The 55,273-nt window shown below is 69.7% G+C and carries 55 protein-coding genes and 1 riboswitch (2 of these 56 only partly in view); of the genes, 24 read left to right on the top strand and 31 right to left on the bottom strand.

All coding sequences use genetic code 11. The features are described from left to right. The 3 genes in view from KIK09_RS49805 to KIK09_RS49815 are tightly spaced (at most 21 nt apart) and all read right to left on the bottom strand, a layout consistent with a single transcriptional unit that may run on beyond the window. A protein-coding gene (locus KIK09_RS49805) for an ArsA family ATPase (RefSeq protein ID WP_214326609.1) crosses the window boundary here: on the bottom strand, nt 1-45 show its 5' end (the start). 1,107 nt of this gene lie to the left of the window's left edge; 45 of the gene's 1,152 nt are visible here — the first part of the coding sequence; the start codon lies at nt 43-45; its stop codon lies off the left edge, out of view. Further along, the gene (locus KIK09_RS49810; protein WP_214326610.1) at nt 42-470 is read right to left on the bottom strand and encodes an SRPBCC family protein; all 429 of its coding nucleotides are present in this window, start codon (nt 468-470) and stop codon (nt 42-44) included. The genes KIK09_RS49805 and KIK09_RS49810 overlap by 4 nt, the downstream gene beginning before the upstream one ends. Before the next feature lie 21 nt (nt 471-491). Continuing rightward, on the bottom strand, nt 492-1,259 hold the full coding sequence (locus KIK09_RS49815) for a metallophosphoesterase family protein (RefSeq protein ID WP_214326611.1): 768 nt from the start codon (nt 1,257-1,259) through the stop codon (nt 492-494). Between the two features lie 71 nt (nt 1,260-1,330). Here KIK09_RS49815 and KIK09_RS49820 point away from each other — a divergent pair, with 71 nt between their 5' ends. The 4 genes from KIK09_RS49820 (at nt 1,331) to KIK09_RS58720 (ending at nt 6,311) form a co-directional block, all read left to right on the top strand. Further along, nucleotides 1,331-3,091 carry an AMP-dependent synthetase/ligase gene (locus KIK09_RS49820; RefSeq protein ID WP_214326612.1) on the top strand — a complete coding sequence of 587 codons (1,761 nt, stop codon included), beginning with the start codon at nt 1,331-1,333 and terminating at the stop codon, nt 3,089-3,091. Between the two features lie 196 nt (nt 3,092-3,287). After that, nucleotides 3,288-4,565, top strand: a complete 1,278-nt coding sequence (locus KIK09_RS49825) for an ABC transporter substrate-binding protein (protein WP_214326613.1) — start codon at nt 3,288-3,290, stop codon at nt 4,563-4,565. Nucleotides 4,566-4,569: 4 nt separating this feature from the next. After that, nucleotides 4,570-5,505: a carbohydrate ABC transporter permease gene (locus tag KIK09_RS49830; protein WP_214326614.1), complete on the top strand. Its 936-nt coding sequence runs from the start codon at nt 4,570-4,572 to the stop codon at nt 5,503-5,505. After that, nucleotides 5,502-6,311: a carbohydrate ABC transporter permease gene (locus KIK09_RS58720; RefSeq protein WP_214326615.1), complete on the top strand. Its 810-nt coding sequence runs from the start codon at nt 5,502-5,504 to the stop codon at nt 6,309-6,311. Before KIK09_RS49830 ends, KIK09_RS58720 begins: the two co-directional genes overlap by 4 nt. Here the strand turns inward: KIK09_RS58720 and KIK09_RS49840 are convergent. After that, nucleotides 6,308-7,075: a DeoR/GlpR family DNA-binding transcription regulator gene (locus tag KIK09_RS49840; RefSeq protein ID WP_214326616.1), complete on the bottom strand. Its 768-nt coding sequence runs from the start codon at nt 7,073-7,075 to the stop codon at nt 6,308-6,310. The genes KIK09_RS58720 and KIK09_RS49840 overlap by 4 nt on opposite strands. Nucleotides 7,076-7,236: 161 nt before the next feature. Between KIK09_RS49840 and KIK09_RS49845 the strand changes: the two genes are divergently transcribed. The 6 genes from KIK09_RS49845 to KIK09_RS49870 all read left to right on the top strand — a co-directional run bounded on the left by KIK09_RS49845 (nt 7,237) and on the right by KIK09_RS49870 (nt 13,924). Beyond that, nucleotides 7,237-8,265 (top strand): substrate-binding domain-containing protein, encoded by a 1,029-nt coding sequence (locus KIK09_RS49845; RefSeq protein WP_214326617.1) that lies wholly within the window; start codon nt 7,237-7,239, stop codon nt 8,263-8,265. Further along, nucleotides 8,253-9,743 carry a sugar ABC transporter ATP-binding protein gene (locus KIK09_RS49850; RefSeq protein WP_214326618.1) on the top strand — a complete coding sequence of 497 codons (1,491 nt, stop codon included), beginning with the start codon at nt 8,253-8,255 and terminating at the stop codon, nt 9,741-9,743. Before KIK09_RS49845 ends, KIK09_RS49850 begins: the two co-directional genes overlap by 13 nt. Continuing rightward, complete coding sequence (locus tag KIK09_RS49855) at nt 9,740-10,765, top strand: ABC transporter permease (protein WP_214326619.1); 1,026 nt, start codon at nt 9,740-9,742, stop codon at nt 10,763-10,765. Before KIK09_RS49850 ends, KIK09_RS49855 begins: the two co-directional genes overlap by 4 nt. A 125-nt stretch (nt 10,766-10,890) precedes the next feature. Further along, complete coding sequence (locus KIK09_RS49860) at nt 10,891-12,144, top strand: ABC transporter substrate-binding protein (protein ID WP_250575066.1); 1,254 nt, start codon at nt 10,891-10,893, stop codon at nt 12,142-12,144. Further along, entirely contained in the window at nt 12,144-13,010 is an 867-nt protein-coding gene (locus KIK09_RS49865; protein ID WP_214326621.1) for a carbohydrate ABC transporter permease, read from the top strand. Before KIK09_RS49860 ends, KIK09_RS49865 begins: the two co-directional genes overlap by 1 nt. Continuing rightward, nucleotides 13,007-13,924: a carbohydrate ABC transporter permease gene (locus KIK09_RS49870; protein ID WP_214326622.1), complete on the top strand. Its 918-nt coding sequence runs from the start codon at nt 13,007-13,009 to the stop codon at nt 13,922-13,924. The genes KIK09_RS49865 and KIK09_RS49870 overlap by 4 nt, the downstream gene beginning before the upstream one ends. Nucleotides 13,925-14,056: 132 nt before the next feature. Here KIK09_RS49870 and KIK09_RS49875 read toward each other — a convergent pair whose 3' ends face one another. The 7 genes from KIK09_RS49875 to KIK09_RS49905 all read right to left on the bottom strand — a co-directional run bounded on the left by KIK09_RS49875 (nt 14,057) and on the right by KIK09_RS49905 (nt 21,764). After that, complete coding sequence (locus KIK09_RS49875; protein ID WP_214326623.1) at nt 14,057-15,061, bottom strand: epoxide hydrolase family protein; 1,005 nt, start codon at nt 15,059-15,061, stop codon at nt 14,057-14,059. A gap of 31 nt (nt 15,062-15,092) precedes the next feature. Then, nucleotides 15,093-16,160, bottom strand: a complete 1,068-nt coding sequence (locus KIK09_RS49880; protein ID WP_214326624.1) for a glycosyltransferase family 4 protein — start codon at nt 16,158-16,160, stop codon at nt 15,093-15,095. Further along, nucleotides 16,157-17,443: a M48 family metallopeptidase gene (locus KIK09_RS49885; protein ID WP_214326625.1), complete on the bottom strand. Its 1,287-nt coding sequence runs from the start codon at nt 17,441-17,443 to the stop codon at nt 16,157-16,159. The genes KIK09_RS49880 and KIK09_RS49885 overlap by 4 nt, the downstream gene beginning before the upstream one ends. Before the next feature lie 3 nt (nt 17,444-17,446). Next, on the bottom strand, nt 17,447-18,268 hold the full coding sequence (locus KIK09_RS49890; RefSeq protein ID WP_214326626.1) for a gluzincin family metallopeptidase: 822 nt from the start codon (nt 18,266-18,268) through the stop codon (nt 17,447-17,449). 60 nt (nt 18,269-18,328) lie between these two features. Further along, entirely contained in the window at nt 18,329-18,670 is a 342-nt protein-coding gene (locus KIK09_RS49895) for a C40 family peptidase (RefSeq protein WP_308164770.1), read from the bottom strand. Between the two features lie 226 nt (nt 18,671-18,896). After that, nucleotides 18,897-19,066: riboswitch (cyclic di-AMP (ydaO/yuaA leader) on the bottom strand. Between the two features lie 302 nt (nt 19,067-19,368). Further along, a complete protein-coding gene (locus KIK09_RS49900; RefSeq protein ID WP_308164771.1) occupies nt 19,369-20,343 on the bottom strand; it encodes a C40 family peptidase in 975 nt (324 codons plus the stop codon). 98 nt (nt 20,344-20,441) lie between these two features. Next, a complete protein-coding gene (locus tag KIK09_RS49905; RefSeq protein ID WP_214326628.1) occupies nt 20,442-21,764 on the bottom strand; it encodes an NYN domain-containing protein in 1,323 nt (440 codons plus the stop codon). A 131-nt stretch (nt 21,765-21,895) separates the two neighbouring features. Here KIK09_RS49905 and KIK09_RS49910 point away from each other — a divergent pair, with 131 nt between their 5' ends. After that, complete coding sequence (locus KIK09_RS49910; protein ID WP_214326629.1) at nt 21,896-22,945, top strand: phosphotransferase family protein; 1,050 nt, start codon at nt 21,896-21,898, stop codon at nt 22,943-22,945. Here the strand turns inward: KIK09_RS49910 and KIK09_RS49915 are convergent. Together KIK09_RS49915 and KIK09_RS49920 are read right to left on the bottom strand one after the other, a co-directional pair. Then, nucleotides 22,935-23,582 (bottom strand): response regulator, encoded by a 648-nt coding sequence (locus tag KIK09_RS49915; protein ID WP_214326630.1) that lies wholly within the window; start codon nt 23,580-23,582, stop codon nt 22,935-22,937. The genes KIK09_RS49910 and KIK09_RS49915 overlap by 11 nt on opposite strands. Next, a complete protein-coding gene (locus KIK09_RS49920) occupies nt 23,579-24,763 on the bottom strand; it encodes a sensor histidine kinase (protein ID WP_308164772.1) in 1,185 nt (394 codons plus the stop codon). The genes KIK09_RS49915 and KIK09_RS49920 overlap by 4 nt, the downstream gene beginning before the upstream one ends. 110 nt (nt 24,764-24,873) lie before the next feature. Between KIK09_RS49920 and KIK09_RS49925 the strand changes: the two genes are divergently transcribed. Genes KIK09_RS49925 through KIK09_RS49935 form a run of 3 tightly spaced genes read left to right on the top strand, consistent with a single transcriptional unit; the run spans nt 24,874 to nt 27,127 of the window. After that, a complete protein-coding gene (locus tag KIK09_RS49925; RefSeq protein ID WP_214326631.1) occupies nt 24,874-25,101 on the top strand; it encodes a hypothetical protein in 228 nt (75 codons plus the stop codon). Further along, entirely contained in the window at nt 25,098-25,589 is a 492-nt protein-coding gene (locus KIK09_RS49930; protein WP_214326632.1) for a PH domain-containing protein, read from the top strand. Before KIK09_RS49925 ends, KIK09_RS49930 begins: the two co-directional genes overlap by 4 nt. Further along, complete coding sequence (locus KIK09_RS49935) at nt 25,586-27,127, top strand: PH domain-containing protein (RefSeq protein WP_214326633.1); 1,542 nt, start codon at nt 25,586-25,588, stop codon at nt 27,125-27,127. The genes KIK09_RS49930 and KIK09_RS49935 overlap by 4 nt, the downstream gene beginning before the upstream one ends. 222 nt (nt 27,128-27,349) lie before the next feature. On the opposite strand, the gene KIK09_RS49940 is transcribed toward KIK09_RS49935, so the two are convergent. The 3 genes from KIK09_RS49940 to KIK09_RS49950 all read right to left on the bottom strand — a co-directional run bounded on the left by KIK09_RS49940 (nt 27,350) and on the right by KIK09_RS49950 (nt 31,848). Next, on the bottom strand, nt 27,350-28,858 hold the full coding sequence (locus tag KIK09_RS49940) for a hypothetical protein (RefSeq protein WP_214326634.1): 1,509 nt from the start codon (nt 28,856-28,858) through the stop codon (nt 27,350-27,352). 79 nt (nt 28,859-28,937) lie between these two features. Continuing rightward, nucleotides 28,938-30,377 (bottom strand): serine/threonine-protein kinase, encoded by a 1,440-nt coding sequence (locus KIK09_RS49945; protein WP_214326635.1) that lies wholly within the window; start codon nt 30,375-30,377, stop codon nt 28,938-28,940. Then, the gene (locus KIK09_RS49950; protein WP_214326636.1) at nt 30,367-31,848 is read right to left on the bottom strand and encodes a serine/threonine-protein kinase; all 1,482 of its coding nucleotides are present in this window, start codon (nt 31,846-31,848) and stop codon (nt 30,367-30,369) included. Before KIK09_RS49950 ends, KIK09_RS49945 begins: the two co-directional genes overlap by 11 nt. Before the next feature lie 31 nt (nt 31,849-31,879). Between KIK09_RS49950 and KIK09_RS49955 the strand changes: the two genes are divergently transcribed. Next, entirely contained in the window at nt 31,880-33,583 is a 1,704-nt protein-coding gene (locus KIK09_RS49955; protein WP_372455803.1) for a DEDD exonuclease domain-containing protein, read from the top strand. Nucleotides 33,584-33,593: 10 nt separating this feature from the next. Beyond that, entirely contained in the window at nt 33,594-33,881 is a 288-nt protein-coding gene (locus KIK09_RS49960) for an Lrp/AsnC family transcriptional regulator (protein ID WP_214326638.1), read from the top strand. Nucleotides 33,882-34,553: 672 nt separating this feature from the next. Here the strand turns inward: KIK09_RS49960 and qcrB are convergent. From qcrB to ctaE, 4 genes are read right to left on the bottom strand one after another with little or no spacing between them, the layout of a single operon-like run. After that, nucleotides 34,554-36,191, bottom strand: coding sequence for a cytochrome bc1 complex cytochrome b subunit (qcrB, locus tag KIK09_RS49965; RefSeq protein ID WP_214326639.1), 1,638 nt, complete (start codon nt 36,189-36,191; stop codon nt 34,554-34,556). Next, nucleotides 36,188-37,297, bottom strand: a complete 1,110-nt coding sequence (qcrA, locus tag KIK09_RS49970) for a cytochrome bc1 complex Rieske iron-sulfur subunit (RefSeq protein ID WP_214326640.1) — start codon at nt 37,295-37,297, stop codon at nt 36,188-36,190. Before qcrA ends, qcrB begins: the two co-directional genes overlap by 4 nt. Beyond that, a complete protein-coding gene (gene qcrC / locus KIK09_RS49975; RefSeq protein ID WP_214326641.1) occupies nt 37,294-38,103 on the bottom strand; it encodes a cytochrome bc1 complex diheme cytochrome c subunit in 810 nt (269 codons plus the stop codon). The genes qcrA and qcrC overlap by 4 nt, the downstream gene beginning before the upstream one ends. A 14-nt stretch (nt 38,104-38,117) precedes the next feature. Beyond that, complete coding sequence (gene ctaE, locus KIK09_RS49980) at nt 38,118-38,771, bottom strand: aa3-type cytochrome oxidase subunit III (RefSeq protein ID WP_214326642.1); 654 nt, start codon at nt 38,769-38,771, stop codon at nt 38,118-38,120. A gap of 208 nt (nt 38,772-38,979) precedes the next feature. Here ctaE and KIK09_RS49985 point away from each other — a divergent pair, with 208 nt between their 5' ends. From KIK09_RS49985 to KIK09_RS49995, 3 genes are all read left to right on the top strand, one after another. Further along, nucleotides 38,980-39,378, top strand: coding sequence for a response regulator (locus tag KIK09_RS49985; protein WP_214326692.1), 399 nt, complete (start codon nt 38,980-38,982; stop codon nt 39,376-39,378). Nucleotides 39,379-39,386: 8 nt separating this feature from the next. Beyond that, nucleotides 39,387-40,430 (top strand): anthranilate phosphoribosyltransferase, encoded by a 1,044-nt coding sequence (gene trpD / locus KIK09_RS49990; RefSeq protein ID WP_214326643.1) that lies wholly within the window; start codon nt 39,387-39,389, stop codon nt 40,428-40,430. A gap of 251 nt (nt 40,431-40,681) precedes the next feature. Then, nucleotides 40,682-41,326, top strand: coding sequence for an SRPBCC family protein (locus tag KIK09_RS49995; protein WP_214326644.1), 645 nt, complete (start codon nt 40,682-40,684; stop codon nt 41,324-41,326). Nucleotides 41,327-41,369: 43 nt separating this feature from the next. Here the strand turns inward: KIK09_RS49995 and KIK09_RS50000 are convergent, their stop codons facing one another. The 4 genes from KIK09_RS50000 to ctaC all read right to left on the bottom strand — a co-directional run bounded on the left by KIK09_RS50000 (nt 41,370) and on the right by ctaC (nt 45,589). Further along, nucleotides 41,370-42,548, bottom strand: a complete 1,179-nt coding sequence (locus KIK09_RS50000; protein WP_308164773.1) for a L,D-transpeptidase — start codon at nt 42,546-42,548, stop codon at nt 41,370-41,372. Nucleotides 42,549-42,684: 136 nt separating this feature from the next. Then, nucleotides 42,685-43,104, bottom strand: coding sequence for a cytochrome c oxidase subunit 4 (locus tag KIK09_RS50005; RefSeq protein ID WP_214326645.1), 420 nt, complete (start codon nt 43,102-43,104; stop codon nt 42,685-42,687). Beyond that, nucleotides 43,104-44,765 carry an aa3-type cytochrome oxidase subunit I gene (gene ctaD / locus KIK09_RS50010; protein WP_214326646.1) on the bottom strand — a complete coding sequence of 554 codons (1,662 nt, stop codon included), beginning with the start codon at nt 44,763-44,765 and terminating at the stop codon, nt 43,104-43,106. Before ctaD ends, KIK09_RS50005 begins: the two co-directional genes overlap by 1 nt. Beyond that, complete coding sequence (ctaC, locus tag KIK09_RS50015) at nt 44,762-45,589, bottom strand: aa3-type cytochrome oxidase subunit II (protein WP_214326647.1); 828 nt, start codon at nt 45,587-45,589, stop codon at nt 44,762-44,764. Before ctaC ends, ctaD begins: the two co-directional genes overlap by 4 nt. 163 nt (nt 45,590-45,752) lie before the next feature. Between ctaC and KIK09_RS50020 the strand changes: the two genes are divergently transcribed. The 3 genes from KIK09_RS50020 (at nt 45,753) to KIK09_RS50030 (ending at nt 47,631) form a co-directional block, all read left to right on the top strand. Next, nucleotides 45,753-46,886, top strand: a complete 1,134-nt coding sequence (locus KIK09_RS50020; protein WP_214326648.1) for a cysteine desulfurase family protein — start codon at nt 45,753-45,755, stop codon at nt 46,884-46,886. After that, entirely contained in the window at nt 46,883-47,128 is a 246-nt protein-coding gene (locus KIK09_RS50025; protein WP_214326649.1) for a sulfurtransferase TusA family protein, read from the top strand. The genes KIK09_RS50020 and KIK09_RS50025 overlap by 4 nt, the downstream gene beginning before the upstream one ends. A gap of 71 nt (nt 47,129-47,199) precedes the next feature. Further along, nucleotides 47,200-47,631, top strand: coding sequence for a CBS domain-containing protein (locus tag KIK09_RS50030; protein ID WP_214326650.1), 432 nt, complete (start codon nt 47,200-47,202; stop codon nt 47,629-47,631). 48 nt (nt 47,632-47,679) lie between these two features. Here the strand turns inward: KIK09_RS50030 and KIK09_RS50035 are convergent, their stop codons facing one another. Beyond that, the gene (locus KIK09_RS50035) at nt 47,680-48,666 is read right to left on the bottom strand and encodes a carbohydrate kinase family protein (protein ID WP_214326651.1); all 987 of its coding nucleotides are present in this window, start codon (nt 48,664-48,666) and stop codon (nt 47,680-47,682) included. Between the two features lie 103 nt (nt 48,667-48,769). Continuing rightward, the gene (erpA, locus tag KIK09_RS50040) at nt 48,770-49,123 is read right to left on the bottom strand and encodes an iron-sulfur cluster insertion protein ErpA (RefSeq protein ID WP_214326652.1); all 354 of its coding nucleotides are present in this window, start codon (nt 49,121-49,123) and stop codon (nt 48,770-48,772) included. 260 nt (nt 49,124-49,383) lie between these two features. Here erpA and nadA point away from each other — a divergent pair, with 260 nt between their 5' ends. Beyond that, nucleotides 49,384-50,517, top strand: coding sequence for a quinolinate synthase NadA (gene nadA / locus KIK09_RS50045; RefSeq protein WP_214326653.1), 1,134 nt, complete (start codon nt 49,384-49,386; stop codon nt 50,515-50,517). Nucleotides 50,518-50,961: 444 nt separating this feature from the next. Here the strand turns inward: nadA and KIK09_RS50050 are convergent, their stop codons facing one another. Then, entirely contained in the window at nt 50,962-51,159 is a 198-nt protein-coding gene (locus KIK09_RS50050) for a hypothetical protein (protein ID WP_214326654.1), read from the bottom strand. A 238-nt stretch (nt 51,160-51,397) separates the two neighbouring features. Between KIK09_RS50050 and KIK09_RS50055 the strand changes: the two genes are divergently transcribed. Continuing rightward, nucleotides 51,398-51,589, top strand: coding sequence for a hypothetical protein (locus KIK09_RS50055; RefSeq protein ID WP_214326655.1), 192 nt, complete (start codon nt 51,398-51,400; stop codon nt 51,587-51,589). 21 nt (nt 51,590-51,610) lie between these two features. Here KIK09_RS50055 and KIK09_RS50060 read toward each other — a convergent pair whose 3' ends face one another. The 4 genes in view from KIK09_RS50060 to KIK09_RS50075 are tightly spaced (at most 22 nt apart) and all read right to left on the bottom strand, a layout consistent with a single transcriptional unit that may run on beyond the window. Further along, nucleotides 51,611-52,090, bottom strand: a complete 480-nt coding sequence (locus tag KIK09_RS50060) for a hypothetical protein (RefSeq protein WP_214326656.1) — start codon at nt 52,088-52,090, stop codon at nt 51,611-51,613. Then, on the bottom strand, nt 52,087-53,301 hold the full coding sequence (locus tag KIK09_RS50065) for a cytochrome P450 (RefSeq protein WP_214326657.1): 1,215 nt from the start codon (nt 53,299-53,301) through the stop codon (nt 52,087-52,089). Before KIK09_RS50065 ends, KIK09_RS50060 begins: the two co-directional genes overlap by 4 nt. Next, a complete protein-coding gene (locus KIK09_RS50070) occupies nt 53,291-54,679 on the bottom strand; it encodes an aldehyde dehydrogenase family protein (protein ID WP_214326658.1) in 1,389 nt (462 codons plus the stop codon). The genes KIK09_RS50065 and KIK09_RS50070 overlap by 11 nt, the downstream gene beginning before the upstream one ends. 22 nt (nt 54,680-54,701) lie before the next feature. Continuing rightward, nucleotides 54,702-55,273, bottom strand: the 3' portion of a protein-coding gene (locus KIK09_RS50075) for an NAD(P)-dependent alcohol dehydrogenase (RefSeq protein WP_214326659.1). It continues 457 nt past the right edge of the window; only the last 572 of its 1,029 coding nucleotides appear in the window; its start codon lies beyond the right edge, outside the window — the gene reads right to left on this strand; the stop codon is at nt 54,702-54,704.

The following is a 55,273-nucleotide window of genomic DNA, read 5'->3' on the forward strand; positions in this document are numbered from 1 at the left end:
GGTCTTGCCGACGCCGCCCTTGCCCGTGAAGAGCAGGACCCTCACTGGCGCTCGACCCTCTTCTTCAGCCCCTTGAGCGCGGTGTCGACGATGACCTTCTCGGCCTTGCGCTTGATCATGCCGATCATCGGCACCTTGAGGTCGACCGCCAGCTCGTAGGTCACCTCGGTGCGCCCGCTGAGGGTGTAGCTGCCGGCGAGCTTGGCGATCATCTTGCCCGTCTCGACCACCTGCCAGGTGACCCGCTGGTCGTCGTCCCAGTGGTAGCCCAGGGTGTAGGTGTCGCTGATCACCCCGGCGTCCAGGACGAACTTGACGTCGGCCGGCCTGCCCTGCTCGTCGGTGCTCAGGACCTCGGCGCTCTTCACCTGCCCGGCCCACTCGGGGTACGCGGGAAAGTCCGCGATGACCGCCATCACGCTGGCGCGGTCGGCGTCGATCGTGATGCTGGAACGGGTGCGATCAGCCATGCGACAACGTTACCGTTCGGGTCACCATTCGAGGATGTACGGGACGCCCTTTCCACGGAAATGGCCGACGTTCACGCATTCGGTCCTGCCGATGCGGGTGCGCTGGTAGAGCGGCTGGTGCACGTGTCCGAACAGGGCGTAGCGCGGCTGGGTCTCCCTGATCGCCTGCAGCGTGGCCTCGCTGCCCCGCTCGAAGCGCCGGGCCACCGTGTCGTAGAGCAGTTCGGGCACCGCCGGCGGGATGTGGCAGCACAGCACGTCCACCTCGCCGACCGCGGCCACCTTCGCCGCGAACTCCTCGTCGCTGATCTCGTACGGCGTGCGGTACGGGGTCCTGAGCCCGCCGCCCACGAACCCGAACCGCCAGCCCCCGATCTCGGCGGTCTGGCCGTCGAGCACGTGGTGGCCGTCCTTGGTGTAGTCCGCCCACAGGCGCGGCACGTCCACGTTGCCGTAGGTCAGGTAGGCCGGCTCGGGCATGGCCTCGAACAGCGCCTGGTACTGCTTCCTGACGTTGCGCTCGATGTGGTCGCGCGGGTCGCCGTCCAGGCTCGCCCACAGCGCGGCGGACATGGCCCTGGCCTCGTCGAAGCGCTGTGCCGTGCGCAGCGCGATGAACTCCTCGGCCTTGGCTGCGCCGAACAGGTCGGCGAAGATGCCCTGGGCGTTGTCCTCGTAGTCGATGAACAGGATGAGATCGCCCAGACAGATCAGCGCGTCCGCGCCGTCGCCCGCACGCGCGAGCGCGTCGGCCCTTCCGTGGACATCGCTCACGACATGGACCCGCATGCGGAAATCCTACGAGCAGGTGGCCACTAGAGTGATTCGGGAAGGACGTCCCCCGACGAGGAGTGAGCTTCGTGCGCGAGTACAGCGTCCCCGTGCTGGTGGATGTGCCCGCCTCGGCGAGCCTGAGCGACACCGTGTTCCGCCGCGGCGAGCAGGAGCGCGGCTCCGTGATCATGCGGCGCCAGGTGGACGGGGCTTGGTCCGCCGTCACCGCGGGCGAGTTCCGCGACCAGGTGGTGGCGCTGGCCAGGGGCCTGGTGGCGGCGGGGATCGAGCACGGCGACCGCATCGCGCTGATGTCGCGCACCCGCTACGAGTGGACGCTGATCGACTACGCGATCTGGTCGGTCGGGGCGGTCACGGTGCCGATCTACGAGACGTCCTCGGTCGAGCAGGTCAGGTGGATCCTGTCCGACAGCGGCGCCAAGGCCGCCTTCTACGAACTCGACCCGCACCTGGCGGCGATCGGCGAGGCCGCGCCCGACCTCAAGCTCGTGTGGGGCGTCGAGGACGCCCTCGACGGGCAGGACGTGTCCGAGGCCGACGTCCTGGAGCGCCGTTCCCAGGTCGGCGGGGCCGACCTGGCCTCGATCGTCTACACCTCCGGCACGACGGGACGGCCCAAGGGCTGCCGGATCACCCACGACAACCTGCTGTTCACCGCGCGCAACGCCATCCACGGTCCGGCCGAGCGGCTGTTCACCATCCCCGAGCCGTCGGCGCTGCTGTTCCTGCCGCTGGCGCACATCTTCGCCCGGCTCATCCAGGTCGCGGTGATCGAGTCGGGCGCGATCCTGGCGCACACGCCCAACATGAAGAACGTCGCGCCCGACCTGGCCTCGTTCCAGCCCACGTTCATGCTGGGCGTGCCGCGGGTGTTCGAGAAGGTCTACATCGGCGCCGAGCAGAAGGCGATCGCGTCCGGCAAGGGCAAGATCTTCGCGCGGGCCGCCGAGACTGCCGTGGAGTGGAGCAAGGCCGAGTCCTCCGGCGGCGCAGGCCTCGGCCTGCGGCTGCGCCACGCCCTGTTCGACCGGCTGGTGTACGGCAAGCTGCGCGCGGCCACCGGCGGCCACCTGCGCTACTGCATCAGCGGCGGCGGCGCGCTGGGCGAGCGGCTCGGCCGCTTCTTCCACGGCGTGGGCATCGAGATCCTCGAGGGCTACGGGCTGACGGAGACCACCGCGCCCTCCACGGTGAACATCCCGGGCGCCAACAAGTTCGGCACGGTCGGCAAGCCGCTGCCCGGCGTCACGATCGCCATCGGCGAGGACGGCGAGATCCTGGTCAAGGGCCGGCACGTCTTCGACGGCTACTGGAACAACGACACGCCCTCGCGCGACGCCGACGGCTGGTACCACACCGGCGACCTGGGCGACCTGGACGCCGACGGCTACCTGCGCATCACGGGGCGCAAGAAGGAGATCCTGGTCACGGCGGCGGGCAAGAACGTGGCGCCCGGGCCGATGGAGGACGTCATGCGCGCCCATCCGCTGGTCTCCCAGGCGATGGTCGTCGGCGACGGCCGGCCGTTCGTGGGGGCGCTGGTCACGCTCGACCCCGAGGCGCTCGACCACTGGAAGGCGACGCACAACCGGCCCGGCGCGACCCTGGCCGAGCTGCGCACGGACCCGGAGATCCTGGCCGAGGTCCAGTCGGCCGTCGACGCCGCCAACCGGACGGTGTCGCATGCCGAGCAGGTCAAGAAGTTCACTATCCTCGACGTGGACATCACCGAGGAGTCGGGCCACCTGACGCCCACGCTGAAGATCAAGCGCGCCGTGGTCATGCGCGACTTCGCCAAGGACGTCGACGCCCTCTACGGCTCCTGACGTCCGATCTCCGCTCACCCCGGTTCGCGGGGTTTCTTTGGCATGCCGTACGGCGTGTGAAGTGATCCTATCTTTTGCCCTTCTGGGGCCCTTCTCTTGACAGCTGTGGGCCGAATCACATACTAGTGATCCTACCTCTTGATAGTAAGAGTTCTTAACGATCCGGCGGTTCAGGAGGGTGACCACAGTGCACAGAATGTTCGCGGCGATGTTAGCCGCGGCGTTGGGCCTCACCGCGTGCTCGTCCGGTGGCGGCTCTCAGAGCTCGACGGCGCCGTCGTCGTCGGCCCCCGGGAAACAGAAGGTCTCCTTCCTCGTCTTCCCCTCGCCCAACCTCCCGGAGTCGTACTGGAAGGCCCAGGTCGACCTGGTGACCAAGGCGAATCCGGATCTGGAGGTGGAGCTGGTCTCCGCCCCCTCGGAGTCCGACCGCAACGACTACGCCAAGCAGCTCGCGGCCTCGGGCCAGCTGCCCGACGTGCAGATCGGCATGCAGGACCTGGTGGCGCTCGAGCCGAACCTGGCGACCTGGTCGCAGGAGGAGCTCAAGGACTTCCTCTGCCCCACCTGCGGCGCCGTCAACGGCAAGGTGCTGCAGCTGCCGACCAACACCCAGACGATCCCCAACGTCTACTACAACAAGAAGCTCTTCCAGAAGGCCGGGATCGCCGCCCCGCCCAAGACCTACGCCGAGCTGCTGGCCGACGCCGAGAAGCTGAAGGGCAAGGGCATCACGCCGTTCGTCAGCGGCGGCGTGTTCGTCACCTCGCAGCCGTGGACGGCGCTGCTGGCCAACGACCTGTACGCCAAGGCGCCCGACTGGATGGCCAAGCGGCGCGGCGGTGAGGTGAAGTTCGCCACGGACGCGGGGTTCAAGGCGGCCACGCAGAAGTTCGCCGACCTGGCGGCCAAGGGCTACATCGACAAGCGGCAGATCGGTCAGGACTACCCCAAGACGCAGGAGGCGTTCCTGGCGGGCCAGGGCGCGATGTACCCGATGGGCAGCTGGTTCGCCGCGGCGGCCGACAAGTCGCCGATCAAGGATGACATCGGCGTGTTCGCCTGGCCGAGCGACGACGGCAGCCTGCACATGCCGACGTTCACGGGCGGCGGGCTGTCGGTGAGCGCGAGCGCGAAGAACCCGGCCGCGGCCAAGAAGTTCGCGCTGGCCTTTCAGCTGCAGAAGGAGAACCTGGACGCCTCGGTCAAGGCCGACGCGCTGTTCCCGGCGATCAAGGGCTACACGCCGCCGTCCGACACGGGCCCGGTGTTCAAGGCCACCTACGACCTGTGGCAGCAGGCGCAGCAGTCCAACGCGACCGTGCCCGCGTTCTCGTGGGAGGCGGGCGACGCGGCGATGCTGCCCGGCATGCAGGGCAAGTTCTGGTCCACGGCGCAGGACCTGGTCAGCGGCAAGAAGACCGTCGACCAGGCGCTGCAGTTCCTGGATACCGAGTGGGAGAAGTCCGGCTGACGCGATGGCGGTCGACACCGAGATACGCCGTGAGCCCAGGCACGCGCAGGCGCCCGCGCGGCCCGGCCGGGGGCCTGGGCTCTGGCACTTCCTGACCTTCGCCGCCCCCGGCACGCTGATCTACTTCTGCTTCGTGGTGCTGCCGATCGGGCTGAGCTTCGGCTACAGCCTGACCAACCAGGCGCTGCTGCGGCCGAAGACCCAGTTCGTGGGGCTGCGCAACTACAAGCTGCTGCTGCAGGACGACACCTTCCTGCAGTCGCTGAGGGTGACCACGATCCTCACCCTGATCGTGGTGATCGTGCCCAACGTCCTCGGGGTGGCCATCGCCGTCCTGCTCGACCGCAAGGGCTGGCTCTACAACGCGCTGCGCAGCGTGTTCTTCACGCCGATGGTCATCAGCTCGGTGGTCATCAGCGTGATCTGGACGCGCATCCTGGCCGACGACGGGCCGATCAACCAGGCGCTGCGCGGGCTCGGCGTGCGCCAGCCACCTGGCTGGCTGTCGGATCCCGACCTGGCGCTCTACTCCCTGTCGTCCATCGTCTGCTGGCAGATGCTCGGCTTCTGCGTGGTGGTCTACCTGGCAGGGCTGCAGGGCGTGCCGCAGGACCTGGCCGAGGCGGCGGCCATCGACGGGGCCGGGCCGGTGCGGCGCTTCCGCAGCATCACCTGGCCGCTGCTGGCTCCCGCGCTGACGATCAACACGGTGGTCCTGCTGATCTCCGCCTTCAAGATCTTCGACCACGTGAAGGTGATCACGAACGGCGGGCCGGGCACGGGCACCACGGCGACGGTGGCCTTCGTGATCCTCCAGGAGGGATTCGTGGAGAACCGCACCGGTTACGCCAGCGCCGAGGCCGTGGTGATGCTCGTGATCATCGCGGCGCTGGCCGTACTGGCTCTGAGAATCCTGCAGCGGAGGGAGGTGCAGCTGTGAGGCGTTCGCTGGTGGCGCTGGTGGTGGGCGGGCTGTTCTTCATCCCGCTCTACATCGCGCTGATCAACGTGTTCAAGCCGAGCAGGGAGGTCGCGGCGGGGGCGATGTCGCTGCCGGCGCCGCCCACGCTGGACAACCTGGTGCGCGTGCTGACCAGCCCGGACAGCCTGTTCTGGTCGTCGCTGCGGACCAGCGTGATCGTGACCGGCCTGTCGATCGTGATCCTGACGGTGCTGTCGGCCATGCTCGGGCACTACCTGGCCAGGAAGTCCACCTGGTGGTCCAAGACGATCATGGTGTTGCTGCTGTGCGGGCTGATGATCCCGCCGCAGGTGATCCTCATCCCGATCACGCAGGTGCTGAAGGCCTTCGGGCTGATGTCCACACTGCAGGGGCTGGTCCTGTTCAACGTCGGCTACTACGTGCCGTTCGGGGTGTTCGTGTTCTCGGGCTTCATGAAGGGGGTGCCCAAGGAACTGGAGGAGGCGGCGGCCATCGACGGGGCCTCGCGCTGGCAGACGTTCTGGCGGATCGTCTTCCCGCTGCTGCGGCCCGCCACGGCGAGCGTGCTGATCTTCCTGGGGGTGTGGATCTGGAACGACTTCCTCAACCCGCTGATCATCTACGGCCCGCGCGAGGGAACGACGATCATGACGGGGATCTACAAGTCGCTGGGGCAGTACGCGGCCGACTTCGGCGGGATGTTCGCGCTGATGTTCCTGGCCACGCTGCCGATCCTGATCTTCTACCTGCTGCTGCAGAAGCAGTTCGTCAAGGGGCTGACGGGCGGCGCCACCAAGGGTTAGGCGATGATCAGCTCGCCGACCTGCTCGGCGAGCGCGCTCTTGGCCGACTCCGGCAGGCCGGCGTCGCACACCAGCACGTCGGCCTCGCCGAGCCGGGCGATGGTGCTGATGCCCACGGTGCCCCACTTGGTGTGGTCGGCCAGCACGACCAGGCGGCCCGCGGCCTCGACCATGGCCCTGTCGGTCTCGGCCTCCATCAGGTTCGGCGTGGTGAAGCCGGCCCGCACGGTCATGCCGTGCACGCCGAGCAGCAGCACGTCCACGTTGAGCTGGCGGACAGCCGCGACCGCGACGGGGCCGACGAGCGCGTCGGAGGGCGTGCGCGTGCCGCCGGTGAGCACGACCGTCTGGTCGGGGCGGCCGCCGCGCTGGAAGACGTCGGCGATCCTGATCGAGTTCGTCAGCACGGTCAGCCCCGGCGTGGCGGCCAGGTGGTGTGCCAGCGTCCACGTGGTGGTCCCCGCCGACAGGGCCACCGCGCTGCCCGGCCGTACCAGCCGGGCGGCGGCCCTGGCGATGGCCTGCTTCTCGGCTTCCTGCTGCCCGGACTTGGCGGCGAAGCCGGGCTCGTCGGTGGAACCCGCGTCGAGCGTGGTGGCGCCGCCGTGCACCTTGGCCAGCAGGCCGCGTTCGGCCAGCACCTCCAGGTCGCGGCGGATCGTGATGTCCGAGACGCCGAACTCGCGGACCAGGTCCGCGACGCGCACGCCGCCGTTGAGCCGGACCAGGTCCAGGATCGCCTGCTGTCGTTGCCGGGCGAGCATCGCATCACCAGGTTCCCACAGTTTCCGACATGCCTCGGACCGCATCATGTCACAGCTTTTCCACAAATCTAGTGGTGGGTCTTGCGCGGTTCTGGGGAGTTGTGGAGGCTCCTAATAAGAAACCTTCTTTACTTCGGGGCTCTAGAGGAAGCGAGCAGACCATGAGACTGGTCTCCGTGTTGGCCGTCCTCGCGATCGGAGTGGCAGCCTGTTCGTCGGGCAAGGAAGCGACCACCGCGAGCCGGCCTCCCCAGCAGCAGTCGGGCAAGGTGACCATCGCCTACCTGCAGAAGCAGGGCGACCAGGAGTACTTCATCGGCGAGGCCAACGGCGCCAGGGACAAGGCCAAGGAGCTCGGCGTCGACCTGCAGGTCGTGGACCTGGGCGAGGACACCAACAAGGCGGTCAGCGAGACGCAGGCCGCGATCGGCAAGAAGGTCGGCGGCATCGTCATCGTGGTCCCCGCCCCCGCGGTCGGCCCGCAGGTCGTGCAACTGGCCAAGGACGCGGGCATCCCGCTGCTCACCTCCGACGACCAGGTGTGCGTGGACGCCCCGGACCCGTCGACGTGCGCCAAGGACAAGCTGGTGCCCCGGGTGGGCTTCTCCGGCACCCAGATGGGCGAGGCGGTCGGCACCCGCGCGGGTGAGGAGTTCAAGAAGGCCGGCTGGAAGAAGGAGGACACCGCGGTCATCACGGCCTGGCAGCAGGACGTGACCGTGTGCACCGACCGGGTCAAGGCGGCCGTGCCCAAGTTCGAGCAGGCGGCCGGGATCAGCGGCGAGAAGGTGATCGAGGTCGGCACCGACAACACCCCGACCGGGGCGCAGGACAAGGTCGCGGCCACGATCAGCGGCAACCGCGGCGTCAAGAACTGGGTCATCCTCGGCTGCAACGACGAGAACGTCAGCGGCGGGGTGACCGCCATGCAGAACGCCGGCATCAAGCCCGGCAACATCATCGGCGTCGGCCTCGGCGCCTACCTGGCCTGCAAGGACTGGAACAGCGGCAAGCCCACGGGCATGAAGGCGGCCCTGTTCATCAACGGCTACGAGGTCGGCAAGCTGGCCGTGCAGACGATGTACGACAACATCAAGAGCGGCAAGACGATGCCGCCCGAGGCCTTCGCCCCCACCAAGATGGTCGACCCGGGCAACTGGCAGGCAGAAGGGGTCAAGTGCTCCGCGTAGAGGACCTGTCCAAGCACTTCGCCGGGGTCCAGGCCCTGCGGGGAGTCACCGTCGACTTCCCCGCGGGGCAGGTCACGGCGCTGATGGGCGAGAACGGCGCGGGCAAGTCCACGCTCATCAAGATCGTGAACGGTGACCACCGTCCCGACGCGGGCCGGGTCCTGCTCGACGAGCGTCCGCTCGACCTGCACTCCCCCGCCGACGCCCGCCGCGCGGGCATCCGGGTGATCGGCCAGGAGCCGGAGATCATCCCGCACGTGACGGTGGCCGAGAACGTCTACGCCGGCGCCCTGCCCCGCCGCCGGGGGCGCCTGCTGGACCGGGCCGCGCTGAACGCCCACGTCCGCGACGACCTGGCGCGGCTGGGCTTCGAGCACGCGCTCGACCCCGGCACGCCGGGCTCGGCGCTCACTCCGGCGCAGCGCCAGCTCGTGGAGATCCTGCGGGCGCTGACGGGCGAGGCCAAGGTGATCGCCTTCGACGAGCCCACCTCCTCGCTCGGCGAGCACGAGACGGAGGCGCTGTTCGCGCTGATCGGCCGGCTGCGCGAGCAGGGCATGGCCATCGTCTACGTCTCGCACCGCCTCAAGGAGATCTTCCGGCTCGCCGACCGCATCGCCGTCCTGCGCGACGGCTCCCTGGTGGGCGTACGGCAGGCCGCGGCCTCCACGGAGGGCGAGATCGTCCGCATGATGGTGGGCCGCGACCTGTCGGCGATGTTCGAACGACCGGACGTCCCGGCAGGCGAGGTCGTGCTCGACGTCAGGAACGTCACCACCGACGACGTCCACGACATCAGCCTCCAGGTGCGCGCGGGCGAGGTGGTGGCACTGGCCGGGCTGGTCGGCGCGGGCCGCTCGGAGCTGACCAGGGCGCTGACCGGCGACCTGCCGATCCGCTCGGGCACCGTGAGCGTGGCGGGCCGGGTCCTGAGGCTGCGCCACCCGGGCGACGCGGTGCGGGCCGGGCTCGGCTACGCCCCGGAGGAGCGCAAGGCGCAGGCGCTGTTCCTGGAGCGGACCGTGCGCGACAACACCTCGCTGGTCATCCTGGACCGGCTGCGGACGCTCCGCTTCATCAGGCGCGGCGCCGAGCGGGCGGCGGTGCGGGAGTTCGTGGGCCGCCTGCGGGTGCGGACCCCGTCGATCGAGCACGAGGTGCGCAAGCTGTCGGGCGGCAACCAGCAGAAGGTGGTGCTGGCGCGCTGGCTGGCCCGCAGGCCGAAGGTGCTGATCCTGGACGAGCCCACCCGGGGCATCGACGTGGGCGCCAAGGCGGAGATCTACCACATCGTCGCCGACCTGGCCCGCGACGGCGTGGCCGTGCTGGTGGTCTCCTCCGAGCTGCCCGAGGTGCTCGGCCTGGCCGACCGGGTGCTGGTGATGCGGAACGGCAGGGTGGCCGGCGAGCTCTCCCGGGCGCGGGCCTCGGAGGAAGCGATCCTGACACTGGCCATGGGACTGGAAGGCGAGCTATGACCTCCCGCACGCAATCCGTCGCCCCCGAGGTGGAGCGGCGGCGGAGCAGGCTGGTGACCGCGATCGCCGCCGTGGGCGCGCAGAACCTCATCCTGGTGCTGGCCATCGTCATGGTCGCCGCGCTGTTCGGCGTGCTCGACCCGGGATATCTGGCCTGGAGCAACATCCGCGTGATCGGTGACGCGGTGACGATCGCCGGGCTGCTCGCGGTCGTGCAGACCGTGGTCATCATCTGCGGCGCGCTGGACATCTCGGTGGGTTCGGCCACCGGCGTGGCCTCGGTGGTGTCGGCGATGACCTTCATGGCCACCGATCGCAACCCGTGGCTGGGCATGGGTGCCGCGCTGGTCGTCGGGGTGCTCCTGGGGCTGGTCAACGGCGTGATCATCGTCTACGGGCGGGTGAACGCGGTGATCGCCACGCTGGCGACGCTGGCCGCCTACAAGGGGCTCGCGCAACTGCTGTCGGGCGGGGCGGCCCAGGGGTACGTGCTGGGCGACGACGTGTTCATCTTCATCTCGCGCGGCGCTGTCCTCGGGTTGCCGACGATGGTGTGGATCCTGGCGGTGGTGGCGCTGGCCGTACACGTCCTGCTGAAGTACACCGACATCGGGCGGAACCTGTACGCGATCGGCGGCAACGACACGGCGGCCCGGCTGGCCGGGATCGACATCAACAAGTACCTCATCGCCGTCTACGTGCTGGCCGGGATCGTGGCGGCGGTGGCCGGGGTCATCCTGACCGCGCGCATCGGTTCCGGGCACCCCACCTCGGGCAGCACCGGGCTGGAGCTGAAGGCGATCACCGCGGCCGCGCTCGGCGGGTGCGCGCTCAAGGGCGGCAAGGGCGGCGTCGGCGGGACGCTGCTGGCGGTCGTCCTGCTGGGCGCGCTGGAGAACGGGCTGACCTTCCACGGCATCAGCACGTTCTGGCAGAACGTGGCCCAGGGCGCGCTGCTGGTCATCGCGGTCGTCATCCAGCAACGGCGCAGCGGAGAGCGGGCCGTAGGACTTCCGACATAAGACTGTTGTTTGACAGTCCGATTTGTTGGATTTTCGATGAATGAAGGTGAGCGAACTCGGGGGAATCTGAGTGGTCCGGGCAAGGAGGAATCACCATGGCCCAACAATCGATCTCCCGTCGGAACATGCTTCTGGGCACCGCGGCCGCGTTCGGGGTCCCCGCGCTCCTCACGGCGTGCGGCACCGGCACGAACACGTCCACGGCCGGCAAGCCTTCCGGCGGCCTCGGCACGGTCACGCTCGGCTCCAACGCCTCCGACGAGATCCCGAAGAAGAGCCTGGAGACGCAGATCGCGGCGTTCAAGCAGGCCCAGGTCAAGATCAACACGGTTGACCACAACACCTTCCAGGAGAACATCAACCGCTACCTCAAGGGCACGCCGGAGGACGTGTTCACCTGGTTCGCCGGTTACCGCATGCAGTTCTTCGCCGCACAGGGCCTGGCCACGGACATCTCGGACGTGTGGCAGGAGATCGGCGCCGACTACACGCCCGCCTTCAAGGCCGCCTCGACCGGCCAGGACGGCAAGCAGTACTTCGTGCCGTCCACCTACTACCCGTGGGCGGTCTTCTACCGCAAGAGCCTGTGGCAGCAGAAGGGCTACCAGCCGCCCAAGACGCTGGACGAGTACATCGCGCTGGCCAAGAAGATGAAGGCCGACGGGCTCATCCCGATCGCCTTCGCCGACAAGGACGGCTGGCCGGCGATGGGCACCTTCGACATCCTGAACATGCGGATGAACGGCTACGACTTCCACATCTCGCTCATGGGCGGCAAGGAGTCGTGGACGGACCCGAAGGTCAAGCAGGTCTTCGACACCTGGCGGGGCCTGCTGGAGTACCACCAGCCGGCGGCGCTGGGCCGTACCTGGCAGGAGGCCGGGCAGTCGCTGCAGCAGAAGAAGACCGGCATGTACCTGCTGGGGATGTTCGTGGCCCAGCAGTTCCCCGAGAGCGAGCGCGACGACATCGACTTCTTCACCTTCCCCGAGATCAACCCCTCGTTCGGGACCGACTCCATCGACGCGCCCATCGACGGCTACATGATCTCGGCCAAGGCCAAGAACGTGGACGGCGCCAAGGCGCTGCTCAAGCACCTGGCCCAGGCCACCACCCAGAACATGGCCACCAAGCTGGACCCCGGCACGCTGGCCGCCAGCTCCAAGGCCGACCCCAGCGGCTACAGCTCGCTGCAGAAGCGCGGCGCCGAACTGGTCAACCAGGCCACGCACATCGCCCAGTTCCTCGACAGGGACACCAGGCCCGACTTCGCCTCGACAGTGATGATCCCGTCGTTGCAGACGTTCATCACCAAGCCCAACGACGTCGACTCGCTGCTGGCGAGCATCGAGAAGCAGAAGGCCAACATCTTCCAGTGATGAAGACCCGTCGCTATTCCACCCGGGACAAGGTGCTCCTGGCGGGCGGGCTCGGGGTGGCCGTCGTGGTCAACGTGGGTCTCATCTGGGGGCCCACGCTGGCCTCGGTCGCGCTGTCCGGCACGGGCTGGAACGGGATCGGGCCGATCAAGTGGGTGGGCGGGGAGAACTACGGCCAGCTGGCCACGGACTACCCGCCCTTCTGGTCGGCCGTCAGGAACAACCTGCTGTGGCTGGGGTTCCTGGGTCTGATCGCCACGCCGTTCGGGCTGTTCTGCGCGGTGCTGCTGGATCGGAAGCTGCGCTTCTCGCGGGTGTACCAGAGCGCCCTGTACATGCCTGTGGTGCTGTCGCTGGCGGTGGTGGGCTTCATCGCCCAGCTCGTCTACTCGTCCGACTACGGCGTCCTGAACGCGATATTTCATCTCAAGGTGGACTGGCTGGGTGACCGGGCCATCAACATCTGGGTCGTGATGATCGCCGCCGGGTGGCGCCATGTCGGCTATGTCATGATCATCTACCTGGCCGGGCTCAAGGCCGTGGATCCGGCGCTGAAGGAGGCCGCCGCGATCGACGGGGCCAACGAGGCGCAGGCCTTCTTCCGCGTCGTGTTCCCCACCCTGCGCCCCGTCAACGTGATCGTGCTGGTCATCACGGTGATCGAGGCGCTGCGTGCCTTCGACATCGTCTACGCCATCAACAAGGGCCGCAACGGGCTGGAGCTGCTGTCGGTGCTGGTCACGGAGAACATCGTGGGCGAGGCCAGCCGGATCGGGTTCGGCTCGGCCATCGCGGTGATCCTGCTGGTGATCTCGCTCGGCTTCATCGTCACCTATCTGTCCCAGCTGTTCAGGGAGGAACGATGACGCTCACCGCACCGGCCGCCTCGAAGACCACCGGCAGTTCGCGGACCAGCACCCGCAAACCGGTCAGGCCGCTGCGGATCCTGCTGTACGCGTTCCTGTCGCTGGTGGCGCTGGGCTGGATCCTGCCGCTGGCGCTGGCCGTCTACGCCTCGCTGCGGCCCTACGACGAGACCTCGCGGCTGGGCTACTTCTCGCTGCCCAAGCACCTGACGCTCGGCTACTACGGGCAGGCCTGGGGCGAGGCGGACCTGCCCAAGTACTACCTCAACACGCTGATCATCGTGATCCCCGGGGTGCTGATCACGCTGGCGCTGGCCTCGTTCACCGCCTTCGCGATCTCCCGGCTGCGCATCCCCGGCCGCAAGGTGCTGCTGATCGTCTTCACCGCGGGGAACCTGCTGCCGCCGCAGGTGCTCATCACGCCGCTGTACACGCTCTACACGCTGATCCCGCTGCCGTCGTGGATCTCGGACTCGCAGTCGCTCTACGACTCCTATCTCGGGCTGATCCTTATCCACGTGGCCTTCCAGTTCGGGTTCTGCGTGTTCGTGATGTCCAACTTCATGCGGACGATCCCCGAGGAGATCACCGAGGCCGCGCTGGTGGACGGGGCCTCGGTGTGGCGGCGCTACTGGCAGCTCACGCTGCCGCTGTGCCGGCCGGTGCTGGCGGCGCTCAGCACGCTGCAGTTCACCTGGATGTACAACGACTTCCTGTGGGCGCTGGTGCTGATGTCGTCGGGCGACAAGCTGCCGGTCACCTCGGCGCTGAACAACCTGCGCGGGCAGTTCTTCACCGACTACAACCTGCTGGCCGCCGGCTCGGTGCTGGTGGCGCTGCCCACGCTGATCGTCTTCCAACTGCTGCACAAACAGTTCGTCGCCGGCCTGACTCTTGGATCCACGAAAGGATGATCTTGCTGTTGTACGGCGGGCCGCCCCACCGGCCGCCCGCCGCACTCCGGCCGAGGGCCCGCGACCGGCGCTTGCGGCGAGTCGGGGATGCTTGCCCGCCGTCACGGCGCACGGAACGCATCCGGACGGGATTCAGCGGAGCCCGTCGAAGAAGGCGTGGATGTCGTCGGCCAGGGTCTGCGGGGCCTGGTGGGCGGCGTAGTGGCCGCCGCCCTCATGCGTGCGCCAGGAGACGATGTCCGCGTGGTCGCGGCGGGCCAGGGCCGGGACCGAGCGGAAGATGTCGCCCGTGAACTCCGAGACGGCGATCGGGAAGCGGGTGGGCCCGGCGGGGCGCGGGGCGCGCGCGTCCTGGTGGTAGAAGCGGATGGCCGAGCCTCCGGTGCCGGTCAGCCAGTACAGGGTCACGTTGGTGAGGGCGAACTCGGCGGGGACCTCCTCGCCGAACAGCTGCCCGTTCCAGGCCAGCAGCCCAACGGGCGAGTCGTCGAGCGCGGGCGCCACGATCTGCGGCTGGAGGGCGTGCACCCGCAGGTAGGCGCCGCGCCGCGAGATGAACTCCTGGCCGGCGCGCAGCCGCTCGGCGTCCTCGGGATCCAGCTCGAGCGGCCCGCCGTCGGGCAGCGAGAAGATCTGCGTGACGTGCACCCCCGCCACGTGCTCGGGATCGAGCCGTCCCAGCTCCAGCGAGACGAACGTGCCCAGGTCGTTGCCCACGGCCCCGTAGCGGCCGTAGCCGAGCCGCCGCATCAGCTCCGCCCACGCCCTGGCCGTCCGGTACCGGTCCCATCCTCTGGCGGGCCCGGAGAACCCGAACCCGGGCAGCGAAGGGATCACCAGGTCGTAGCCGGCCAGCGGCTCGATCACGTCCAGGTACTCCACCACCGACCCGGGCCAGCCGTGCGTCAGGATCAGCGGGAACGCGCCCGGCGAGGCGGAGCGGACGTGCAGGAAGTGGATCCGCTGCCCGTCGATCTCGGTGGTGAACTGCGGGTGGGTGTTGAGCCTGGCCTCCCAGGCCCGCCAGTCGTACCGGTCGCGCCAGTACGCGACCTCCGCGGGCTCCTCGATCCCCTTCAGCCGCGCGGCCAGGTCGTCGAGCGCGGCCTGCGGAATGTCGACCAAGAACTCATTCATGACAGCATGCTGTCGTATCGACAGCATGCTGTCAATTGAGCAGGGCGTGGAACCGGGCGGCGACGAGGTCCCAGGCCCACTCCCTGGTCACCCAGTCGCGCCCCTGGGCGCCGAGCTTGCGTGCCCTGTCCGGGTCCGCGAGGAGCTCGACCAGGGCCGCCGCCACCTCCTCCACGTCGGTCCCGTCGACCACGAGGCCCGTCTCGCCGTGCCGTACCGCGTCGGGGGCGCCGCCCGAGTCCCCCGCCACCACCGGCAGGCCGCTGGCCGACGCCTCCAGGAAGACGATCCCCAGCCCCTCCACGTCGATCCCGCGCAGGCGGGTACGGCACGGCATCGCGAACACCGAGGCGGCCGCGTAGTAGCCGGGCAGCCGATCGGCGGGGACGCTGCCCGCGAAGCGGATCGACGGCGTCCCGTCGGCCAGCCGCTCCAGCCGCCTCCTGTCGGGCCCGCCGCCCACCAGCACCAGCTCGGCGTCGGGAACGGCGGCCAGGACCCGCGGCCACGCCCTGATGAGCTGGTCCTGCCCCTTGCGCGGCACCAGCCGCGACACGCACAGCACGGTGGGCCGGTCGCCCGACCCGGGGCGGAACAGGTCCACGTCCACGCCGGGGGCCAGCCGTACCAGCTTCTCCCGGGGGATCACGGTGGCCAGCCGGGCGCGCGTGTACTCCCCCAGGTAGGTCACCACGTCCGCGTGCTCGCCGATGCGCCGCATCGCGTCGCGGAACAGCGGCGTGCTGGCCCAGGACGCCTCGTGCCCGTGCGTCAGCATGACGATCCGCCGCGCCCCCGCCTCGCGCAGCCGGGGCGCCATCATGCCGAGCGGCGCCGCCGCGCCGAAGACGACCGTGTCAGCGCCGTGCGAGGCGACCAGCCGCGCAGCCTGCCGCGCCACCGCGGGCGTCGGCAGCATGAGCGAGGTGGGATGGCGCACGATCTCGTACGGCTGCCGCCGGTCGAACTCGGCGCACCCCTGCCACGCCGGCGCGTAGACCGCCACGTCCGGCGTGCGCAGGGCCAGCCCGTGCACGAACGACTGGATGCCGCCCGGTCGCGGGGGGAAATCGTTCGTGACGATGAGCACCCTCGTCATGGTGGTACCGGCGTGCCGTTCAGCAGGGCCCAGGAGCGGGCCATGGCGATGCGCTGGGGCGCCGTGGGATGCGAGGCATAGAGCACATATTCCACAACATTCGGCGACAAGTCGGAAATGTTGGTGACGGCGAGCCGCTTCTGCATCGACACGAACGTGGCCGGATCCCGCGTCAGGTCCAGCGCGAAGGCGTCGGCACGGGCCTCGACGTGCCGGCTGACGAGGTTCTCCCCCGGCCCTGACACCACGGTGGCCAGGCTCATCAGCCCGATGACCACGCCCACCGCGCGCGGGTCGGCGATCGAGCCGACTCCGGCGCGCCGCCGTACCAGCGGGAAGATCACGAACAGCAGCCCGGCGCCGAAGGCGGCGGTGAGCGCGCCGACCAGCGTGCCGTAGATGACGTCCTGGTGCTCGGCGTGGCCCAGCTCGTGGGCCACGACCAGCTCGATGTCCTTCTCCGGCGCCTGGAGCAGCGTGTCGTAGACGACGATGCGCCGCGTGGCCCCGAACCCCGAGACGTAGGCGTTGAGCGCCGTGGTCCGCCGGGAGGCGTCGGCCACGAGCACGTCCTCAACGGGCACGTCGGCCCGTGTGGCCATACCGAGCAGCTTGGTGCGCAGCGGCCCCGAGGGCAGCGCGCGGAAGTCGTTGAACATCGGCTCGACCACGACCGGGTAGACGAACGAGGCCACCACCGTGAACAGCGCGGCGCCGATGGCCGCGGGGATCCACCAGCGCTTCAGCCTGCGTGCCAGGGCCATGAGCACGAGCAGCATGACCGACAGGGTCACCACGTTGATCGCGATGCCCTTGAGGCGGTCGGCGGTCCAGCTCGCCCAGTTCTGGGTGGACAGGCCGTACTGGCGAAGGATCGACTCGTACCACATGCCGAGCGGCCAGCGCAGCAGCTCGACGATCGCGGTCAGCACCAGCACGCCGAGCACGATCCGCACCCACCTGGGCCCCCGCAGGCGGGCCAGCAGCCGCGCGCCGTACGGCGTGGCGACCAGGACCCCGGCGAAGGCGATCGTCAGCCCGAGCGAGAGGTAGCCGGGGACGCTGGTGGCGGCGTCGAAGGCGTCGGCGCGGGCGATCTGCGCGGCCGTGAAGTCGCGCGCCGGGTCCGGCGGGACGTACGGGGCCTGCGGCGGCAGCGGCCGCCACGGCGTGGTGAGGATCACGACGGCCACGATCAGCGCCCCCAGGATCACCAGCGCGATGCCGGTCCCCCGCGACGGCCGCGCGTCCTTGGCGGTCTCGTCAGGCGTCGTGTCGATCATGTGTCACCCCAGTCGCTCGCGCACGTAGTCGCGCCACATCCCGGTCAGCCGCGCGACGTCCAGCCCTGCCGTCGCGCGCAGTGCCCGGTCCACTCCTCGGGCCCGCGCGTCGCGGTAGAGCGCCACCAGCCTCTCCTCACCGAAGCGCTCAGCCAGGAAGCGACACGCCAGCCACGCCTCCTGATAGCTCTGCGCCAGCCGTACGGTGCCCGGCGCGAACCCGCCGGGACCGGGCAGCGCGCGCGGCACGCGGCCCGCTCTGACCTCCGCCCGCAGTTCCGCCGCGGCCACGGGCAGGCTGAGGCCCGAGTCCTTGTAGGCGACGTAGTCGGCGAAGCCCTCGTAGAGCCACGGCGGCAGTCCGCGCGTGCCCGCGGCGACGTGGGTGAGCTCGTGGGTGAGGACCACGTCCCGGCCCGTGGGGGTGAGCCTGGCGAAGCCGTCGGGCACCACGATCACCCGGTCCCCGTCGGCCAGCGCCGCCAGCCCCGCGACGGAGCCCACTGCGGCCAGCCGGGCCGCCTCCGCCGTCGAGGCGGGAACCACGACGTGGGGAGTCACGGTGGTGCCCAGGACCGCGGAGACGCGCCGGGCGGCGGTGTCGGCCCGGCGGGCCAGGTCGCGCAGGAGCGCCGGATCCGCGCCGACCCCGGTGACGTCTGACAGCTCGCCCCGGACCACCTGAGCGCTCCCGGCGGGCGTCACGGATGCCCGCTCTGCCGCAGCAGGGCGGGCGGCGGGCGGGATTTGAGGCGCGGCGGCGCCGCCGAGCCCGAACAGCAGCAGGCCCGCCATCACCACTCTGCGGCTCACCTGCACGGACACGATGCTCGATGGTAAGCACGAAGGCCCCGCCCCACAAACGGGGCGGGGCCTTCGTGACGGTCAGAGCCCGGGTCGGACCGCTCCGGCGAACGTCGACTTCCGATATCCGCTGAGCTTGTCGATCCGGACCCGCTCACCCGTTCTCGGCGAGTGGATCATCTTGCCGTGTCCGACATACATGCCCACGTGGCCAAGCCCGTGGAAGAACATCAGGTCACCCGGCTGGAGATCCTTCCAGGAGACCTTCTTCCTGATGCGGGCGAACTGGCTTGCCGCCACGCGGGGGAGCTTGACCCCGGCCTTGCGCCAGGCGTACTGGACAAGACCGGAGCAGTCGAAGGAGCCGGGCCCGGTGGCCCCGTAGCGGTACGGGTCACCGATCTGAGCCTTGGCCGTGCTCACGGCCTTACGGGCCCTCGATTGCTGCCGAGCCAATGTGGCCGCCCTCGCCGACTTGGCGGTGGTAGCCGCCTTGACGGTGAAGGTGACGGCCGTCTGCGTCGCCGCCTGAGCCGCTGGGGCATGGAGGACCAGACCTCCGGCCGTCACGGTCATCGTGAGTGCCACACCACTCAGGGCAAGGCGGGACAGACGGGGGTTATTCGGGGGAATAGACAGGATTTCTCCTTGGGTCTTCCACGAACGCCTACCGGGTTAGCTGACGGATTCGGGCCTGGAAGACTCGCCCTACGGCACGCCACGCGCGCCGATTCACCCCTTTGATCCCTGGGGACGATAGGGATCTGTGGTTCCCCGGCTCCGTGCCTCCTGACTGCACGGACTCGGCCAATGGATCTTTATGCGTCCACATCGACCACCGCGCCGGGGTTCGATGTCGGTTGGCGGCGTCCTGGCTGGAGCACCGCGACGCCGTAAGCTACGCCGAACGGTCACGATCCGGCAAAGTGACAGCAAAGTTGTCAAGATCGAATAAGAGACTTGTAAAGCCTCCAACCCCTGCTGAACCGCGGGGCTCCGTTACCGAAAAGTGACCCTTCTCACATTTGGAGCCCCACCTGTGAGTCAGGTCCCAAATGTCACCCAAGTCACACGAATAACGGCAGGCCACGGCCTGCCGTCAGAGCGAGAGGGGCGCGAGGCTACGGGCGGATGGCGCCGGCGAAGCCGCTGGAGTAGTCGGAGAGCTTGACCACCTTGACCACGTCGCCCGTCTGGGGCGCGTGGACGATCTCGCCGTTGCCGGCGTACATGACGACGTGGCCGAGGCCGGAGTTGAAGATCAGGTCACCCGGCTCGAGGGCGTCCATGGAGACCTTGCGGCTCTGCCCCCAGGCCCACTGCTCCCACGTGGTGCGCGGGAGGGACACGCCCGCGGCCCGCCAGGCCGCCTGCATGAGACCCGAGCAGTCCCAGCCGCCCGGGCCGGTGCCGCCGAAGACGTAGGGCTTGCCGATCTGCGCGTAGGCGAACTTCAGCGCGGCCGCGGCGCTGCCGGAGGCGGGTCCGGTGTACACCTGGCCCTTGCTGTTGGGGTCGCCCGCGTTGTAGGCGCCCAGGCGGCGCAGCAGCTTCTTCTGCTGGCCGATGAGCTTGAGGATCTGGTCGCGTTCCTTGTCGACCGCGTCGCGGTGCTGGGCGGCCTCCTGGAAGGCCTCCTGGGCGCTGTCGCGGTCGGTCTTGAGCCCGCGGTTCTGCTCGTCGAAGGCGGTCAGGGTCGCGGCCCGCTCGGCCGTCAGCCGGTCGGCCAGGGCGAGCCCGCTGAGCATGCCCGCTGGGTCGCCCTGCTGGATGATCGCGGGCAGCGAGTCCGGGTCCGTGCCGGAGGTGTAGGCGTTGACGGCGATGGCCACGACCTGCTCGCGCAGGCCCGCCACGGCGGCGAGCTTGCTCTTGTAGCGGTCGTTCAGCTTGCCGTAGGACTCCTTGGCCTTCTTGTACTTCTCGTTGGCGGCGTTGTAGCGGTCGACGACCTTGTCCGCCTGGTCGTTGAGCTTGGCGAGCTTGGCCTTGGCCTGCTTGATCGTCGGCTTCGGCGCGGCCAGCGCGCCTCCGTTCGGCGAGAGCAGCAGCCCGATCACAAGACCAGCGGCAAGCGGCACCCGAACGAACTTCACAGCAACGCCCTCCCAGCGGATCACATCTGGGGCGAAATAGTACAGATGTGGCGGCTGAGGTGGTCAGATATTCCGCCGATTTGTCATCTGGACGAAATCTAGGCGCGGCCGAGCCTGCGCAGCAGCAAACCAGAAGGAACGGGTCTGGCACCCATCCGGCGTACGGACTCCGCCACCTCGCGGTCGGAGGAGACCACCGCGATGGCCCGGCCGGGCGGCTCCGCCCGCACCAGCTGGCGGATGAGGTCGTCGGCTATCTCCCCGGGCGCGCTGAACAGCACGCGCACCCCGCGGGGGGCCACGACCTGGACGGGGGCGTTGAGCTCCGCGCCGTCGAAGACCACGGTCACCTCGACCCTGGTCTGCGCCACGAGCCCGCCCAGCCCCGTCATCAGCCGGTTGCGCTGGTCGGCCAGGGTGAGCGTGCCGTAGCCGGTCTTGGTCACGTTGTAACCGTCGATGATCAGGTGCACCTGGGGCAGCGCCAGCAGCTGGTCGAGCAGCTGCGGGTCGTCGTCGGCCAGCGCCCGCGCCGGCACCCCGCGCACGCTGGGCGCGCCCGGGCTGACGGCGGCGACGGAGTCGGCCGGCTTGCTGATCGTGGTCGGCAGCGCCAGCTCCCTGCGCAGCCCCGCGGAGGCGTCCTGCAGCGCGTCGAGCAGGACGCGGATGCGCGCGTCCTCGATGCTGCGGCCCTCGCGGGCGGCCCTGCGGGAGGCCTCGAGCTGTTTCTCGGCGTCGGCCAGGCGCTCGCGCAGCCGCCGGAGCTCCTGCTCCCCCGCGCTGCCCGCGGCGCTGGCCGCCGATCTGGCCTCGCCGGCGGCGTGCTCCATCTCCTCGGCCCGCCGTACCGCGGACTTGGCGCGCTCGCGCGCGTCGTGCAGCTTGCGGCGGAGGTCCGAGTTCTCCGCGCGGGCCAGTTTGAGCTGCTCGCGCAGGCGGTCGGAGTCCTCCTTGGCGGAGTTCTTCTGCGCGGCGAGCTGCTCGCGCAGCTTGGTGACCGCCTCCTCCTGCGCCGAACCCTCGGCGGCCACGGCCGACTGCTCCAGGTCGGCCCGCGCGGCCTCGACCATCTCCGCCCAGCCGGGCGGGCGGGTGAGGTAGGCGGCGGCGGCCACGAGCACCGGGTCGGCCGCGGGCGGCACGTTGCCCTCGGCCAGCGCGGCCACCAGCTCGGGCCAGCCGGCGGCCACCGACTCCGCGACGACCTCGCGGAACTCCTTGTCGTTCTCCAGCTGGGCGGCGATCGGGGCGCTGCCGAGCTTGGCGCGCTTGCGCGGGTCGAACTTGGCGATGCCGCGCAGCGGCGGCGGGACGGCGACAGCGGGCATCGAGCCGAGGACCTGAGCGGCCAGGTCGACGACGTTCAGCCGCACCTGCTCGGGAAGCGGGCGAGACAGGCCTTCACCCGCTGAGCTCATCCCACTGTCCCTTCGTGACGTGCCCTTTCAGACAAGGGTACGGCTGCCGCGTACCTGACCGTAACCGGTCATCCCATATGGACAAGCGCTTGGTAGGGGTGTACGACTGTCCGGAGACCTGGAGGCCGACCATGACGGACGAGATGCGCACCTCCACACGTGACCTGGGGGAACTACAGGATCGCGTGTGCACGTGGCTGAGGGGCAGGATCGCCGGACCCGTCACCGTTTCGGAACTGTCGCGGCCCTCAGGAAACGGCATGTCGAGCGAGACGCTGTTCTTCACAGCCAACTCTCAGCGTTGCGTGGCCAGGATGGCCCCAGCAGCCGAGGCGGTACCCGTCTTCCCCGCCTACGACCTGCGGGCCCAGTTCGAGATCATGCGTCTGGCCAGGGAACGGGCGGGCATCCCCGCGCCCAGGGCGCTGTGGTTCGAGCCCGACCCCGAGCCGCTCGGCACGCCGTTCTTCGTGATGGAGCGCGAGGACGGCGAGGTCCCGCCGGACGTCATGCCGTACACGATGGGCGGCTGGCTGGCCGAGGCCGCGCCCGGCGACCGGCGGCGCCTGCAGGAGGCGACCGTGGCGATCGTGGCCGCGCTGCACGACGCGCCGTTCGCCGAACCGGACCTGGACGTGCTCGGCGGGCGCGGGCTGCGCGCGCACGTGGACGCGCAGCGCGCCTATTACGCCTGGGCGCACGCCGATCGGCCGATCCCGCTGCTCGAACGGGCCTTCGACTGGCTGGAGGCGCACTGGCCCGCCGACCCGGGACCCGACGTGCTGAGCTGGGGCGACGCCCGGATCGGCAACGTCATGTACCGGGACTTCACGCCGGTGGCGGTGCTCGACTGGGAGATGGCCGCGGTCGGGCCCAGGGAGCTCGACCTGGGCTGGATGATCTTCCTGCACCGCTTCTTCCAGGACATCGCGGTGGTGTTCGAGCTACCCGGGCTGCCCGGCTTCATGCGCCGCGAGGACGTCTGCCGCACCTACCGCGAGCTGACCGGCTACGAGCCGCGCGACATGGACTTCTACGAGACCTACGCGGCGCTGCGGCACGGGATCATCATGGCCAGGGTGTGGCAGCGCCGCATCCACTTCGGCGAGCAGCCCAGGCCTGACGACCCGGACGACCTGGTCATGCACCGCGCCGCTCTGGAGGAGCTGATCACGGGTTAGCGTCGTAGACCAGCAGCGCGATCTGGACCCGGTTGTTCAGCGCGAGCTTGGTCAGCACGCGCGAGACGTGCGCCTTGACCGTGGCCACGCTCATGTAGAGCTCCTTGGCGATCTCGGCGTTGGACCTGCCCTGCCCGACGGCCAGCGCCACCTCGCGCTCGCGCTCGCTGAGCCGGTCGAGCTGCGCCCGCGCGCCGTCGCGCCGCCCGCCGTTCCCGCCTTCCGATACGTGCGAGATGAGCTGCCTGGTCACCGCGGGCGACAGGATCGGCTCGCCGGCCGCCACCTTCCTGATCGACTCGACCAGGTCGCGCGGCGGGATGTCCTTGAGCAGGAACCCGGCCGCCCCGGCGCGCAGCGCGCGCAGCACCTGGGCGTCGGCGTGGAAGGTGGTCAGCACCACCACCTCGGGCGGCGCCGAGGTGGCGCGCAGCCGCTCGGTGGCGGTGAGCCCGTCGACCTCGGGCATCCGGATGTCCATCAGCACCACGTCCGGCCTGTGCTCGGCGATCATCGGCGGCACCTGGGCCCCGTCGCCCGCCTCCCCCACGATCTCGATGTCGCCCGCGCCCGAAAGGATCATCGAGAGCCCGGCGCGCACCAGCGCGTCGTCGTCCACGATCAGCACCCGGATCACGCGGCCTCCTTGGCCCGCCACGGCAGCCAGGCGCGCACCATGAAGTCGCCGCCGGGCGTCGGCCCGTGCTCGAGCCTGCCTCCTGCCAGCTCCGCCCGCTCGGTCAGGCCGATGAGCCCGGCCCCGGCTCCCGGGATGCGATGCCGTACACCCACTGGATTGCGCACCTCCACGGTCAAACCCTCCCCCTGTTTCCCCGACACGGTCACCGTCGCCGGGGCGCCGCCCGCGTGCTTGCGGGCGTTGGTGAGCGCCTCCTGCACGATGCGGTAGGCGTTGCGCCCGAGGCCCTCAGGGACCCCTTCGGGGAGCTCCGACAGCGTCACCTTCATGCCCGCTCCCCTGCACTCCTCCGCCAGCGCGGACAGATCCGCCAGCGTGGGCTGCGGCCGGTCGGGCACCTGCTCGTCGGACGAGGCCGAGCCCGCGGCGCGCAGCACCCCGATGACCTCGCGCAGGTCCTGCAGCGCCTGGTGCGCGCTCCCCCTGATAGCCCCTGCCGCCCTGGCGATCTCCTCGGGCGGCGCGTCGGGCCTGAACTCCAGCGCCCCGGCGTGCAGGCTCAGCATCGAGATCCGGTGGGCCAGCACGTCGTGCATCTCTCTGGCGATGCGCTCCCGCTCCAGCCGCTTGGCCTCCTCGGCCGCCAGGTCCGCCCGCTGGCGCAGCGACCAGACCAGCTGTCGCCTGGCCCGTACCACGACCCCCCAGGCGAAGACGGTCAGCACGATCGCGGTGCTGACCGCGAACTGGGCCATCGGCGGGAGGCTGTCGTCCCGCCCGAGCATGACGTAGGGCACCAGCGTGAGCAGGCTGAAGGCGGCGATCGGCCCGGAGATCTTGAACGGGCGGTGCACCGCCACGGTGAACAGGCCCACCACGGCGGCGCCGCCCACCAGCGTGAGGAAGCCCGACAGCGTCGTGGTCACCAGCGCCAGCGTCACCGGCCAGCGTCTCCGCGTCCATACCGCCGCGCACGAGAGCGCGCCGATGACCTGCTCGGTCACCAGCAGCGGCTCGGGATCCTTGCTGAGCTCAGGAGCGGTGACGAAGGCCAGCCCGCAGGCCAGCAGGAACATGATGGTGTCGACGATCCAGTCGCGGGTCGACCGCTTGACCGGCCGTCCCTCCTCGCCGTCCCCCAGCAGGACCGAGGGCAGCGCCCATCGATACTCCGTCACGTTGTCCGAGGTTATTGCCTTCGAGGAGCCGTTCGACAGCGACCAAAGTAGATGTGGCGCGCTACCTGTGGCCGAAGCGGGCGCGAACGGCCCGTCGGCAGGCTGAAGGCATGAAGGTGATACTCCAGCTGCTCGGCTGGCTGCTGCTTCTCCAAGGCGTGGGCGGCGTGATCAACACCCTCTTCGGGTGGTGGCGCTGGGCCCACGACTTCCTGCTGGTCAACCGGCTGCCGTTCCTGCACGGCTACGAGGTGTTCGGGGCCATCGTGATCGGCGTGCTCGGCCTGGTGCTGCTGTCGGCCGCCGAGTCGCTGACCAGGAAGGGAAGCAGCCGGTGAGCACGACCGCCCTGCGCCCGCCGCGCAACCAGGCCGATCCTCGGGCCGTCGCGTGGTGGACCGTCCAGGCGCTGATCCTGGCCGTGCCACTGGCCGTCACCGCCGTGGCCTGCTACTGGCTGTTCACCGGCCACGGGCTCCTGCTGGGCGTGGCCACGGTCGCCTTCGCCGTGCTGTGCCTGGCGCTGGCGCTCGCGGTGCCGCGCGCCTACTACCGGGTGGAGCGCTGGGAGGTGACCGCCGAGGCCGTCTACACGCGCAAGGGCTGGCTCACCCACACCTGGCGGGTCGCGCCGATGTCACGCATCCAGACGGTCGACACCGCGCGGGGGCCGGTGCAGCGGCTGTTCGGGCTGGCCGACGTCACCGTCACCACCGCCTCGGCGGCCGGGGCCATCAAGATCGAGGCGCTCGACCACGAGCAGGCCGCCGAGCTGGCGGAGCGGCTGACCGCGATCACCCAGGCCACCCCTGGAGACGCGACATGACCTGGCGCAAGTTGCCCACCAGGAGCCTGGCCGCCTCGGCGGTGATGTCGCTCGGCCTGGCGGTGCCCGGCGTGGTGGTCCTGGTCCGCGTGCTGTACGGGATGGACTGGCGGCTCACCGCCATGATCGCGGCGGCCGCCGGGCTCGTGGCGCTGATCGTGGCGGGCGCGCTGGCCTACGACCTGGCCCGGCTGCGCACCACCACGTGGAGGCTGACCGACGACCGGCTCGAGCTGCGCTCGGGCATCGCCGTCCGCCAGCACCGCTCGATCCCGCGCGACCGCGTGCGCAGCGTCGACGTCAAGGCCGACCCGGTACGGCGGGCCTTCGGCCTGACCGTGGTCAAGGTGGGCACCGGGGAGCACGCCGGCGAGCGCACGGAGCTGACCCTGGACCCGCTGACGCGCCAGGAGGCCGAGACGCTGCGCCGTACGCTGCTGCGCGGGGAGGCGGCCGGGCACGAGGACGGGCCGCTGGCCGAGCTGCGCTGGTCTTGGATCAGGTACGCGCCGCTGAGCGTGTGGTCCTTCGTGGGCGGGGCGCTGGTGCTCGGCGCGCTGTCCAAGATGCTCGACTGGTTCGGGGTGAACCTGTACACCACCGACACCGCCAAGGCAGTCTGGGAGTGGTTCGTCGCCCGGCCGTGGGTGACGGTGCCGCTGGTGGTCGCGGCCAACGCGGTGATCGGGACCGTGGGAGCGCTGCTGCTGTTCGCCGAGACCTGGGGGCGCTACCGGCTTGAGCGCGAGCCCGGGCGGCTGCGGCTGCGCCGGGGGCTGCTGACCAGCCGGTCGCTGACGCTGGAGGAGCGGCGGCTGCGCGGGGTGGAGCTGTCCGAGCCTCTGCTGCTGCGGCTGGGCGGGGGCGCCCGGGTCAAGGCGGTGGCCACGGGCCTGGCCAAGAAGGAGGAGGACGAACACGAGGACCTGGCCGCGCTGACCCCGCCCATGCCCAGGGACCTCGCCGAACGGGTCGCCACCCGGATCGCCCGCCTCTCCCCCTCGATGAGCGGTTTTGAGGCCGCCTCGGTCGGGGGCCGCGTGCGTGGCTCGGTCGTCGCTCCCGCGCCTGTCGCGGATCCGGGGTGGATCGGGCGGCTGCGCGGGCATCCGGGGACCGCGTTGCGGCGGCGGGTCGTGCGGGCGCTGGCGACCGTGGCGGTGCTCGCGGTGGCGGCCGCCGTGGCGCGCGACTGGACGGGCGCGTGGGTCTGGGCGGTGCCCGTGGTGGTGCTGCCGGTGGTGCTGTGGGTGGCCTTCGACGCCTACCGGGGGCTCGGGCACGCGCTGGGCGACCGGCACCTGGTGACCCGCGCGGGGTCGGCTGGGCGCAGCACGGTGGCCCTCGACCGCGGCGGCATCGTGGGGTGGACGATCAAGCAGTCGTTCTTCCAGCGCCGCGCCGGGCTGGTGACCGTCTCGGCCACGACTGCGGCGGGCAGGGGCCACTACGACGTGGTGGACGTGGGCCGCGGCGACGGGCTGGACCTGGCGGCGGCAGCCGTACCGGGCCTGCTCGAGCCGTTCCTGCGACGCTGACACGAAGGAGCCGCGGGATCTGGTGGACTTGCCCATGCCCCTGTACTGGGCAAGTTCGATCACGCGGCTCATGTGCTTGTTGAAATAAGCGTATTAACGCCACTTGCAGAGCAGTTGCAAACTTTTTGACCGCTGATGTCGAGACTGCAAGCGCTCGTCGCCGAGCCGCTACCACGCGGCATCCGCGTCGACCGCCCGCGCGAGGCCCAGGTGTGAGCCGGGCTAGCTGCCGACGGACTTCTTGAGGAAGGCGTCGAGCATGGCCTTGGTCATCGTCAGCGCGCCCGCGTCGGCGTCCTTCTGCGGCAGGAGCTCTATCTTGGGCGAGTTCGCCGGCTGGTCCTTGGGTCCTTCCGCGCCCGCGAAGTCGACCTGGATCACGAGCGCCGCCTTGCGTACGGTCACCGACGTGGTCCCGTTGAAGACCGCGCCCTTCTTGTAGGCCACGTACTGCGAGAACGCCTGGTCGCCCAGGTCCTTCAGCGTGACGGCCCTGCCCCAGGTGACGCCGCCGATCGACGAGCCCCCCATGTTCGCGGCGCCGCCCTGCTTCTCGGTGTAGAAGCCCTTGGCCGCGCCCTCGTCGGCGTCCCCCGCCCGGTTGGCGAACTGGTGCACGGTCACCAGCACGCTGCGGATCCGCTTGCGGTCGCCCGAGGGGAGGTCCAGGTTGAGCCAGCGGCACTCGGTCTGCGTGTCCGCGCCCTCCTCCAGGCCGCGGGCGCGCGTCGTCGCGCCGGGCACCAGCCCTTCGGCGGTCTTGGCAGCCGTCTGGCAGGCGGGCGGGAAGGCGGACAGCGGTGTCGGCGTGGCCTCGGGCGTCGCGGTCGGCGTGCTGGTGACGGCCTTGTCCGGCTGTGCCAGCGCGTCCGGGTGCGCGGCCTTCCACGCGGCGGCGCCCTTGGCGAAGTAGCCGGCCAGGGCGGTCACCTCGCGGATCGCGTTGGCCTCGTTGATCGACTGGGTGCTCTGGTTGGACAGCAGCTGGGCGTCCTTGCGCTGCTGACCCGCCTGGAACTTGACCTCGATCGTGAGGTCGCCGACGCGGGCCTGGGCGGTGCCGAAGGAGTACCACAGCAGCTTGCCGGAGCGTCGCCAGGTGTACTGGGCGAAGGCGGCGTCACCGACGCCCTGGACATCCTTGACCGGCGAGACGTACTCCTTCTCGCCCTTCTCCGGGGTGGGCTTGGCCGTCTCGACGTACTTGCCCTGGCTGTAGTCGACCTCGTAGGAGTTCTGAGCCATGGTCCTGCCGGTCTTGGCGCCGTCGCCCTTGTGCTGCGCGATCGTGACGTCGATCTCGCGGCTGCGCCAGAACTCGCCGAAGGAGATCCGCTGGTTCTGCCAGTTGCAGTGGAAGCTGATCGCGTACTCGGCGTCGCGCGAGTCCTTGGCCACGGTCGCGCGCGGCACCAGCCGGTCGGCCTCGGTCTGCGGCAGCATCGCGCACACGTCAGGGCCGGGGGCCGACAGCTGTCCTGCCGCCTGCGCGGTCTGCTTGGCCTGGGACGGCTGCGCCTGCTTGCGGAGGGCGGCCTTGCCGTACAGCAGGTAGGCGCCCGCTCCCCCGGCCAGCAGCACCACGACCACGACGGCCACCAGCGGCAGGACCCAGGGGCGGCGCCGCCTGGGCGGGGCAGGAGGCATCGGTGGCATGGTCGGTGGCTCGAACCGCCCGCCAGGCACCCGGTAGGGGTTGGTCGGCGGCTCGATGTCGCTGCCGGGATTCACTGAGGACTCCTGGGGGTTCGCCATGATTTGCGGTGAAACATGCTAGTCACGCCACTTGCATAACGCTTACAGGCATACGTCACTTGAGTCCCGCGAACACCAGCCGGGCGGCCCGCACGCTGGTGTCACGGGAGGCGGGAGCCGTGGCGGGCACGCGCTCGCGATGGTAGATCACCTCGCCGATCAGGTTGCTCGTGCGCAGCAGCACGGTGCTGTCGGAGTCGCCGCTGGAGGTGGAGTTGACGTACAGCTCGTAGGAATCCTGGACGAACGCCGCGTCGCCGAGTCCCGGCACGGCGATCACCTTGCCGGTGGTCCTGCGGAACGTGGTGCCCTCGCCGGCCGCCCGGGTGTCGCGCTCGCTGGCGAAGCGGACCTCGGCCGCGCCCGGCCCGCCGCGGCCGCCGCTCGGCGGCTCGGCCCTGGTCCGCACCGTCAGCACGCGGGCCACCTCGCTGCCCTCGCGCACCTGCCAGCGGCACTCGCCCTCCCTGGTGGCCGTGCGCTGCGCCCGGCCGCCGAGCAGCCCGGCGGCGTCGGCGTCCGTGAGCAGGGTGCACGGGTCCGGCGCCGCGGCGAACCTGCCGGTCTCCGGCGCGGTCAGTACGGCCACGCCGTACCAGCCGCCCGCGCCGAGCAGCACGACGGCGGCCAGCGCGAGCGCCACCAGCAAGCTGCGGCGGCGGCGCCGCGTGGGGACGGTGGGGGTGTCGGTCACGTTCATCAGCCGCTGCCGGACCTGCGCCGCCGCCGGGCGCGCGGCCGGGTCCTTGGCCAGCATGGCCATCAGCAGCCCGCCGAGCTCGCGCCCCGCCAGGCGCGGGAACGGCGGATCGTGCAGCAGTACGGCTGCCGCCACCGCGGCGGGCATCGCCCGTTCGAACGGCGGCCGCCCCTCCACGGCGGTGTAGAGGCCGGCCGCCAGCGACCACAGGTCCGAGGAGGGCCCGGAGCCGTGCTGGTTGAGCCGTTCGGGCGCCATGTACCCGGGTGAGCCCGCGGTGCCGTACAGCTGGCCCTGGCCGCCCATGGGGGTGGCGATGCCGAAGTCGGTGAGCACGGCCGAGCCGTCCGGCTCGATGAGGATGTTGGCCGGTTTGACGTCCTGGTGCAGGATGCCGTGGGCGTGCGCGACCTCCAGCGCCGACAGCACGCGCAGCCCGATGCGGGCGACGTGGCCGGCGGGCAGCGGGCCGTGGTCCCTGATGACCTCCTCGAGGGAGCGGCCCGCGGACAGGTCCATGATGATCCACGGCTGGTCGCCCTCCAGGACGACGTCGTGGATGAGCACGATGGCCGGGTCGCGCAGCCGGCCCGCGGCCCTGGCCTCGTGGATGGCCCGCTCGGCGAACTGGGCGCGCTCGCGCGGGTCGAGGTCGCGCGGCACGCGCACCTGCTTGACGGCCACGTTGCGCTGCAGGGTCTCGTCGACCGCCCGCCACACCGTGCCCGCGCCGCCCTCGCCGAGCCGCTCCATCAGTCGGTAGCGGCCGGCCAGGACGTACTGCTCAGCCCGCACGGCGAAGGGCCTGCTCGGTCTGCTTGGCGGCCTGCAGCGCCACCTGGCGCACCTGGTCGTCGGTGGGGCTGGTGGCCAGTGTCGTGTAGTCCACGCTCACCACCAGGTTGGTCAGCCGGTAGAAGACGTAGGCGGTGTGCACCTTGCCCGTCTTTCCTGTGAGCTCGAAGGCGAAGGCCTGCTCGCCCACGCCGCCGATGGTCCTGACCGGGGTGCGCCTGGCCTGCTGCGAGCCCTTGACGCCGATCTCCGGCCAGGTCCAGTCGATCTGGTCGTACTTGGTCCAGTAGCGCTGCTGGTTGGCGAAGAGCGTCTGCGCCGAGCGGGGCGTCATCGACCACGGGTCGGGGGTGTCGGAGTCCTTCTGGACCTGGACGGCGATCCCGGCGCCTGGCAGCTCCCAGCCGCACTTGGGGCCCAGGTCGTCGGAGCCGGGCTTGGGCTTGGGCGGCTGCCCGGTGCGCAGGAGACCGCCGACGTCCTGGGCGGACAGCAGGGTGCAGACGTTCATCGGCTGGGTGAAGGCCTCGGGGAGGGCGTTCTCGCCGGGCTTCAGCAGGAAGAACGCCGCGGCCGCCACCAGCACGACCGCCACGGCCGCGGCGATCCAGATCACGGCCCGCCCCCGGCGCCGGCCCACGTCCCGATTTATCGCGATAAATGGGGATTGGCCGGCGGCGATCTGGCGCAGCGCGTGGATGGCGGCCTGCGCGCCCGGCCTGGCGGCGGGGGCCCGTGCCATCATCGCCTCGAGCACCGGACCGAGCGGCTCGGGAGCCCGCGGCACCGGCTGGGTGAGCGTGGCCTTGATGCGGTCGGCCGGTGAGCCGTCGAAGGGCGGGTATCCCTGCACGGCCGTGAACAGCGTCGCGCCGAGCGACCACACGTCGCCGGCGGGCCCTCCCGGCTCGCCCTCGAGCCGCTCGGGGGCGATGAACCCGGGCGAGCCGATCATCAGGCCCTGCTCGGTGATCGTGGCCATGCCCTCCTGCCGGGCGATGCCGAAGTCGGTGAGTACGACCCGCCCGGTCTCGGTCAGGAAGACGTTGCCGGGCTTGACGTCGCGGTGCTGCAGGCCGTGCGCGTGCGCGGCCGACAGCGCCTCCAGGACGTCGGCGCCGATCCTGGCCACCTGCTGGGCCGGCATCGGCCCGCGGGCCCGCACGGCGTCGGCCAGCGTCTGGCCGCGCAGCAGCTCCATCACCAGCCACGGGCGCTCGTGCTCGACGATCACGTCGTGCAGCGCGACGACGCCGGGATGGCGCAGCATCGCGGTCGCCTGCGCCTCCCGCACCGCCCTGGTCACCAGGTCGGAGCGCATCTTGGCCGGGAGGTTCTCCTGCAGGGTGAGCTCCTTGACCGCCACCTCGCGATCAAGCATCTCATCCCTGGCCAGCCACACCCTCCCCATGCCGCCGCTGCCCAGCGGACGCACCAAGGAGTAGCGGTCGGCAAGTCGTCCCCCGGGCATACAGGGAAGGATACTGTCGGTGCCTGCTTCTATGGTCTTGGTCGTGGATGCGGTTCAAGGCACTCTCGACGAGCTCGGCACCCCGCTGAGCGACGCCACCTTCGTCGTCTTCGACCTGGAGACGACCGGCGGCTCCCCTGCCGAGGACACGATCACCGAGATCGGCGCGGTGAAGGTCCGGGCGGGCGAGGTGCTCGGCGAGTTCTCCACCCTCGTGGATCCTGGAGGGCCGATCCCTCCCTTCATCTCCGTGCTGACCGGCATCACCGACGCCATGGTGGTGGCCGCGCCGCGCATCGAGGCGGTGCTGCCCAGCTTTCTCGAGTTCATCACCGGCGCCGTCCTGGTGGCCCACAACGCCAGCTTCGACACCCGCTTCGTCAAGGCCGCCTGCGCCGCCAACGGCTACCCGCCGCCCAACAACCCGGTCGTCGACACCGTCGACCTGGCCCGCCGGGTGCTGACCCGCGACGAGACGCCCAACCACCGCCTCGCCACGCTGGCCCGCTTCTTCCGCTCCCCCGTCGAGCCCTGCCACCGTGCCCTGCAGGACGCCAGGGCCACCGTCGACGTGCTGCACGGCCTGATCGAGCGGGCCGGCTCCTTCCAGGTGCACACGCTCGAGGAGCTCAAGTCGTTCGTCCGCGCGCCCACGCCCGAGCAGCAGCGCAAGCGCCACCTGGCCGAGCAGGTGCCGCACGCGCCCGGTGTCTACCTGTTCGAGGACGAGCGCGGCGAGGTCCTCTACATCGGCAAGTCCACCAACCTGCGCAACCGCGTCCGCTCCTACTTCACCGCCTCCGAGACCAGGCCCCGCATCCGCGAGATGATCGGCATTGCCGACCACGTCCGCCACATCGTGTGCGCCACGCCGTTAGAGGCTGAGGTGCGGGAGCTGCGCCTCATCGGCGGGGCCAAGCCCCGCTACAACCGGCGCTCCCGCTTCCCCGAGAAGATGGTGTGGCTCAAGCTGACCGTCGAGCCGTTCCCGCGGCTGTCGATCGTGCGCGAGGTCAAGGACGACGACGCCGCCTATCTCGGGCCGTTCACCAGCAACCGCTCGGCCGACGACGCCCGCATCGCGCTGCACGAGGCGGTGCCGCTGCGGCAGTGCACCCAGCCGATCACGCCGCGGTCCCGCCGTTCCGCCTGCGTGCTGCACGAGATGGGGCGCTGCGGCGCGCCCTGCGAAGGGCGCGAGACCGTCACCGACTACTCCCTCCACGTGGAGAACGCGCGCAAGGCCATGACGCTCGACGCCTCGATGGTCTTCACCGCGGTCCAGGCGCGCATGGAGCGGCTGTCGGTGGAGCAGCGCTACGAGGAGGCCTCCGTCGACCGCGACCGGCTCGCCGCCTTCGTCCGCACGGCCGCCCGCATGCAGCGCCTGTCGGCGATCACCCGCATCCCGCAGCTGGTCGCCGCCGCGCCCGCCTTCGACGGCGGCTGGGAGATCCACGTCGTCCGCTACGGCCGTCTGGCCGCCGCGGGCGTCATGCCCCGCGGAGCCCACCCGGTCCCTTTCGTCGAATCCCTGGTCGCCACGGCCGAGACCGTCATCCCCGGCCCCGGTCCCGTCCACGCGGCCAGCGCCGAGGAGACCGAGTGCATCCTGCGCTGGCTGGAGTCGCCGGGCACACGCCTGGTCGAGGTCGACGGCGAGTGGGCGCTGCCCGCCCGCGGCGCCGCCCGTCACAAGGCCCGCATCGAGCTGGCCTACAAGCCTCTCCGCTAGAGTTGGGCGCATGGTCACGGCAATCGTTCACATCAACGCCGAGGTGGACCGGATTCCGGAGGTCGCCCAGACGATCGCCGAGATCGACGGGGTCGGCGAGGTCTACTCGATCACCGGCGAATACGACCTGCTGGCGATGGTCCGCGTCGCGGCCTACGAGCAGATCGCCGAGATCGTCCCCGGGCGCATCAACAAGGTCTCCGGAGTCTTGCACACCGAGACCCACATCGCCTTCCGCGCCTACTCCAAGCACGACCTCGACGCCGCCTTCTCCATCGGCCTCAACGAGTCCGACTAGCCCCCACATCCCCTGCCTCCAGCCCCAGCAGCCCGTCCCCAGGGCAACCCACCCGCGCGCACTCCTCACGCGCGTGCTTCTCGTCGCGCGCTCCCCACGCGCGCTCCTCGCACGCGCCCGTATCGCACGCGCGCTCCTCGCCCGGGCACTCCGCACACGCGCCCGCATTGCACGGGCACTCCCCGAGGCGGGTTCTCCTGTACGGCATGCCCCGCCACCGGCCGCCCATCGCACTTCGGTCACCGACCTCAGCCCGGCGCTTCCGGCGAGTCGATGACACTTGCCCACCGCCACGGCGCTTCGTAACCCACGCACCCGGGCCCCACTCCCCGCCGCACAAGGCGCCGACCACCACCACACACCACCTCGCCGACCCTGCGTTGGGGAAAGCGGCAGGTGGTGTTCTCGTGCGGCGGGTAGGGCGTGTAGTCGGTGCCTGGGTCTCGGAAGACGTGGCGGTGGGTGAGGGGCACCGACTCGCCGGAAGCGCCGGGCGCGGGTCCTCAGCCGAAGTGCGGTGGGCGGCCGGTAGGGCGGCTTGCCGTAGGAGAGCGAGGCCGTAGGAGAGAGGGGGCTGCCGGGTGAGGGCAAGGGGGTTGTCGTAGCGGAGAAAGGGGTGCGGGGACGCGAAAGGCCCGGACCGCGGGGCGGCCGGGCCTTTGCGTTGGATGGTTAGTGCTTGTCCTCGCCGGCGGTGAGGGCGGGGTGCTCCTCCTCGTGAGGGTGACCCTCGTCGAGGGGGATCTTCTCGCCACCGTAGGCCTTGGACATGCGGCCACGCAGCTTGCCGAGCGGCCCGCGCATGCCCTTGGGCGGGATGCCCGCGGTGTCCTCGTCCACGTCGACCGCGGGCACCGCCGACTTGCTCCGCAGCACCGCCTCGTCGTGGGCGTCCGGCGACGTGTGGACCTCGATGAACTCACCGTGCGGCAGGCGCTTGATGACACCGGACTCCACACCGTGCCCGATGACCGCCGCGTCGGAACGCTGCAGACCGAGGCAGATGCGGTAGGTGACGATGTACGTCAGCACCGGCACCACGAAGATCGCCACGCGGCCCGCGTAGGTGGTCGCGTTCAGGCTGATGTGGAAGTTCGCCGAGAACTCGTCGTTGGCGCCCATGACCCACAGCACGCCGTAGAACGCGATGGCCGTCATGCCGATCGAGGTGCGGTGCGGGTTGTTGCGCGGGCGGTCGACGATGTGGTGCTCGCCCTTGTCACCCGTCACCCAGCGTTCCAGGAACGGATAGAGCGCCAGGCCCGTCATGATGATGCCCATCGGCACCAGCGCCGGGATGATCACGTTCAACGGCAGCGTGCCCGCGTGAGCCGTGCCGAAGAGGTTGATCTCCCACGACGGCATGATGCGCAGCGCGCCCTCGAGGAAGCCCATGTAGAAGTCGGGCTGCGAACCCGCCGAGACGTCCGCCGGGGTGTAGGGACCGAACAGCCAGATCGGGTTGATCTGGGCGAAGGTCGCCAGACCCGCGATCACCGCGAACGTGAACAGCGTGAGCGCTCCGGCCTTGGCCATGAAGGCCGGGTAGAACGGCGCGCCGACCACGTTGTGGTTGTTGGCTTCCTTGCCGGGCATCTGCGTGTGCTTCTGCACCCAGGTGAGGGTCACGTGGGCGCCGATGAGCGCCAGCAGGATGCCGGGGATGAGCAGGATGTGCAGCGAGTAGAACCGGGAGATGACATCCTCACCCGGATATTCACCGCCGAACAGGAAGAACGTGATGTAGGTGCCGACCAGCGGCAGCGAGATCGCCACACCCTCGGTGATGCGCAGACCGGCGCCGGACAGCAGGTCGTCGGGCAGCGAGTAGCCGGTCAGGCCCTCGGCCAGCGCCAGCGTCAGCAGGATGACGCCGATGAGCCAGGTGATCTCACGGGGCCTGCGATAGGCGCCCATGAAGAACACCCGGAGCATGTGGATCGTCATGCTGGCCACGAACATCAGGGCCGACCAGTGGTGCATCTGCCGCACGAGCAGACCACCCCTGACCTCGAAACTGATGTCCAGCGACGAGGCGTAGGCCTCCGACATCGCCACGCCCTTGAGCGGGGCGTACACGCCGTTGTAAATGACCTCCTGCATGCTGGGCTTGAACCAGAACGTCAGGAACGTACCGGTCAGCAGCAGCAGGATGAACGAGTACAGCGCGATCTCGCCCAGCAGGAACGTCCAGTGATCGGGGAAGATCTTGCGCAGGTTTCGCTTGAGGAAGTTGCCCGCCCCGAGCCGGTCGTCGAGGAACGTCGACGGGCCCACGATCGCCTTGGGGACCGCTGTCATCTCGCTCATGCACTGCCTCCCTCACGGGCCGCGGCCTCGGCGTCGCCGCGCTCCCAGTAGCTGGGACCGACGGGGACGGCGAAGTCGCCCTTGGCCACCAGGAAGCCCTCACCGTCGACGGTGATCGGCAGCTGCGGCAGCGGACGGGCGGCCGGGCCGAAGATGACCTTCGCGCCGTCGGCGGCGTCGAACGTCGATTGGTGACAGGGGCACAGGATGTGGTGGGTGGTCTGCTCGTACAGGGCCGCGGGGCAGCCCACGTGCGTGCAGATCTTGGAGTAGGCCACGATCCCGTCGTGGATCCAGTTCTGGTTCACGCCCGACTTGATCTCCTCCGGGCGGAACTTGATCAGGATGAGCGTGGCCTTGGCGAGGGCGGTCATGTCGGTCTCGAAACCCTCGGGGATCACCGACAGGATGCCGCCCGGCGAGTTGAAGTCCGCCGCGCGGATCGGCTGGCCGGTGCCCTCGACGACGAGCCTGCGCGGCTTGCCGTCCTTGGTCGGCAGGCCCCAGACGGTGTGACGCAGCAGCTTGTTGAACTGCGAGGCCGGCATCTTGCTGTTGTCCAGGTCGCGCAGCAGGACCAGCGGGATGAGGCCGAGCGGGGCCGCGGCAAGCAGCAGGGTGCGGCGCAGCATCTTGCGCTTGACGAAGCCGCTCTCGTTGGCGCCCTGCAGGAACGTCTCGGCGACGACTTCCTTGGTGGCGTCGTCGGAGCCCATCGCGTGGCGTTCCTGGATGAGCTTGTACTTCGGCATGATCTGGCGGACCCAGACCACCACGCCGACGGCCAGCCCCATCAGGGCCAGCGTCAGCGTGCTGCCGAGCGCAAGCGTGGAAAGTCCGGTCGCCTCGGGCGTGCCGACCTGCAGCTGCACGTACAGGATGATGAAGGCGATGGCGGAGATGAAGGTGATCGTGAAGCAGAGCGCCACGATCCTCTCGGCCTTGCGGACCTTCTTCTCATCCTGGATGAGGATCCCGGGCACGTTGGGGTCCGCTTCCACCGGCTTGGACGTGCCGAGCATCGAGGTGCCCGGCGCGGGGGTGCCGATCACGCGCTTGGGCACGCGCTCGTCCGGCTGCTCGATCTCGTGCTCGTTGTCAGTCATGACTTCTGTCGCTTCTTCGCGGTGATCCAGATGGTGGCAAGGGCAAGGGCGCTGAGGCCTACCACCCAAGCTACGAGACCTTCGGTCACAGGGCCAATACGGCCGAGTCCGAAGCCTCCCGGGTCCTTCTGCTCACGGACCTGGGTGATGTAGGCGATCATGCTGCGCTTCTCTTCCGGCGTGATCGTCGTGTCGTTGAAGACCGGCATCGCCTGCGGGCCGGTGATCATCGCCTCGTAGATCTGCTGGGGAGAGGCCTCGTTGAGGTTGGGCGCGTACTTGCCCTTGGTCAGCGCACCGCCCGCACCGACCCAGTTGTGGCACTGGATGCAGTTCGCGCGGAACAGCTCGCCGCCCTTGCCCGCGTCGCCGAGCGCGGGGTCGACCTGCTCCTTGCCCGGCACCTGAGGACCGCCGCCCAGCGACTGCACGTAGGCGCCCAGCTGGCGGATGGCCTCGGGGGTCGCCCAGTGGGCGACGGGCTTGCGCGGTGCCTGGGAGCCCGGGTCAGCGGCCGGCATGCGGCCCGTGCTCACCTGGAAGTCGACCGCCGCCGCGCCGACGCCGACGAGCGTCGGCCCCGTCGCGGTGCCCTGCGCGTTCAGTCCGTGGCAACTGGAGCAGTGTGCCTGGAACAGGCTCTTACCCTCCGCAACGTCGTCCAGCTTGCCGGCCGCGAGTGCCGCGTCGGCGGGCCTGCTCGCCTGCCCGAAGGCGGTGTAGGCCAGGCCGGCCAGCGCCAACGCGAAAAGCAGGACGGCGTATCTCGCGAGGGGATGCCGCCGCCAAGCGGTGATCCTAATCACAGAGATCCCGTTCCTTAACGAATGATGTAGATGGTCGCGAATAGGCCGATCCAGACCACGTCCACGAAGTGCCAGTAGTAGGACACGACGATCGCGCTGGTGGCCTGCTCATGCGTAAAGCGCTTCGCGGCGTACGTGCGTCCCAGCATGAACAGGAACGCGATCAGGCCACCGGTCACGTGCAGGCCGTGGAAGCCCGTCGTGAGATAGAACACCGAGGTGTAGGCGTTCGCGGAGAGGGTCGCGCCTTCCTTGGCGAGCTCGCCGTACTCGTACAGCTGACCGGCGACGAAGATCGCGCCCATGACGAAGCTGACGAGGTACCAGAAGCGGAGCTTGCCGACCTGACCCTTTTCCGCCGCCCACACGCCCATCTGGCACGTCACACTCGACAGCACCAGGATGATCGTGTTGACCGTCGCGAACGCGACATTCAGGTGAGCGCCTTCTTCGGCGTGCGCGCCGAGGGGCAGCAGGGCGGGACCCCAGTCGAGGCCCTTCCCCTCGCTCACTGACCGGATGGTGAAGTACATCGCGAACAGCGCCGCGAAGAACATGAGCTCAGAGGACAGCCACACGATCGTCCCGACGCTGACCAGGTTGGGTCTGCGGGACGAGGGTGGTGTCGTCGTCGAAGTTATTGCGGATGCTGTCGCCACGGCCCACATTATTGCGGCTCCAGTGGTCGGTCCGGCGCACGACCCCCCGTTAGCAGGAACAAACGCCCACCCAACCTGGGATAATTAGCCCAAACAACCCACCAGGGGCGGCAGCCTGGGATTGCGCGCCGAAGCACCGGTACGATCCAGGGTGACCATACCGCTACGACCGATAGTGAGTGCGACCGTGAGCACGACTGGCAGCACCGAGGACACGATGAAGGTGCTCGTCTACAGCGACGACGCAGGCACCCGCGACAAGGTACGGCAGGCACTCGGCCGCAGGCCGGCCGCGGACGTCCCGTTCGTGGAGATCATCGAGTGCGCCACCGAGCCCAAGGTCCACCAGTGGCTCGGCTCCGGCGACATCGACGTGGCGGTGCTCGACGGCGAGACCCAGCCGGCGGGCGGCATGGGCGTGTGCCGGCAGGCCAAGGACGAGGTCTACAACTGCCCGCCGGTGGCGCTGATCATCGCCAGGCGCGACGACCGCTGGCTGGCCGACTGGTCCAAGGCCGACGCCGTGATCCCGCAGCCCCTCGAGCCGATGACCGTCGCCGACACGGTCGCCGAGCTGATGCGCCGCCGCTCCTCGACCCGACTCAACGCGAAGTAGGTACCGAGATGGACTCCCGGACGACCTGGCCTGCACTGCTGTCGGCGCTCCTCGCGGGCGAGCATCTGACCGCCGACGAGACGGCCTGGGCGATGCGGGAGATCATGTCGGGGTCCGCGACCCCTGCCCAGATCGCGGGCTTCGCGATCGCGCTGCGCGCCAAGGGCGAGACCGTGGCCGAGGTCGTCGGCCTGGCCCGCACGATGCTCGAACTGGCCACCCCGCTCACGGTCGAGGGTCCGGTGGTCGACATCGTGGGCACCGGCGGCGACCGCGCGCACACCGTGAACGTCTCGACCATGGCCGCCATCGTGGCCGCGGGCGCGGGCGCCCGCGTGGTCAAGCACGGCAACAGGGCGGCCTCCTCCTCCTGCGGCGCCGCCGACGTGCTCGAGCACCTGGGGATCCTGCTCGACCTGACGCCCGAGCAGACGGCCCAGGTGGCGCGCGAGGCGGGCATCGCCTTCTGCTTCGCGCCGGTCTACCACCCGGCGCTGCGCTTCGCCGGTCCGCCCCGCAAGGAGCTGGGCGTGCCGACGATCTTCAACTTCCTCGGCCCGCTCACCAATCCGGCCCGCCCCGCCGCCCAGGCCATCGGTGTCTTCGACGCCAGGATGCTGCCGGTGCTCGCGGGCGTTTTCGCCGAGCGCGGCGTCTCGGCGCTGGTCTTCCGCGGCGACGACGGGCTCGACGAGCTCACCATCGCCACCACCTCGACCGTGTGGGTGGTCAAGGACGGGCAGGCCACCCAGACCGTCTTCGACCCCGCGGTGCTCGGCATCCCGCGCGCAGACGCGGGCGCGCTGCGCGGCGGTGACGTCGAGTTCAACGCGCAGGCGGTGCACGACCTGCTCCGCGGCAAGACGGGGCCGGTCCGCGACGCCGTCCTGCTCAACGCGGCTGCCGCGCTGGTCGCCCTCGACGGGCCCGGCGACGACCTCGACTCCGCCATGATCGACGGCTACGCGCGCGCGGTCCAGGCGGTCGACTCCGGCCGCGCGGCCGCGACCCTCGACCGCTGGATCGAGACGAGCCGCTCCCTCCGCCGATAGTCATCCGACTGCGGATAGTTATCTGACTGTTGCACGGCGGGCCGCCGGCACCGGCCGCCCGCCGCTCTTCGGCTGAGGACCCGCGACCGGCGCTCGCGGCGAGTCGATGACACTCGCCCGCCGTCACGGCGCTTCGGTATCCAGGCACCACGGTCTCCCCCGGCGCCCTTTCCACGTTCTCTCCTGGCATCCCTTCTCGCCTTCTTATATAGGCGTGGACTTAAATAAGGCACGGATGATACGTTGAGCCCATGTTCGACATGCTTCAGCAGCTCAACGCGGTGCGCCGGTCCGTCGGCGCGAAGGTGATCGAGGCCGGAGAGGCCAGGACCGTCACCGTCAGCCAGACCTACAACGCGGAGGTGGAGGAGGTCTGGGACGCCTGCACGAACGCCGAGCGGATACCCCGGTGGTTCCTGCCCATCAAGGGCGATCTACGCCTGGGCGGGCACTACCAGCTCGAGGGCAACGCCGGAGGCACCATCGAGAGGTGCGAACCGCCCAGGACCTTCTCCGCCACCTGGGAGTTCGGCGGGGGCATCAGCTGGATCGAGGTACGGCTGACGCCCGAGGGCGACGGCAGGACGCGGTTCGAGCTGGAGCACCTGGCGCCGGAGATCGAGGACGCCCAGTGGCTGGAGTACGGGCCGGGAGCGGTGGGCATCGGCTGGGACATGGCGTTCCTGGGGCTGGCCATGCACCTGTCCGGGGCGGGGCCGCTCGACCCCGAGGAGGCCATGGCCATGATGATGTCCGAGGAGGGCAGGCGCTTCATGGCCCGGAGCAGCGAGCTGTGGGCCGAGGCGAGCATCGCCTTCGGAACCCCCGAGGCGGACGCCCGCGCGGCCGCTGAGCGCTGCACAGCCGCCTACACGGCCCCTCCAGAGCAGCCGTAGGACCGGAGTGCGGCGGGCTGCTGGTGGGGCGGCTCGCCGTACGTCAGAACTTCGTGGTCAGGCCGGCCTTGAGTGAGCTCCAGTGGAGCCACTGCTTCCAGTTCTCCTGCCAGTGGCCCCAGCCGTTGGTCGGCTCGAGCTTGCGCGGGGTGCCGGTGATGATGATCGGGTCGCCGATCAGCGTGTTGTGGATGAACCAGAGGGCGTTCTCCGGGCTGACGTTGACGCAGCCGTGGCTGACGTTCGAGTTGCCCTGGGAACCGACCGACCACGGGGCGCTGTGGATGTACTCGCCGGAGTTGGAGATCCGGACCGTGTTGTAGACGGTCTTCTGGTAGTAGCCCGCCTCACCAGGGCCGATGCCCGGCGAGGTCATGACGGTGACCGGCTCGCGCGACATCGCCAGGTGGATGCCGGAGGTCGTGTAGTACTTCCAGTCGCCGCCCTGGCCGGCGCTCATCGGGATCACGCGGATCGTCTTGCCGTCGCGCCTGACGGTCAGGTAGTGCGTGCTCGTGCTGCCCTTGGTGATCTGCTCGCGGCCGATGCGGAAGGCGAGCACGTGGTCGCGCTTGCCGTACAGGCCCTCTCCCCCGCGCACGCCCGACAGGCGCGCCTCCATGCGGACCTTGGTGTGGGCGGGCCAGTACTTCTGCGGGCGGAAGTCGACGTGCCGGTCGTCGAACCAGTGCCAGGCGCCCTCGACCGGCTTGCTGCTGGTCACGGACAGGTTCCGCTCGATCGAGACGCGATCGGTCACTGGCTTGTCGAACGTGAGCATGATGGGCATGCCGACGCCGACGGTCAGGCCGGTGTCGTACTTGTTCGGGGTGATCGTCTCGATGTCGAACGTCTGCGTGGCGCGGACCGTGGAGAACTTGGTGGTCGTCTCCTTCTGCTTGCCCTGGGCGTCCGCGGCCACGGCCGTGACGGTGTAGGTGGTGCCGGGGCGCGCGTTCTGGGTGCTGCGCCAGCGGGTGCCGTCCGCGCTGAGTTTGCCCGGCAGCTCGCCCGTCTTGCCGCGCACGTGCACGCTCTTCAGGGTCCCCGTGTCCGCGGCGACCACCACGGGCTCGTCGGTCGGAACGTTGCCCGCCTTGTCCGCGGGCACCACGGTGACCGTGGCGTCGCCCCCGGGTGCGCCGGCCGCGATGCTCGCCGAGCACGCCGTCAGCAGCGCCAGCGCAAGCAGGCCGGCCGATCCATACGCTACGCGCTCCACGAGCACTCCCCCGCCCGACATAGATCCGTTCACGTCCGTTTATTACCCTGCGTGATCGAATCGCCACATCCGGCGAATGGCAAAGAACACCAAAAAGCGGGTGTCCGTGAGAGGACACCCGCTTTCGTGGTCTCGCTCAGTGGGAGAAGTTGCCCCGGTAGTACTGGAAGACGAACCCGATCATGCCCATGAGGACCATGAACACGCCGAGCAGGAACATCCAGAACCCGATGGCGAACCCGGCGAAGGCGAAGGCCGCCGCCAGGCACAGGAACAGCGGCCACCAGCTGCTCGGGCTGAAGAAGCCGATCTCGCCCGCGCCGTCGGCGATGTCGCCCTGCTTGTTGTCCTCCGGCTGGTCGCCGATACGGCGGGCCGTGAACATCAGGTAGTAGCCGATCATGAACGCGAAACCGACCGAGATGGCCATGGCGGTGGTGCCGACCGGCTCACCCTGCCCGGTGGGGCTCTCCGCCTTGGTCCAGAACCAGTAGGCGACGTCGACCCCGGCGAAGAACAGGCCGCACAGCAGGAACAGCCAACCCTGTACCTTCATCAGGCCTCAACCTCCTGCGGCACCTTGGCGGACACGTACGGGTAGCGCTGGTCGAAGGCCGGGCGCTCGGAGCGGATGGGCGGCATCGAGGTGAAGTTGTGCCGCGGCGGCGGGCAGGAGGTCGCCCACTCCAGCGAGTTTCCGTAGCCCCACGGGTCGTCGACCGTGACCTTGGGCGCGCTGCGCCAGGTCTTCCAGACATTGTAGAAGAACGGCAGCACCGACAGGCCGAGCACGAACGCGCCGATCGACGAGATCACGTTCAGGTCGGTGAAGCCGTCGGCCGCGCTGTAGTCGGCGTAGCGGCGCGGGAAGCCGAGGACGCCGAGCCAGTGCTGGACCAGGAACGTGGTGTGGAAGCCGACGAACAGCAGCCAGAACTGCAGCTTGCCCAGCTTGTCGTCGAGCATCTTGCCGGTGAACTTGGGCCACCAGAAGTAGAACCCGGCGAACATGGCGAACACCACGGTGCCGAACACCACGTAGTGGAAGTGCGCCACCACGAAGTAGCTGTCACTGATCTGGAAGTCCAGCGGCGGCGAGGCCAGGATGACGCCGGTCAGGCCGCCGAGCAGGAAGGTGATCAGGAAGCCGATCGAGAACAGCATCGGCGACTCGAAGCTGAGGTGGCCGCGCCACATCGTGCCGACCCAGTTGAAGAACTTCACGCCCGTCGGAACCGCGATGAGGAACGTCATGAACGAGAAGAACGGCAGCAGCACCTGGCCGGTGGCGAACATGTGGTGCGCCCACACCGTGATCGACAGGCCCGCGATCGAGATCGTGGCGCCCACGAGGGTCATGTAACCGAAGACCGGCTTGCGGCTGAAGACCGGCAGGACCTCGGTCACGATGCCGAAGAACGGCAGCGCGATGATGTACACCTCGGGGTGGCCGAAGAACCAGAACAGGTGCTGCCAGAGCAGCGCACCGCCGTTGGCCGGGTCGAAGATGTGGGTGCCGAGCTTGCGGTCGGCCTCCAGGGCCAGCAGCGCGGCGGCCAGCACGGGGAAGGCCATCAGCACGAGCATGCTGGTCAGCAGGATGTTCCAGGTGAAGATCGGCATCCGGAACATCGTCATGCCGGGCGCGCGCATCGTGATGATCGTGGTGATGAAGTTCACCGAGCCGAGGATCGTGCCCAGACCCGACAGGGCCAGACCCATGATCCACAGGTCACCGCCGAGGCCGGGCGAGCTGATCGCGCTCGACAGCGGCGTGTAGGCGAACCAGCCGAACGCGGCCGCGCCGTTCGGGGTGAAGAAGCCCGAGACAGCGATGATGCTGCCGAACAGGTAGAGCCAGTAGCTGACCATGTTCAGGCGGGGGAAGGCCACGTCGGGCGCGCCGATCTGCAGCGGCATCAGCTCGTTGGCGAAGCCGGCGAACAGCGGCGTCGCGAACATCAGCAGCATGATCGTGCCGTGCATGGTGAACAGCTGGTTGAACTGCTCGTTCGTGGTGAACTGCAGCCCGGGCTGGGCGAGCTCGGCACGCATGATCAGCGCCATCACGCCGCCGATCAGGAAGAACGCGAACGACGTGATCAGGTAGAGGTGCCCGATGATCTTGTGATCGGTGGAGGACAGCCACTTGGCGATGACCTGGCCCTTGGTGAAGGGCCTGGTCGGCGTCGCGAGTGGTTCTTGGATCGCGGTCACTGGGCACTCCCGGACTGAGACGCGACGTACTGGTCATACTCAGCCTGCGGAACGAGCTTCACCGAGAAGAGCATGCGGCTGTGGTCGACGCCGCAGAGCTCGGCGCAGCGACCGGCGTAGACGCCCGGCTTGTTCAGGGTGGTGATCTCGAAGAAGCGACCCTTGTTGTTCGGGGCGAGACCGGGGATGACGTCCCGCTTGAACAGGAACGCCGGGACCCAGAACGAGTGGATGACGTCAGGCGACTCCAGCTCGAACTCCACCTTCTTGCCGACCGGCAGGACCAACTGGGGGCCGAAGTGGTAGTCGCTGACCGGCTGGCCGACGACCTGCGGCAGCGTCTTGCCGTTCACCGTGGAGGTGAAGCGCCAGCTCCACTGGAACGCCTCGACCTTGACCTTGACGTCCGGCTTGCCGGAGATCTCCTGCAGGTAGTTGCCGTCACGCGCGGTGAAGAAGAAGAACACCGACACCATGACCAGCGGGACCACGGTGTAGAAGATCTCGATCGGCAGGTTGTAGCGCACCTGCGGCGGCAACTCGGCCTTGGCCCTGCGCTTCCTGTGGAAGATCACCGCCCAGATGATCAGGACGATGACGACGGCGCCCATGGCCAGCGCGGCGATCCAGGCGCCGTTCCACAGGTTGACAATCCTGTCACCCTGCTCGGTGACGTGATCAGGAAGAAGGCCGCTGCCCCAATTGGGCTTCGGAACGTCGTTAGCACACGCCGTTGCGGAGGCCAGCAGCAACGCCAAAACGGCGGCGCGTGGCACCCTGCGCCGGGCCAACGAACGCCGCGTTGAACGGCGAGTCGGACTCACGGATCGCCTACCCCACAGATGAAGCCCAGGTGTCTCTCCTGGGCGCTCGTATTGCTGTTCTGAATCATGCACAGACTGACAAGCAGACACATTAGCGTGAAGGGGGCCCGCCCTAGTTCCCGCCCCCCAACGATGGCGTGCCACAAGTGGGACGATAGGAGCCGTGGCGTACTTCGACGCGGCCTCGAGCGAGCCGCTGCATCCGCAGGCCCGTGAGGCGTTCCTGGCGGCCCTCGACGTGGGCTGGGCCGACCCCGCCAAGCTGTACGGCCAGGCCAGGCGAGCCCAGTTGCTCCTGGAGCAGGCCAGGACCGAGGTGGCGGAGGCGCTGGGGGCTCGGCCTGACGAGGTGTCGTTCACCGCTTCCGGGACGCAGGCCGTACACCTGGGCGTTCTGGGGACGCTGCACGGGCGGCGCAGGGTCGGGCGGCACCTGGTGACCAGCGCCGTCGAGCACTCCAGCGTGCTGCACGCGGCCGGGGTGCACGAGCGCGACGGCGGCACGGTCGAGACTGTCGGCGTCGGCCTGACGGGCCGCGTCGACCTGCCGGCCTTCACCGAGGCCGTGGCCAAGGAGGGCACGGCGCTGGCCTGCCTGCAGACGGCCAACCACGAGGTCGGCACGCTGCAGCCGGTCGCCGAGGTGGCCGAGGCCTGCCAGGAGCACGGCGTCCCGCTACTGGTCGACGCCGCGCAGACGGCGGGGCGGCTGCCGGTTCCGGCCGGCTGGTCGGTGCTGACGGCCAGCGCGCACAAGTGGGGCGGGCCCGCCGGGGTGGGCGTGCTGGCGGTGCGCAAGGGGACGCGGTTCCGCTCGTTCCTGCCCGAGGACGAGCGGGAGCGGCGGCGGGTGCCCGGGTTCGAGAACGTGCCCGCGATCGTGGCCGCGGCGGCGGCGCTGCGCGCGATGGTGTCCGAGGCCGCACGGGAACGCTCCCGCCTGTCGGCGCTCGTCGACAGGATCCGGGAGCAGGTGCCGAAGCTCGTGACCGACGTCGAGGTGATCGGGGATCCGGTTTCGCGCGCGCCGCACATTGTGACGTTTTCGTGTCTTTACGTGGACGGCGAGGCCTTGCTCACCGAGCTCGACAAGGCGGGGTTCGCCGTCTCGTCCGGGAGTTCCTGCACGGCTAGTACGCTTCGTCCATCGCATGTTCTCGAGGCGATGGGTGTGCTGACGCACGGCAACGTCCGGGTGTCGCTGCCCAGGGGCGCCTCCGCGGCCGACGTCGACCGCTTCCTCGCCGTCCTCCCCGAGCTCGTGCACCGGATCCGCCAGGACGCAGGAGTTTCATGACCGAGCTGACGCAGCCGGCACTGACGATCGACGCGCTCGGCAAGAAGTGCCCGATTCCCATCATCATGCTCGCGGAGCAGATCAACTTCGTGCCGCTCAACGCCGTGGTCGCCGTCCTGGCGGACGACCCCGCGGCCTACAACGACGTCCCCGCCTGGTGCCGCCTGAAGTCCCACAAGCACGTCGGCTCCTTCGAGCTGCCGGGCGGCGGCTGGTCCATCCACGTCCGCCGCGCCTACTAGGCGCGTTGACGAACAGGGCGAAGTGGGTACAAAACCCCCCGGAATGTCATCCGAATTCGGGGGGGAACGAGATGACAGCAGGACACCCGCATGAAAAGGCCCGCGACCTGATGAGCGAAGGCGCGGAGTGCATCCAGGCCCACGAAACACTCGACCGCGCCGCCCAGATGATGCGTGACATGGGCGTGGGCGCACTGCCGATCTGCGGCCCTGACGACCGCCTGACCGGCATCATCACCGACCGCGACATCGTCACCAAGTGCGTCGCCGCCGGCCACGACCCGTCGCGCATCACGGCGGCCGAACTGGCGACCGGGCTGGTCTGGATCCCGGCGGACGCCACGGTGGAGGAGGCGCTCGCCCGCATGGAGGAACACCGGATCCGCCGCCTGCCCGTGATCGACAACCACCGCCTTATCGGCATGATCAGCGAGGCCGACCTGGCCAAGCACCTCACGGACACCCAGCTCGCCGAGTTCTGCCACCGCGTCTACGCCGCCTGACGGCTCCGCTGTGTCCCCGCGCACTCCCGTGCGCGGGGACAGGCGTCTCTACTGGTGGTGGCAGTGAACGAGGGGCGCGATCTCGTCGGCGGCCTCTGTGCCGTAGGCGGCGGAGAAGCGCTCCACGAAGGCCTTCTGCCCGAGCTCGTACTCCTGCCCGCCGACCCGCTCGAGGACGTGGGTGGCGGTGAGGTTGCCCAGCTGGCCGCAGCGCTCGAGCGGAAGCCCCCAGGCGAGCCCTGCCAGGAACCCGGCGCGGAAGGCGTCGCCGACGCCGGTGGGGTCGGCCTTGCCCAGCTCGGGCGAGGGGGCGACGTGGATGGACGGCTCGCCCTTGCGGTCGATGACGGCGCCCTTGGGGCCGAGCGTGGTGACGCGGACGCCGACCCGGTCGAGGACCTCCTCGTTGGACCAGCCGGTCTTCTGCTCGATGAGCCCCTTCTCGTAGTCGTTGGAGAACAGGTAGGCGGCGCCGTCCACGAGCTGGCGGATCTGCTCGTCGGCCATCCTGGCCAGCTGCTGCGAGGGGTCGGCGGCGAACGCGATGCCCCGCTGGCGGCACTCGTCGGTGTGGCGCAGCATCGCATCGGGGTCGTTCGGGCTGATCAGGACCAGGTCGAGGCCGCCGACGCGGTCGGCGATGGGCTGCAGCTCGATCATGCGAGCCTCGGCCATCGCGCCGGTGTAGAAGGAGGCGATCTGGTTGTGGTGCTCGTCCGTGGTGCACAGGAAGCGAGCGGTGTGGTGGTTCTCCGAGATGTGCACCGAGGCACAGTCGACGCCGTGACGCTCCAGCCAGGAGCGGTAGTCGGCGAAGTCGGTGCCGACGGCGCCGACGAGGATCGGGGTGAGGCCGAGGCACCCCATGCCGAAGGCGATGTTCGCCGCACATCCCCCGCGACGGATCTGCAGGTCGTCGACCAGGAACGAGAGTGACACCCGGTCCAGCTGCTCGGCGATGAGCTGGTCGCCGAAGCTGCCAGGGAACGTCATCAGGTGGTCTGTCGCGATGGAGCCGGTGACGGCAATGCGCACGGGATTCTTCTTCCTCGTTGTCAGCAAGCCAAATGAGCCCATCGAGAATACGCGACAGGGCGCCGTCCGGCGAAGCCGCCGCACGGCGCCCTGGCGACAACCGCTAGTTGAACGAGTCGCCGCAGGCGCAGGAGCCGGTGGCGTTGGGGTTGTCGATCGTGAAGCCCTGCTTCTCGATGGTGTCGACGAAGTCGATCGAGGCGCCCATCAGGTAGGGAGCGCTCATCCGGTCGGTGACGACGCTGACGCCGCTGAAGTCGGTGACCACGTCGCCGTCCATCGAACGGTCGTCGAAGAAGAGCTGGTAGCGCAGGCCCGAACAGCCGCCGGGCTGCACGGCCACGCGCAGCTGCAGGCCTTCCTCGCCCTGCTGCTCGAGCAGGCTCTTGACCTTGGCTGCGGCCGCGTCGGTCAGGATCAGGCCCTGCGTCGTGGTCTCGCTGCTCTCAACCGTCATGTGCTGACTCCCGCGTGTGGCAGTAAATGAAGTCCTACTTAGACGCTACCAACACTCCCTGACTACTACACATTCCCCCGATGGAAAGATCTTGAACGTCCCGGACGTACGGCAGGCCGCCCCACCGGCCGCCCGCCGTACCTCGGCTGAGGACCTCTGCCCGGCGCTGACGGCGAGTCGGTGACGGTGGCCCGCCGCAACGGCGCACGGAACGCATGTGCCATCATAGGTATCGTCACTTAGACGATAAGGGGTGTGTGATGACTGCTCTGCCGCTCTACGTGCTCGGCCAGGGCGCCGACCCGCACAGCGAGAAGGGGGTCGACTGCCCGGGCGAGCTGCCCGCCGCGTCGGACCCGGCGCTGGTGGAGCGGGCCCGGGCCGCCAAGGCGGCGCTGGGTGACCGGCTTTTCGTGCTCGGCCACCACTACCAGCGCGATGAGGTGATCCAGTTCGCCGACGTCACCGGCGACTCCTTCAAGCTGGCCCAGCAGGCGGCCGCCAGACCGGAGGCGGAGTACATCGTCTTCTGCGGCGTGCACTTCATGGCGGAGTCGGCCGACATCCTCACCTCCGACGCCCAGAAGGTGATCCTTCCCGACCTGGCGGCGGGGTGTTCGATGGCCGACATGGCCACCTTCGACCAGGTCGAGGAGGCATGGGAGGCGCTCGAGGACGCCGGGATCGCCGACGACGTGATCCCCATCACGTACATGAACTCCAGCGCCGACATCAAGGCGTTCTGCGGCAGGCACGGCGGCGCGGTGTGCACCTCCTCCAACGCCAGACGGGCGCTCGAGTGGGCCTTCGCGCAGGGCTCCAAGGTGCTGTTCCTGCCCGACCAGCACCTGGGCCGCAACACGGCGGTGCTGGAGATGGGCATGTCGCTGGACGACTGCGTCCTCTACAGCCCGCACCGGCCGCCCAGGCCGGAGGCGCTGCGGGACGCCAGGATGATCCTGTGGCAGGGCCACTGCTCGGTGCACGGCCGCTTCACCGCCGACTCGGTCGACGACGTGCGGCGGCGCATCCCCGGCGTGAACGTCCTGGTGCATCCGGAGTGCCGGCACGAGGTGGTGCTCAAGGCGGACTACGTGGGCTCGACGGAGTACATCATCAAGAAGCTCGCCGAGGCGCCCGCGGGCAGCAGCTGGGCGGTCGGGACCGAGCTCAACCTGGTCAAGCGCCTGGGCCAGATGTTCCCCGACAAGCAGGTCTCGTTCCTGGACAAGACCGTCTGCTACTGCTCGACGATGAACCGCATCGACCTGCCCCACCTGGTGTGGTCCCTGGAGTCCCTGGCCCTGGGCGAGGTCGTCAACCAGATCACGGTCGACGACGACACCACCCACTGGGCCAAGGTCGCCCTCGACCGCATGCTCGCCCTCCCCTAAAGGGCAAGGTCCTCGCCTGTGGCAGCGCTTCGCGCGAATCAGCTGCGGGCTGTTCTCCGTGGGGGGCCCAGCCCCCCACAACCCCCTGGCAGGGGCGCACCCCTGCACCCGCGCCGACCTCGCCTCCGGCTCGGACTGTGTTCGATCAGTGCGGGGGCTCCGCCCCCACACCCCACACGCGCCTCCGGCGCGAATCCCCACCCGAAACCCACCTCGGCGGGCGACCATCCACCACCCACCCCGAGGCGGAAACGAGGCCACGAGCCGGGCGTGTCCAAAGGCCTTCAGAGGGCAGGCTTCGACGAGGTTCCACTCCGGGAAGAGGGTCCCCAAGGGCAACACCATCCATAGGATTGTCCAGCGAGGTGAAAATCGCTGAGCGGGACGCCGAATCCCCTCGATGAGCCCCTCTAGCTGCTCCCAAGCCCGTGCAGGAAAGGCGATTCAGCCACTGACACCCCACTCGGCCGCCAGTTCCTCACGCGTATAGATGCGGATCTGTCCAGGGTTGTGAGCGTTCTCCATCATCTGCCGCATCGCCTGCTGTCGACCTACCTCGCGCCGCAGGCGCCGCACCTCGGCTTTGAGCGCCTCGTACTCGTCCCGAGGGATCGTGATCTCGTCAGGCCGCGGACCCGTCATCTCCAAGCCCCTCCCCGGTGGCCAACCAGGAGGCCCAGCCTAGTCAGGCGAGCCCCTGGCCAAGGCGCAGAGGCGATAGGAGGGTATGCGCCGCTGCGGACATGGCATGGCGCTCATGTGCGTATGGGTAGAGTTGATCATCTGGTTCGCCGGGGGTCGCGGTGTCCGTACGGGCCGGCCGTAGGCAGTAGATGACGGATCCACCGCGTCGCGCACGTTCCCTGTAGGAGTTGTCGTCGTGAGCGTGACGCTGGCCGGTCTGCAGGGCGTGTACGGCAGGCATTGGGAGATCTTCTGCAGCCTGGGCCGGTGGTACGCGGTGCAGTTCTGCTGGCGGAAGTGCCGCGACCCGCTGCACGGATCGCGGCATATCCTGCTCGCCGGCAGCCTCGAGGCACTCGCCGCTCGCCTGGAGCGGACCGCCAGGTAGGAATGCCGCTGCGAGCAGGCGTTACTGGCAGCGGTAGCCGTTGTCGTCACAGCAGGAGTCGACCGCTCGGACCTCGATCTCGTTCCCGCCGCCGCGTGCGGCGTCCACGAACTCCACGCCGATGACGCGACTGCCCACGCGCTTGGCGGCGTGGATGCCCTCGCACTGGCACTGTTTGAGCAGGGCAGTCGACCATCCGGCCTGGTCGAAGCGGACCCGGGCCTTGCCGGCACCGAGCCAGGACCGCAGGGAGACAGTGAGCGAAGCCCCGTTGTTGGCGCTGTCACAGCCGTTCCACGTGTCGACCGACGCGCGGTCCGAGGCGGGCAGCACCGGGTCGATGGCCGCCAGGTACAGCGCGGTCTCCCGTTCGGCCCGGTCGAGGCAGATCCGGCCGCCCTCGTCGTCGCTCGCGGCGCCCCACAGTGAAGCCGCCGCGACGACGAGGGCGACGACCAGGGTCGTCATGCCGAGGACCAGGGCGACGAGCAGGGACCTCATGCGAGCGTGTAGCGGATGGGCAGGCGCTTGAGGCCGCCGACGAACGTGGTGGCGACCCACTCCGGCTTGCCGGCGAGCTCGATCGAGGCCAGGCGCGGGATGAGCTCGGTGAAGATGGCCTTGGCCTCCATGCGCGCCAGCGCCGCCCCGAGGCAGTAGTGGGCGCCGAAGCCGAAGGCCAGATGCCGGTTGGGGTTGCGTCCCACGTCGAAGCGGAAGGGGTCGTCGAAGACCTCCTCGTCCCTGTTGGCCGACGGGTAGCACAGCAGCAGGGAGTCCCCCGCCTTGATCGGCACCCCGCGCAGCTCGTAGTCCCGCGTCGCCGTACGCATGAACTCCTTGACCGGCGTCACCCAGCGGATCATCTCGTCCACGGCGTAGGGCATCAGCTCCGGCTGCCGGCGCAGCCGTTCCAGCTGGTCGGGATGCTCGATCAGGGCGTGCAGCCCGCCGGCGATGGTCGAGCTGGTGGTGTCGTGCCCGGCGGTGGCGATGATCACGTAGTAGGAGGCGGTGTCGAGGTCGTTCAGCCCGCCGTTGGCGATGGCCGAGGCCAGGTCGTCGGTGGGGTGGGCGCGCCTGGACGCGGTCAGCTCCTGGAAGTAGGCGAAGAAGTCCATGAGCACCGACAGCTGCTCCTCGGCCGTGGTGCCGCGCCGCCGTTCTGAGTCGGCGCCGCCGAACAGCTCCTGCGTGAGCCGGAGCATCCGCGGGAAGTCGCTCTCGGGCAGCCCGAGCAGCGACAGGATGACGTAGAGCGGGTAGTGGGCGGCGATGTCGTTGGCGAAGTCGCACTCGCCGCCGTATTCGACCAGCAGGTCGGCGTACCGCCTGGCCAGCTCGTCGATGCGCGCCTGCATCCTGCGCATCGCGGCGGGCTTGAACCAGTCGGCCCCGATGGCGCGGAAGACCTTGTGGTCGGGGTCGTCGATGTGGACCAGCGTGCGCAGCGCCATCCCGGAGGCGGCCATCTGTTCCTCGGTCGCCTTCGGCGTCAGCAGCGGGCGCGGGGCGTTGAGGAACAGCTCGTGCTGCCGCTCGATCTCCAGGACGTCGGCGTGCTTGGTCACCGCCCAGAACGGCCGGTAGCCGGGCCCGTCCACCCGGTGCACCGGCGAGGTGGCGCGCAGCCGGGTGCAGGCCTGGTGTAACCGGTCCTCGTCCGCGTATGCCGTGGCGTCGATCAGCGTCAGCCCCGGATCATCGAGCACGGTGGACCACCTGGATCTCGGTGAAGCCGAGCAGCCCCCACGTGCCGTTCTCGACGCCGACGCCGCTCCACTTGAAGCCGCCGAACGGCTGGGCGGGCGAGAGCGCCAGATGCGTGTTGACCCAGGCGGTGCCGCATTCGAGCCGCCCGGCCACCTCGGCGGCGCGGTCGGCGTCGGTGCCCCAGACCGAGCCGGAGAGGCCGAAGTGGGTGCCGTTGGCCCGCTCGAGCGCGTCGTCCAGGTCCCGGTAGGACACCACGGGCAGCGCGGGGCCGAACTGCTCCTCGTCCACGATCCGCGCGCCGTCCGACAGCCCGGCCAGGATGGTGGGCTCGAAGAAGAAGCCGGGCCCGTCCATCGGCTTGCCGCCGGCCGCGGCCCGCGCGCCGTTGGCCAGCGCGTCGGCGACCAGCTCGCTGACCCGCTCGTACTGCGGCTTGTTGTTGATCGGCCCGTACTGCACGCCCTCGGTCATCCCGTCGCCCACCTTGGCCGCGCGAGCCTGTACGGCCAGCGCCTCGACGACGTCGTCATACAGCCGCTCGGGCACGTAGACGCGCTTGATGGCCGAGCAGACCTGGCCGTTGTTCTGGAAGGCTCCGGCGAACAGCTTGGCCGCCACCGCCTCGGGGTCCACGTCGTCCAGCAGGATGGCCGGGTCGTTGCCGCCGAGCTCCAGCGTGAGCCGCTTCAGGTCGGGTGCCGCGGCGGCGGCGACCTTCTTGCCCGTCGCGACCGAGCCGGTGAAGCTGATCTTGCGGGGCACCGGGTGCCCGGTCATCCAGGCGCCCAGGGCGTCACCGCCGCTGACCACGTTGAGCACGCCGGGCGGCAGCACCTCGCTCAGCACCTCGCCCATCGCCAGCGTCGACAGCGGCGTGAACGGGGAGGGCTTGAGCACCATCGTGTTGCCCGCGAGCAACGCGGGCGCGATCTTCCAGCTGGCCAGGATGAGCGGGTAGTTCCACGGGGTGATCGCGGCGACCACACCCATGGGCCGCCGTACGACCTCGACCAGGGCGCTGGCGTCGTCCTGGATGACCTCCCTGGGCATCTCCAGGTCGGCGAAGTGCTTGAGCCAGATGGCCGCCCCGATCACCTCGAACGTGGCGTCCTGCAGGGGTTTGCCCTGCTCGGCGGTGAGGATCGGGGCCAGCTCGGCCGACCTGGCCATGAGCAGGTCGCCGGCCGCGTGCAGCGCCTTGCGGCGGGCCGCCTCGTCCGTCCTCCAGCTCCTGTACGCCTCGGCGGCGGCGGACATGGCCTGGTCGAGCTGGTCGTGGGTGCATTCGGGCGCCTGCGCGTGGACCTCGCCGGTCGCGGGGTTGACCACGCCGAAGGTGTCCTTGGTCGCGACGCGAGCGCCGCCGATCGTCATGGACTGCACGATGGGCTCCTGTTCATGGCAGCAGGACGGGCTTGACGACCTCGCCGCTCAGCGACGCGGCCTCGGCCCGGTCGATCTCGGCGAGCGGGAAGGTGGTGACGAGCCGGTCGAAGGGAAACCTGCCCTGCTTCCACAGCTCGATCATGCGCGGGATGAACGTCTGGGGTACGGCGCCGCCCTCCAGGATCCCCATGACGGTCTTGCCGCCGGACAGCGCGTTGCCGTTCAGCACGAGGTCGCCCTGGCCGATGCCGACGAGCCCGCACACCCCCGTGGGGCGCAGCGCGTTGACGGCGGCGGCGATGACCGAGGGGACTCCGGTGGTGTCGAAGGCGTACTGGACGCCGGAAACCTCGGCGGCGTCGGTGCAGGTGTGGGTGGCGCCGAGCTCCCTGGCCAGTTCGAGCCGGCTCTCGTGCAGGTCGACCGCGATGATCGTGGTCGCCCCCGCCACCCTGGCCGCCATGACGGCCGCGAGCCCGACGGCTCCGGCGCCGAAGACGGCGATGCTCGACCCCGCGGCCACCTTGAGCGCCAGCAGCACCGAGGCGGCCCCGGTCTGGATGCCGCAGCCCAGCGGCCCCA

The sequence above is a fragment of the Nonomuraea sediminis genome (genome assembly GCF_018531495.1).
Taxonomy (GTDB): domain Bacteria; phylum Actinomycetota; class Actinomycetes; order Streptosporangiales; family Streptosporangiaceae; genus Nonomuraea; species Nonomuraea sediminis.

What these genes read in the sequence shown, in the direction of transcription:
- KIK09_RS49810 (WP_214326610.1), bottom strand. Translation starts at nt 470, where the DNA reads ATGGCTGATCGCACCCGTTCCAGCATCACGATCGACGCCGACCGCGCC.
- KIK09_RS49815 (WP_214326611.1), bottom strand. Translation starts at nt 1,259, where the DNA reads ATGCGGGTCCATGTCGTGAGCGATGTCCACGGAAGGGCCGACGCGCTC.
- KIK09_RS49825 (WP_214326613.1), top strand. Translation starts at nt 3,288, where the DNA reads ATGTTCGCGGCGATGTTAGCCGCGGCGTTGGGCCTCACCGCGTGCTCG.
- KIK09_RS49830 (WP_214326614.1), top strand. Translation starts at nt 4,570, where the DNA reads ATGGCGGTCGACACCGAGATACGCCGTGAGCCCAGGCACGCGCAGGCG.
- KIK09_RS49840 (WP_214326616.1), bottom strand. Translation starts at nt 7,075, where the DNA reads ATGCTCGCCCGGCAACGACAGCAGGCGATCCTGGACCTGGTCCGGCTC.
- KIK09_RS49845 (WP_214326617.1), top strand. Translation starts at nt 7,237, where the DNA reads ATGAGACTGGTCTCCGTGTTGGCCGTCCTCGCGATCGGAGTGGCAGCC.
- KIK09_RS49855 (WP_214326619.1), top strand. Translation starts at nt 9,740, where the DNA reads ATGACCTCCCGCACGCAATCCGTCGCCCCCGAGGTGGAGCGGCGGCGG.
- KIK09_RS49860 (WP_250575066.1), top strand. Translation starts at nt 10,891, where the DNA reads ATGCTTCTGGGCACCGCGGCCGCGTTCGGGGTCCCCGCGCTCCTCACG.
- KIK09_RS49865 (WP_214326621.1), top strand. Translation starts at nt 12,144, where the DNA reads ATGAAGACCCGTCGCTATTCCACCCGGGACAAGGTGCTCCTGGCGGGC.
- KIK09_RS49870 (WP_214326622.1), top strand. Translation starts at nt 13,007, where the DNA reads ATGACGCTCACCGCACCGGCCGCCTCGAAGACCACCGGCAGTTCGCGG.
- KIK09_RS49875 (WP_214326623.1), bottom strand. Translation starts at nt 15,061, where the DNA reads ATGAATGAGTTCTTGGTCGACATTCCGCAGGCCGCGCTCGACGACCTG.
- KIK09_RS49880 (WP_214326624.1), bottom strand. Translation starts at nt 16,160, where the DNA reads ATGACGAGGGTGCTCATCGTCACGAACGATTTCCCCCCGCGACCGGGC.
- KIK09_RS49885 (WP_214326625.1), bottom strand. Translation starts at nt 17,443, where the DNA reads ATGATCGACACGACGCCTGACGAGACCGCCAAGGACGCGCGGCCGTCG.
- KIK09_RS49905 (WP_214326628.1), bottom strand. Translation starts at nt 21,764, where the DNA reads ATGAGCTCAGCGGGTGAAGGCCTGTCTCGCCCGCTTCCCGAGCAGGTG.
- KIK09_RS49910 (WP_214326629.1), top strand. Translation starts at nt 21,896, where the DNA reads ATGACGGACGAGATGCGCACCTCCACACGTGACCTGGGGGAACTACAG.
- KIK09_RS49925 (WP_214326631.1), top strand. Translation starts at nt 24,874, where the DNA reads ATGAAGGTGATACTCCAGCTGCTCGGCTGGCTGCTGCTTCTCCAAGGC.
- KIK09_RS49935 (WP_214326633.1), top strand. Translation starts at nt 25,586, where the DNA reads ATGACCTGGCGCAAGTTGCCCACCAGGAGCCTGGCCGCCTCGGCGGTG.
- KIK09_RS49950 (WP_214326636.1), bottom strand. Translation starts at nt 31,848, where the DNA reads ATGCCCGGGGGACGACTTGCCGACCGCTACTCCTTGGTGCGTCCGCTG.
- KIK09_RS49955 (WP_372455803.1), top strand. Translation starts at nt 31,880, where the DNA reads ATGGTCTTGGTCGTGGATGCGGTTCAAGGCACTCTCGACGAGCTCGGC.
- KIK09_RS49960 (WP_214326638.1), top strand. Translation starts at nt 33,594, where the DNA reads ATGGTCACGGCAATCGTTCACATCAACGCCGAGGTGGACCGGATTCCG.
- qcrB (WP_214326639.1), bottom strand. Translation starts at nt 36,191, where the DNA reads ATGAGCGAGATGACAGCGGTCCCCAAGGCGATCGTGGGCCCGTCGACG.
- qcrA (WP_214326640.1), bottom strand. Translation starts at nt 37,297, where the DNA reads ATGACTGACAACGAGCACGAGATCGAGCAGCCGGACGAGCGCGTGCCC.
- ctaE (WP_214326642.1), bottom strand. Translation starts at nt 38,771, where the DNA reads ATGTGGGCCGTGGCGACAGCATCCGCAATAACTTCGACGACGACACCA.
- KIK09_RS49985 (WP_214326692.1), top strand. Translation starts at nt 38,980, where the DNA reads ATGAAGGTGCTCGTCTACAGCGACGACGCAGGCACCCGCGACAAGGTA.
- trpD (WP_214326643.1), top strand. Translation starts at nt 39,387, where the DNA reads ATGGACTCCCGGACGACCTGGCCTGCACTGCTGTCGGCGCTCCTCGCG.
- KIK09_RS49995 (WP_214326644.1), top strand. Translation starts at nt 40,682, where the DNA reads ATGTTCGACATGCTTCAGCAGCTCAACGCGGTGCGCCGGTCCGTCGGC.
- KIK09_RS50005 (WP_214326645.1), bottom strand. Translation starts at nt 43,104, where the DNA reads ATGAAGGTACAGGGTTGGCTGTTCCTGCTGTGCGGCCTGTTCTTCGCC.
- KIK09_RS50025 (WP_214326649.1), top strand. Translation starts at nt 46,883, where the DNA reads ATGACCGAGCTGACGCAGCCGGCACTGACGATCGACGCGCTCGGCAAG.
- KIK09_RS50030 (WP_214326650.1), top strand. Translation starts at nt 47,200, where the DNA reads ATGACAGCAGGACACCCGCATGAAAAGGCCCGCGACCTGATGAGCGAA.
- erpA (WP_214326652.1), bottom strand. Translation starts at nt 49,123, where the DNA reads ATGACGGTTGAGAGCAGCGAGACCACGACGCAGGGCCTGATCCTGACC.
- nadA (WP_214326653.1), top strand. Translation starts at nt 49,384, where the DNA reads ATGACTGCTCTGCCGCTCTACGTGCTCGGCCAGGGCGCCGACCCGCAC.
- KIK09_RS50050 (WP_214326654.1), bottom strand. Translation starts at nt 51,159, where the DNA reads ATGACGGGTCCGCGGCCTGACGAGATCACGATCCCTCGGGACGAGTAC.
- KIK09_RS50060 (WP_214326656.1), bottom strand. Translation starts at nt 52,090, where the DNA reads ATGAGGTCCCTGCTCGTCGCCCTGGTCCTCGGCATGACGACCCTGGTC.
- KIK09_RS50070 (WP_214326658.1), bottom strand. Translation starts at nt 54,679, where the DNA reads ATGACGATCGGCGGCGCTCGCGTCGCGACCAAGGACACCTTCGGCGTG.